This window comes from Arthrobacter globiformis (genome assembly GCF_030817195.1).
In the GTDB taxonomy this organism is placed as follows: Bacteria; Actinomycetota; Actinomycetes; order Actinomycetales; family Micrococcaceae; genus Arthrobacter; species Arthrobacter globiformis_D.
Map to the genome: position 1 here is coordinate 399,258 of NZ_JAUSYZ010000001.1, position 57,671 is coordinate 456,928.

Below are 57,671 nucleotides of genomic sequence, written 5' to 3' on the forward strand. Positions count from 1 at the left end.
GGGAGGTTGCCTTCGGTTGCCATGGAGTGCATTGCGCGGGACGAGCCCAGGTAGGCCGTTTGGATGATCAGTATCATGGCCGCAATCAGCATGATGATGGTGATCATGGAGCCGGCTTGGCCAAAGACTGCCTGGGCGACCGGAATCAAGGGCGATACAGGTTCGTCCAGTATGCCGTCAACACCGAGCACACCGATCACTGCGGCTTGCACCAGCACGAACGAGAAGAAGCAAATGATGCCGCAGGCAAACAGCGCCTTGGAGACATCTTTGGCCGGGTTTTTGTATTCCGGGCCGTAGATGGCCGCCGTTTCCCAGGCGCAGGCACTCCACTGCGCGATCGCAAAGATGCCCAAGAGAATGAGGATATGGTGCATGTCCCAAGACCAGTCGGTCGGCAGCCAGCTGCCGGTGATGTTGGCCAGTTCAATGTGCCCGGTAGCAAAAGGTGCCACTGTGAGGACAACCAGCGGTATCAGAGAAAATGCCGCCAGGATGTAACCCAGTTTGGCACCATCCTTGAGCCCGAACCAGTTGACGACGAACAATCCGCCGAAAATCACCACCCCGGAAATCAACGAGAGCTGGTACTCGGTAAACGTTTCGCCCAGCACCGGAAAAAGCCCATGCAGGTAACCGCCCACCAGGATGGAAAAAATCGCCAGTACGGGGGTCCAGGCGAACCAGTAGCTCCAGGCACTGAAGCCGCCGATCAACTTGCTCTTGTCGTACTTTCCCTTGTAGTTTTCGGTACGAAAAATATGCTGCGCGAAACCCGGCAGGCCAGAGGCCTTGGGAAAGGTCGTAGCCATCTCAGCGTACGCAGCGTTCTGAAAGAAGCCTTGAACGACCGACAGTCCCCAGATAAGAATCGCTGCGGCGGACAGGTACATCGGAAGGTAGCCCAAGGAGGGCAGAATCAGCAGGGGTACGCCCATCGCAATGGCCAGACCCTGCTTCCAGTCGATAGACCTCTCCAGGTCATCGCCCCCATCCAAACGATTTTCACTCATAACAATCTCCCTTGAACAACTAAGCGTTGTCAGATTTTTGTCTACGTCCTGTGTCAGATCGCAGGACGGATGAGGAAGCACTCCCCGAATTCGACACCATCGTCCCGGTTCCGCCGCTAGTTCAGGTCTGGCTCATCGATGAACCTGCCTGAAAGCGAACCCGCTATCGGTGATTGCCTCTCCAGCCCCGGTGGCTCGGCCATGAGCGCCGGATCTTCGAGCTGAAGGCCTCCGAGCCTGCGGTGTGCAAGACACGCCCCGGGCTCTCCTGTGAAACAGATCACTTTGAAGATTACTCCTTAAAGCTGCAATGCAATAGCTTTTAATCCGGACAATCTTCTGCTTCCCTGATGCCCTTGTCAGGACTTGATTCCGGTCAGCGCGCCAACCGTGCCAGTGGAAATGGAGGCGTTAAAGGTCGCGCAGCGCTGGATGGCCGACCCCATCAAAGGCTGCTTCCTTTACAAGACCAGAGCGCGCAAGCAGGGCCCCAAAGCTGCACCAGCAAAGGTTTTACGCCGCAAGCGTCGGGGTTGGCTGGACCGCCGTCCCCCAGGACCGGCCGCTAGTTCACGAGGTCTGACGCGTCGATGTGTAGATCAATGAGAGCCCCAAGTGCGGAACATCCAGAGCCATTCGGTGCTGCCCCGGAGATCCGGCTTTGATCCGCTCGCCAACCAGGTACATCCCTGAGTTGCCGAGAATGACGCGGTTACTGGCGTTGACGAGGGCGGCATCGCCGGGGATGACGCGCAAGTGGGGCATGATGAGGGGTTCCAGGTCCTTGAGCCGAATGTCGCATCCTGCAACCCCCGTGAAGGTTCCGTGGACGGAAAACGGTGCAGTGAACGTCAGGATGTACTCCTCGAAGCCGAGATAGTCTATGTACGGGCCCCAAACAGTCTGTTCACCTGTGGAAGCGGCGGTCGAGAAAAACGGCAGCTTCTCGTAGTCGTAGTACCGGTTACTGCCCGGAGTCCGGTCAAAATCCAGCCTTCCGACGGAACCGGATTCCTTGCGGGACCACCAGTCCAAGGCCCGGCCGCCCTCTTCAACGGATTCATGGGCGAAGAACGTCCCGGCGCCTACGGCAAAAGTGTTCTTCGCCAGGAACTCCCGTGAAAGTTTGTCCAGGCCGGCCAAGGCAGCTTTATCGACCTTGGGCTTGCCGACGAGATTTCGTTCAAGCAACGAGGCAACGTTTCTGGAAAGTTCCTCGATCTCCGCGGAGACACCGTTGGTCCACGAAGTGAGGGCATTGGCAGCATGTACGACTTCAGCGTCGGGCTTCATTGGGTTCCTGAATTGATTGGCTGTAACCGAGGGTCAGTTTCGTGTCTATGAGGTGAAAAATATTCCGCCTGATGTGCTCAAGTGCCAGTTTCTGCGCCCTCTCGGGTTGGTCCTGGGCCACTGCCCGGACCAACTCCAAGTGTTCAGCGGTTGCCGTTTCTGGGTCAAGTGGTACGCCGAGGGGGGCCCACAACTGTTGAACCGACTCTTCCTGAAGCCTGATTTCGGCGTTGGCCAGCCTCGGTGATTGCGCCGATACTGCTAACTCGATGTGGAAGCGGCTGTCAGCAGATGCACGGACCTCGGGGGTCCGGGCCAGAACCAATGCCCGCGCAAGTTCTTGGAGACGCTCGAAGTCATGTGCTTCCGCGCGTTCACATGCCAGGCGGACGGTGGTGGCGGCAATAGCCGAATGTTCGTCTCCGATGTCGCGTATTTCAGAAATAGACGTCGAAAGAAACCAATCGCGTATGGCGTCGGTCTGGCTCTGAGGCTGCTTGACGACAAAGGATCCCCCGCTCCGGCCTCTGCGAGTCTCAACGATGCCCCGCTCGCGCAGTTCCCCCAAAGCTTCGCGAAGGGTGGCGCCGCCGACGCCGAACATCTCCGAGAGTGCCGCTTCAGGGGGCAAGCGTTCACCAACCTTAAGCAGACCGAGCGAGATGGCCGTGGAAATTCTGTCGACAATCGCATCGGCCCGCTCGATTTCGGGCAATGACCGATATATCTGCGACTCGAAGGGGGTCGGCGAGGCCAAAAGTCTGCGCTCCGAAGATGGGCTACGGGTTGGGCTAATACTACAGTCCGGGAGTACTTAAAGGACTTGGATCTGCACTAGAGCCTTTGGTGTCGCTCCCATTAGTGAGCGCCCATCCCGACTCCTGACCAATCCTTAAGGATAGTAAAAACCGTCAGAAAACAGTGTTACCCCTGTCCGTTTGCTTCGGAATCATGGATATCAACCAGAAAGCATCCACTCGGCTGCTACAGGCCGATGGCCGAATCGAAGGGAAAAACCGTGAATCCGACAGCAACCGCGACGACTGCGGTGTACAGCACCACAGATGACATTGTCCGCAACCTGTCCCTCGTAAGGGACGAGATCGCGGCTACGGCGGCCAAAATCGACGAGCAGCAGGTGGCCAGCCTGGCACGCCACATCAGCCTGACGGGCCGCGTGTTCGTCGCCGGAGCGGGCCGAAGCGGCCTCGTCCTGCGCATGGCCGCCATGAGGCTGATGCACCTGGGCCTGAACGTCCACGTCGCCGGCGATACCACCACACCTGCCATCAGCTCCGGCGACCTGCTCCTCGTCGCCTCCGGATCGGGAACGACCTCGGGAGTGGTCAAGGCAGCGGAAACAGCAGCGAAGGCCGGCGCCCGGATTGCCGCTTTCACCACCAACCCGGATTCGCCGCTCGCCGGACTCGCCGACGCAGTGGTGGTCATTCCGGCCGCCCAGAAGACCGACCACGGCTCCAGCGTTTCCCGCCAGTACGCCGGGTCGCTCTTCGAACAGGTACTTTTCGTTGCCACCGAGGCCATCTTCCAGTCGCTCTGGGACAACGACGCCCAGCCGGCGGAGGAGCTGTGGCTGCGCCACGCCAACCTCGAGTAACCGCCAACCCCGGGTAACCGAGGCCTTCAGTTCCTCACCCAACGTTTTCCACACCCAATTGCAGTTCTCTACAGAAAGAAACAACATCATGAAGCTCCAAGTTGCCATCGACCTTCTGACCACTGAAGCCGCTCTCGAACTGGCCGGCAAGGTTGCCGAGTACGTCGACATCATCGAACTGGGCACGCCGCTGATCAAGGCCGAAGGCCTTTCCGTCATCACCGCCGTGAAGGATGCCCACCCGGACAAGATCGTTTTCGCTGACCTGAAGACGATGGACGCCGGTGAGCTCGAAGCCGACATCGCCTTCAAGGCCGGCGCTGACCTGGTCACCGTGCTCGGTGCCGCTGACGATTCCACCATCGCCGGTGCGGTCAAGGCAGCCCAGGCCCACAACAAGGGCGTCGTCGTGGACCTCATCGGCATCGAGGACAAGGTCACCCGGGCCAAGGAAGTCCGCGCGCTGGGTGCGAAATTCGTAGAGATGCACGCCGGCCTGGACGAGCAGGCCAAGCCCGGTTTCGACCTGAACGGTCTGCTCCGCGCCGGTGCCGAAGCCCGCGTTCCGTTCTCCGTGGCAGGCGGCGTGAAGCTCGCCACCATCGCAGACGTCCAGAAGGCCGGCGCCGATGTCGCCGTCGCCGGCGGTGCCATCTACGGTGCAGCCGACCCCGCAGTGGCCGCGAAGGAACTCCGCGCAGCCATCGTCTAGGTCGCTAATTGTCGGTGGCGTCCCGCACCCTTACGGTGCGGGACGCCACCGACGGAGTTAAGACACACCACACCCCGAGGATGAGGGGTTGGCATATTGGGGGACCCTAATCCCTGGGAAGGAAGCTGTTCATCATGTCTAGTCAGGCCGCCGAGTACGTGGAAGTCCTCGTTAATGACCCCGTTCGGCTTTACGAGTTGCTCGACGATGCAGAGGCTTTTCTCCGCCGGGCGCCCCAACAATTTGCCGGCATCCTGGTCACCCGCCATGATCCTGGCCGGTACACGCTCACGCTCAGCGACACCGTTCCCTTTGGGGAGACTCGCGAGCTAGTTCTCTCGTGACTGTCGGTCGACGGCGCAATGCCTGTCGAAAGTTAGAAGGCAACTATGTCTATTACTTACCCTGATTCGAATGTGAGGTCCGGGCAGAATCCGCTCCGGGATCCGCGCGACCGCCGGCTGTCCCGGGTGGCGGGACCATCGTCCTTGGTGCTCTTTGGCGTCACCGGCGACTTGGCACGCAAGAAACTTTTGCCCGCCGTGTATGACCTCGCAAGCCGGGGACTCCTGCCACCGAGCTTTGCATTGGTGGGCTTCGGCCGGCAGAACCGGACGAATGAGGATCTCACGGCCGCGATCAAGGAGTCGGCGAAAGCATACTCCCGGACGCCATTTTCGGAGGCGGTATGGGACCAGCTTTCCGAAGGCATTCGCTTCGTTCAGGGGGAGTTCGACGACGACGCCGCCTTTGGGCGGCTTTCCGCCACTCTGGCCGAACTGGACGAGCAGCGCGGTACACGGGGAAACCACGCGTTCTACCTCTCGATCCCGCCGAAGGCCTTTGAACTGGTCTGCCGGCAGCTCTCGAAGCACGGCCTGGCGCAGGCCGAGGGCGAGAAGTGGCGGCGCGTGGTCATCGAGAAGCCGTTCGGCCACGACCTCGAATCGGCCCGGCAGCTCAACGACATTGTCGAGTCGGTATTCCCGGCCGATTCCGTGTTCCGCATCGACCATTACCTGGGTAAGGAGACGGTCCAGAACATCCTGGCACTGCGCTTCGTCAACCAGCTCTTCGAGCCGTTGTGGAACGCCAATTACGTGGACCACGTGCAGATCACCATGGCCGAGGACATTGGCACCGGCGGCCGGGCAGGGTATTACGACGGCGTGGGCGCGGCCCGCGACGTGATCCAGAACCACCTGCTGCAGCTGCTCGCCCTGACCGCCATGGAAGAGCCGATCTCCTTCAACGCCAATGACCTGCGCGCCGAGAAGGAAAAGGTCCTCGCCGCCGTTCAGCTCCCGGAAGACCTCTCCACGCATTCGGCCCGCGGGCAATTCACCGGCGGCTGGCAGGGCGGCGAGCAGGTCCAGGGCTACCTGGAAGAGGACGGCATCCCGGCCGACTCGACCACCGAAACCTACGCCGCGATCCGGGTGGACATCAACACCCGGCGCTGGAACGGGGTGCCGTTCTACCTGCGCGCCGGTAAACGGCTCGGCCGCCGCGTCACTGAAATCGCGGTGGTGTTCAAGCGGGCACCGAACCTGCTGTTCGGTAACCAGAGGAACGGGAGCCACAGCGACGACGATTTCGGCCAGAACGCCGTGGTGATCCGGGTCCAGCCCGACGAGGGCGCCACGATCCGGTTCGGGTCCAAGGTCCCCGGCACCCAGATGGAAGTCCGGGACGTGACCATGGACTTCGGCTACGGGCACGCGTTCACTGAATCCAGCCCCGAAGCCTACGAGCGGCTGATCCTGGACGTGCTCCTCGGTGAGCCGCCGCTGTTCCCGCGCCACCGAGAGGTGGAACTGTCCTGGAAGATCCTGGACCCGTTCGAGGAGTACTGGGCATCCCTGCCCGACCAGCCCGAGCCATATGCGCCCGGTAGCTGGGGCCCGGCCTCGGCTGATGAGCTGCTAACCCGCGACGGACGCACCTGGAGAAGGCCATGATTGTAGATCTCCCCAACACCACCACCTCGAACGTTTCCAAAAGGATCCAGTCCCTGCGCGCGCAGGGTGGCGTGATCGCCCTTGGCCGGGTCCTGACCCTGGTGGTTATCACAAAGTCAGGGCTGGAGGAAGAAGCGATCGAGGCGGCCAATGAGGCCAGCCGTGAACACCCCTGCCGGATCATCGTGCTGGCTGCTGGCTCGCCGGAGGAACCCACCCGCCTGGACGCGCAGATCCGGGTCGGCGGGGACGCCGGCGCCTCGGAGGTCATCGTGCTGCGCGGCTTCGGTGAACTCGCCGAGGAAAGCGAGTCCCTCGTCGCCGCGTTGCTGCTGCCCGACGCCCCGATCGTGGCCTGGTGGCCGAACGGGGCGCCGGAGAACGCCAGCGAAACCTCGATAGGCCGGATCGCGCACCGCCGGATCACGGACTCGGCCAACGAGATTGACCCGCAACGGGCCCTGGAAAACATCCGGGACACCTACAGGGCGGGCGATACCGACTTCGCTTGGACCCGGCTGACCAACTGGCGGATTAAGCTCGCCGCGGTTCTGGACCAGGCCGGCTCCTCGCCCGTCACCGCCGTCGCGGTCGAAGGCGCCTCAGACTCGCCCAGCACCATCCTGCTCGGGGCGTGGCTCAGGCAGGCCCTGGAGGTGCCGGTCACCATCGTCCCGGGCCCCGTCGGCACTGGCATCCGGGGCGTCCAGCTGACCTTGACGTCCGGTGAGATCCGGCTGCTTCGGCCAGGACTCAGTGTCGCCGAGCTGACCCAACCCGGCCAGCCCGCACAACGGATCTCCCTGCCGCGGCGCAGCCTCCGCGACTGCCTCGCCGAAGAACTCCGCCGCCTCGACCCCGACGAAGTCTTCGGCGATACGGTTCGCAGTCTGGCTACTTCCAAGATGCATCAGGTAAGCCTCCATGAGCAGGGCATCCTGGACCTGGAGGCATTCGGGGTTCCGGCATGAGCCTCACATCCGCGCTGCCCCGGCACCACCCGGGATAGGCGTCCTCACGGGGGACAGCCAGCCTGTTCAATGGCGGACTCGGAGCCACCGGCCGTCCCTACAGCGACTACCCCACGGCTCCGTTCCGGCTTTAAGTCAGAACAGGAGAGGAGCCAGACGTGTGGTCACCTCCCGGGCAGCTTCGGCGTGTTCATAGATAGCGGTGAACCGTTCTGAGGGGCCGGAGAGGCAGAGGGCGCCGCCGGCGGGGCCGTTGGGCAGTCCTACGGGAAGTGCCAGACTCGCGGATCCTTCCGCCAGTTCGTTAATTTCCGAGGCCTCGCCATGGCGCCTTATCTCCGCAAGTTGCGCTTCCAGCTGACCAATGTCCGTGATGGTGTGCTGTGTCAGCTTCGCCAACGGGCCTCTTGGAACAGGGGAGCCCGAATCCCTGAGTTCGGCGAGCATCAGTTTCCCTGCGGCGGAAGCATGTGGATAACGGAGCATTTCGAAAGCTGAGTGGAGCGGATAGTCCCGGTCTTCGTCCGCGATTCTGAGGGAAGTGTTGCGGAACATGATGAGGTGCACCGCGAATCGGTTTCCACGGCGGAACTCTTCTATTAAGGTACGGGCTGCGGTGGTAACGGTGGGCGGGTTCGCAGCCGTAATCAGACCGGAAATCGCGTGTCCGAGCGCGAAGCCGCGGAGGTCGGAGGTACGTGCCAGATATTCGTCCGCCACGAGCGCATTGAGGACCCGGTAGGCGGTCGCCTGGGGCATCTGCAGGGCATCCGTGATCTCTTTCGCCGTCGTGCCGGTGCCGTACCGTGCCACGACTTCCAGGATCTTGAGCGGGTTTGACGCCGTGCTGGGCTTGGAGGTGGGCCGGTAGTAGTTCATGGGATGGGCCTGCCCTGAAACAGGTCCAGCTCCCTGGTCTCGTCGTAGATGCCGACAGCTGCCAGGCGCCTTGGGAACCGGAGGTGAAGGAACGTGGCGTAAATGACGCTGGCAAGGAGGACGCAGGCGTAGATGACGGTCTGCAGGCTGCCTGTGCGAATCGATGCCGCCGCAGCTGTCCAGAGCACCGCCCCGAGGGCCAAGGTGGTTCCTGCCCCCAATATCCAGCTGGCGTAGGTGCTCTCCCCGATGCGGCGCAGGAAGAAGGGCAGGGACGCGCTAGCCAGGATATAGGACCCAAGGTATCCGTAGGCGCCCAGCGTGAGGAGGTTCACGAGCCCCCGTTCCGGACTGGCAGTTGAAGTTATGACTGCAATGGGAACGATGGCAACGACCGGCAATATGAGCATGATTGCCATCGAAGGGGTTCGAAAGACGGGATGGGTCCTGCCGGCTATTCTCGGCGCAACGCCTTCCCGGCCCATACAGAAAAATATCCGGGCAAGGGCGTTAGCAGAGGCGATCGCGCACGCAAACCACGATGCAGCGATCCCTAGGTCAAGGATTGCAGCGGACACAGGGGACGACTGGGAAAACAGGTCAGACAACGGCGTAGGGCTCGCTGCGATGCTTAGCGGTGCCTCCTTGAGTGCTGCATCTTGGGCGGCCACGGCGAGAAGGCAAAGTACACCCATGAGGATGGGGGTCCACGTGATGGCCCGGGGGACGGAGACGAAGGGTCTGTGCGCCTCCCCTCCCAGCGTGGTCGGGCTTTCGAAACCGACAAAGGCACTAACGGCGACGACGATTCCGATCGGTAGCGCGTCAAAATTTCCGTTCCAGGAAAACACGCTCCCGAGGCTGAGCTTCGACGGGTTGAAGGCGAAGTAGATGATCATAAGGATGGCGAGGACTCCGATTGAGATGGATTCCATCAACACCGTGAACCACGCCGATACACGGATCCCTCTGACCATGAGGAAACAGGCGGTGGCCGCTGCGGCAAGAATGACCAGCACTGTGAACACCTTGGAGTCCGCGGCGGGGATCCCAAGGTTGGAGAACAGCTGGCCGACGTAGACGCCAACGAGCAGCAGAGCGGCCATGGCCACGAGGCCGTAACCGAAAATAGCTGACCATCCGGCGGTGATCGCCGTCCGCTGCCCAAGTCCCTTGGCGGTGTAGCTGTAGAGGCCGCTGACGGCTGCCATGCGCTGTGCCATTGGTCTTAGGCAGAAGGCAACCAGGACCATGACGGCCATGGCCACGCCGAATGTCACCAGAAGGTTCGGCCCGTTGGATCCAAAGACAAGACCCGGGAAGACAAGAGCCGGAATGACGGACATGGCACCCGCAGGCGCCACACCGGCAACCGCCTGCGCGAAGACCGGTAAGAAGGAAAGTTTCCGGCGGCGCAGACCCTCCACCGGCGAGCGGGGAGTGATAAAGCGATCACCGCGTGCAGACACTGGGTACCAACTCTCCCTTCGGGTGGGGGCGCGCTCGCCTTGCTCCGAGGGCGCAAGTCATCGAGCCAAGGTGCAGAACATTAGCATTTCGGAGGCCCCCAGCGATAGGCACGGCGGTGTTTCCGAATGTTTCCAACATGTTAACTGGAGTGGGAATTTATGCTCCGGAATTTCTCAAGTAAATGTTTATGAAACCCTCGCCTAAAGGAATTCCGTGGCATAGCTTTGCTTCTTGTAAGGAATGCAAGTGACCGGAATCACATTGCCAGGGTTCGGCGCAGAGCCCGGCTGACTCTTCGGAACAGAGGACGTTCACTTGCACCGGTGATGAACAGTTCTGACAACGCCGAACAGTTCTGAGAATCCAGGGACCTTTCGTATCCATTAGCCCCACGGCCACATCAGCTACCGGGGCCGGGCACGAGATCCAGGCCGGGCGTGTTTGGGTCAACAACCACCGTGACTACCCTCGGCTACTTCAAGCCCGCTTCCGGAGCGCTTCGGCTTCCGGGCCGTAGGCACCCTCATTCCGATTTGTTTAGGAGATAAAGCATGACTATCGATACTGAGACCTCGGCCGTTGTTGGGGTGGCGCATCCGTTGGATCCGTTGTCGCGGGAGGAGATTTCCCGTGCGGTGGCGGTCCTGAAGGAGGGGCCGGCGGCGGCGGAGTCGTTCCGTTTTATCAGCGTTGAGTTGCGTGAGCCGGCCAAGGAAGACCTGCGCAACGGTGTGCCGGTGGCGCGTGAGGCGGACGCGGTCCTGGTGGACCGGGCGGCGGCGCGTTCGTTCGAGGCGGTCGTGAATCTTGATTCGGGCACCGTTGATCGGTGGACGCAGCTGGCTGCCAATGTCCAGCCGCCGTTCATGCTTGATGAGTTCGCCGAGTGTGAGGAGGCGTGCCGGAAGGATCCGAAGGTCATCGAGGCGCTGGCCAAGCGGGGCCTGACGGACCTGGACCTGGTCTGCTTCGAGCCGTGGTCGGTGGGGTATTTCGGTGAGGACGCCGAGGGCCGGCGCCTGATGCGTGCCCTGGTCTTCGTCCGGGACGAACCCGACGACAGCCCGTACGCGCACCCGATCGAGAACTTCATCGTGTTCTATGACCTGTCCTCCGGTGAGGTCGTCAGGCTCGAGGATGACCAGGCGATCCCGGTCCCGGCCGCGCGGGGCAACTACCTGCCCAAGTACGTCGGCCCGGCCCGCACGGATTTGAAGCCGATTGAGATCACCCAGCCCGAAGGCGCGTCCTTCCAGGTCACCGGCAACCATGTGCGGTGGGCCGACTGGTCCTTCCGGGTCGGGTTCACCCCGCGGGAGGGCCTGGTCCTGCACCAGCTGAAGTTCCGTGACCAGGGCGTGGAGCGCCCGGTGATCAACCGTGCCTCGCTCTCTGAAATGGTCGTCCCGTACGGTGACACCGCCCCGGTGCAGGCGAAGAAGAACGCGTTCGATTCCGGTGAGTACAACATCGGCAACATGGCCAACTCCCTGACCCTGGGCTGTGACTGCCTGGGCGAGATCCAGTACTTCGACGGCCACAGCGTGGACAGCCACGGCAACCCGTGGACGATCGAGAACGCGATCTGCATGCACGAGGAAGACGACTCGATCCTGTGGAAGCACTTCGACTTCCGTGAGGGCACCGCCGAGACCCGCCGCAGCCGCAAGCTCGTGATCTCCTTCATCGCCACGGTCGCGAACTACGAGTACGCGTTCTACTGGCACCTCTACCTCGATGGCAGCATCGAGTTCCTGGTCAAGGCCACCGGCATCCTCTCCACCGCCGGGCAGCAGCCCGGGGAGAAGAGCCCGTACGGCCAGTCCCTGAACAACGACGGGCTCTACGCCCCCATCCACCAGCACATGTTCAACGTCCGGATGGACTTCGAACTCGACGGCCCGAACAACGCCGTCTACGAGGTCGACATGGAATACCCGGAACACAACCCCACCCACACCGCGTTCAAGGCAGTGGACCGGCTCCTGGAAACCGAACAGGCCGCGATCCGCAAGACCGACAGCGCCAAGCACCGGTTCTGGAAGATCGCCAACCACGAGAAGAAGAACATCGTGGACGAACCCGTCGCCTACCGGCTGATCCCCACCAACGGCATCCAGCTCGCCGCCGGCGACGAGTCCTACGTCTCCAAACGCGCCCAGTTCGCCCGGAACAACCTCTGGGTCACCGCCTACGACCGGACCGAACGCTTCGCCGCCGGCGAGTACCCCAACCAGTCCACCGGCGCCGAGGACGGCCTGCACATCTGGACCCAGAAAGACCGGAACATCGTCGATCAGGACCTCGTGGTCTGGTACACCTTCGGCATGCACCACGTCGTCCGCCTCGAAGACTGGCCCGTGATGCCCCGCCAGAACATCGGCTTCATGCTCGAACCCCACGGCTTCTTCAACCAAAACCCCACCCTGAACCTCCCCACCGAAACCCGCACCACCAACAGCGGCCACTGCAGCACCGGAAAGTAACTAATCCAAAGTCGAGATCGCGGGAGCCCACTCGCTTATTTCGCCCGCGGCGCTCCCGCGATCTCGCCACTGGGCCGATTAACCTCCCGCACTCACCTACGTGCTCGGATAATTGCCGTCCGCGGGTCCGTCTAGTACCCGCCGCAGGCCAACGGGATCGATGCAGCGTAGGACACAAAACGATCAGTTCATCAAAGGAGATGTTATGAGTGAAAATCGTTCGGATGGCGTCGATCATCTGAAAAGATCGATCAACTGGAAGCAGGGTATGGCCATCGCGCTGGGCGTGCCGCTGCTGATTCTGCCCTCACTGGGTTACCTGCCGATGTACGTGTCTGCTGCAGCAATCCTCGTCTGGGGATTATCGGTCCTTCAGGGTTTCCTGCAGAATGCCGCGTACGCGGAAATGGCCACCACCTTTCCCAAGGCCTCCGGTCTGCCGGGTTTTGCGCAGCTTGTGTTTCGCAGCGAGAACTACAAGGGCAAGTATGACAAGGGCAAACTGATCGGCGGCTTCACGGCCTGGAGTTACTGGTTTGGCTGGAACCCGATTCTGGCGATCTTCGCCATCCTGGTCGGCGGTTACCTGCATGGGCTGTTCCCAGTACTGGGGGAGACCTTTAGCGAATACCAGCTCGCACTGATTGCAGGGGTGGTGATCTTCGGCGGGCTGTTCGTGGTGAACTGGTTCGGCCTCAAGGATGGCGCCATGTTGGGTTACATCCTGGCGGCCATCTCCCTGATACCCCTGGTCATCCTTGCCGTAGCCCCTTTTGCTACCGGACACGTTGAGATGGCCAACATCACCGGCAGCTGGTGGCCGACCGACTGGGCCTGGGACCTGCACCACATCCTGATGCTGTTTGGCATCTTTGGAATCGCCCAGTGGAGTGCCTGTGCCTGGGAAACGGCGGCCATCTACGGTCCTGAATACAAGAATCCCGGGAAAGACGTCCCCAAGGCGCTGCTTGCCTGCGGCCTCATTTGCCTGGTCCTGTATGTACTGCTGCAAACGGCGGTGATCGGTGTGCTTGGGGTTGAGGGTGTGCAGGCCGAAGCGGTGTCGCCCCTGATTCCTGTCGCCCAGGCTACCTTCGGCGAGGCCGGGTCGATCATCACGATCATCATGCTGGTCGCGGCCATGGTCCTGATCATTCAAACGGCATACCTTGGTTCGTCACGAGCCATGCACTCCATGTCGGCGGAAGGCAACCTTCCCAAATTCATCGGCAAGACGAACCGGCAAGGAACTCCCTTCGTTGCCATGCTGATCATCGGCGCCTTCAACCTGGTGTTGATTTCCATGGGAAATGCAGCCGCGATTCTTGCAGCCTCGGCGATTGGTTACACCCTGGCGAACGGCATCAGCCTGTTTGCCTATGTCAAAGCAAAGAAACACCCGGCCTTCGCCAGCCTGGAACGGCCTTTCAAAGCACCCAAGGGCTGGAAGCACGTGGCTCTGACCTTCGGCCTGTTCAACGTGCCGCTGTGCGTGGTCGGCGTGGTCTACCTCAACAGCCTGGAGATCGGCTGGACCTCAACGTGGGTCGGCTTCCTCGTACTGGCGCTTTACCTGCCCATCTGGTTGTACTCCCAGCATGAATCTCGCCGCGCGAGCCGTAAAGCAGCCGCAGTTCACGTTCCGGATCGCGATACCGCAGATTCTGAGAAGGTTCTGGACCCTACGTCCGTGATGTAGCGGAGGGAAATGGAGCAGCCCTAAAAATGCGGTCCCCGGCGCGACTCGACAGTCGAGCCGGGGACCAACCCACTTAAACCACGTCGTTAGTGCTTCAGAGAGGAAGCCATCATGCCCATCGCTTACAGCATTCTTTCAGTTGCCGCTGGCAGCAAGGTCGCAGGCAGGCGGTGCGGAGTTTCGCCTGTCGCGATAATCCTGCAGCGGGGATAGTGGCCATGGACACGCTAGCCCTGAGCCTCATTGAACTGGGGGCCGTTGTGTTCTGCCTCGGCCTCTTGGCCAAACTTGCCGGGCAAATCGGAATGTCACCCATCCCGCTCTATCTTCTGGGGGGACTGGCCTTTGGTACAGGGGGGATTGTCGAGCTTGCAGGCATGAAGGAGTTCGCGCACCTTGCCGGGGAGATCGGCGTTATCCTGCTGTTGCTTATGCTTGGCTTGGAATATACGGCGTCCGAACTTTTCATCGGGTTGCGGAGATCCTGGCAGGGCGGAATACTCGACCTGGTCCTGAACTTCCTGCCGGGGGCAGGGCTTGCCCTTTGCCTTGGGTGGGGACCCGTTGGTGCCATGGTGATGGGCGGCGTCACCTATATTTCCTCGTCGGGCATCGCCGCGAAGGTGATCAGTGATTTGGGCTGGGTGGGTAACCGCGAAACCCGTGTTGTGATCTCCATCCTGGTGTTTGAGGATCTGACCATGGCCGTGTATCTTCCCGTCCTCACTACGGTAATTTCCGGCGTCAGTTTCGTCGCAGGGCTCACAACAGTGGGCATCGCGCTGGCTGTAGTGACCGTTGTCCTCGTGGTTGCGCTGCGTCACGGACACCATGTCTCGAAGGCCGTTCACAGCGAGAACTCAGAGGTGTTCCTCCTGAAAGTCCTGGGCGCGGCCCTGCTCGTAGCCGGCTTGGCATCAGCCATGCAGGTGTCGGCGGCAGTGGGCGCTTTTTTGCTCGGTATCGCAATCTCAGGTGCCACCTCGCACAATGCCAAGCTCATCCTGGCGCCGCTGCGGGACCTTTTTGCCGCGATCTTCTTCGTGGCGTTCGGACTGAACACCGATCCGGCATCCATCCCGCCCGTGCTTGGCTGGGCACTCGTGCTCGCCCTTATCACCGCGGCCAGCAAAATTGCCACCGGCATCTGGGCTGCGAAGCGTGCAGGTATAGATCGGTCTGGCCGCCTCCGTGCCGGAACGGCGCTCATAGCACGCGGCGAGTTCTCGATAGTTATCGCCGGATTAGCACTGGGATCCGGCGCCGTAAGCCAAGAACTGGCAGCCATGGCTACTGCCTACGTGCTTGTCATGGCCGTTGTCGGTCCGTTGGCCGCGCGCTACGCCGAACCATTAGTCGACATGGTGCTGCCGTACAAGGATGTCGTTACGAGGGCATAAGTAGGGCTGGAGGAAGACCTGGCGCGGTCCCCGATGTTGCCTCAAGCAGCATCGGGGACCGCGCCTTTTTAACGCCAGGAGATCCTAGGGCGGAGGCGCCGTACGTCAGGGCTTCCCGGTCGGCAGCGACGGGACTCCATGTGTTTCCAAATGTTTCCAACATGTTAACTGTGGTGGGAATTTCCGGGCCCGAATTTCTCAAGTAAATCTTTATAAGTAACTTTCATAAACGAATTCCCTGACGTAGTTTTGCTTGTGGAAGGAGCGCTGGTGACCGGTATCACACCCAGTCATCTGCACCGGTGATGAACAGAACTGACAAGGATGAACAGTTCTGAGAATCCAAGGAACCCTTTTCTGCCTATCGCCCGCAAACGGCAACACCACCAGGCTTCCGGGCCGTAGGCACCCTCATTCCGATTTGTTTAGGAGATAAAGCATGACTATCGATACTGAGACCTCGACTGTTGTTGGGGTGGCGCATCCGTTGGATCCGTTGTCGCGGGAGGAGATTTCCCGTGCGGTGGCGGTCCTGAAGGAGGGGCCGGCGGCGGCGGAGTCGTTCCGTTTTATCAGCGTTGAGTTGCGTGAGCCGGCCAAGGAAGACCTGCGCAACGGTGTGCCGGTGGCGCGTGAGGCGGACGCGGTCCTGGTGGACCGGGCGGCGGCGCGTTCGTTCGAGGCGGTCGTGAATCTTGATTCGGGCACCGTTGATCGGTGGACGCAGCTGGCTGCCAATGTCCAGCCGCCGTTCATGCTTGATGAGTTCGCCGAGTGTGAGGAGGCGTGCCGGAAGGATCCGAAGGTCATCGAGGCGCTGGCCAAGCGGGGCCTGACGGACCTGGACCTGGTTTGCTTCGAGCCGTGGTCGGTGGGGTATTTCGGTGAGGACGCCGAGGGCCGGCGCCTGATGCGTGCCCTGGTCTTCGTCCGGGACGAACCCGACGACAGCCCGTACGCGCACCCGATCGAGAACTTCATCGTGTTCTATGACCTGTCCTCCGGTGAGGTCGTCAGGCTCGAGGATGACCAGGCGATCCCGGTCCCGGCCGCGCGGGGCAACTACCTGCCCAAGTACGTCGGCCCGGCCCGCACGGATTTGAAGCCGATTGAGATCACCCAGCCCGAAGGCGCGTCCTTCCAGGTCACCGGCAACCATGTGCGGTGGGCCGACTGGTCCTTCCGGGTCGGGTTCACCCCGCGGGAGGGCCTGGTCCTGCACCAGCTGAAGTTCCGTGACCAGGGCGTGGAGCGCCCGGTGATCAACCGTGCCTCGCTCTCTGAAATGGTCGTCCCGTACGGTGACACCGCCCCGGTGCAGGCGAAGAAGAACGCGTTCGATTCCGGTGAGTACAACATCGGCAACATGGCCAACTCCCTGACCCTGGGCTGTGACTGCCTGGGCGAGATCCAGTACTTCGACGGCCACAGCGTGGACAGCCACGGCAACCCGTGGACGATCGAGAACGCGATCTGCATGCACGAGGAAGACGACTCGATCCTGTGGAAGCACTTCGACTTCCGTGAGGGCACCGCCGAGACCCGCCGCAGCCGCAAGCTCGTGATCTCCTTCATCGCCACGGTCGCGAACTACGAGTACGCGTTCTACTGGCACCTCTACCTCGATGGCAGCATCGAGTTCCTGGTCAAGGCCACCGGCATCCTCTCCACCGCCGGCCAGCAGCCCGGGGAGAAGAGCCCGTACGGCCAGTCCCTGAACAACGACGGGCTCTACGCCCCCATCCACCAGCACATGTTCAACGTCCGGATGGACTTCGAACTCGACGGCCCGAACAACGCCGTCTACGAGGTCGACATGGAATACCCGGAACACAACCCCACCCACACCGCGTTCAAGGCAGTGGACCGGCTCCTGGAAACCGAACAGGCCGCGATCCGCAAGACCGACGGCGCCAAGCACCGGTTCTGGAAGATCGCCAACCACGAGAAGAAGAACATCGTGGACGAACCCGTCGCCTACCGGCTGATCCCCACCAACGGCATCCAGCTCGCCGCCGGCGACGAGTCCTACGTCTCCAAACGCGCCCAGTTCGCCCGGAACAACCTCTGGGTCACCGCCTACGACCGGACCGAACGCTTCGCCGCCGGCGAGTACCCCAACCAGTCCACCGGCGCCGAGGACGGCCTGCACATCTGGACCCAGAAAGACCGGAACATCGTCGATCAGGACCTCGTGGTCTGGTACACCTTCGGCATGCACCACGTCGTCCGCCTCGAAGACTGGCCCGTGATGCCCCGCCAGAACATCGGCTTCATGCTCGAACCCCACGGCTTCTTCAACCAAAACCCCACCCTGAACCTCCCCACCGAAACCCGCACCACCAACAGCGGCCACTGCAGCACCGGAAACGGACACTAAACAGCCAGGCCACTAAAGAGGCTGGGTTCTAACAAGCAGAACCGGACAAGAACCAAAGAGCTGGACTCCAATCAGCCCTGAACAGGTGGTCCCCGGCGCCGCCCCCACGGCAGCACCGGGGATCACCTGTATCCAAACCCCAGACATCCCAGCCCCAAAACCTCGGTCCCCGATGCTGTCAGCACACCCGCGTCAGGGACCGAACCCATCTCCGGCCCAAACCGGCAATGCCCTTTTCCTGACCCGGCCCCAGTAGTGAAAGCGTGATCCGCGTGTTCAACATCCCCGCACTTACCTGGACCCTCACCGCCGTCCTGCTCGCCGGCGGAAGCTACCACCTCTGGCAGGCCGCACGGTCACACCACCTCACCGACCGGGTCAACAACACCCTCCACGCCCTCATGAACGCCCTGATGGCCGCCATGCTCTGGAACCTCGCACCCTCCACCACGCTCGCCCAGATCGGCCTCCTCGCCGCCGCGGCCCTGTGGTTCATCATCCAGGCCGTCGCCCGGCCCGAATTCAAACTCCTCTGCGCCGGCACCCAAGGCCGCCTCAAATGCGCCTACCACGCCCTCACCATGGCCGCCGCAGCCCTCATGATCGCCATGATGACCCACCCCACCACCAGCCCCGCACCGGCCAATGGAAGCCAAGCGGACGGAATGCCCGACGGAATGTCGATGACCATGCCGCACTCGCACCACGCGATGACAGCGGCACCCCACAACACGGCACCGGACACGGCAACAGCGGCCGCGGCAGCATACGGCCACGCCGCCCCGGCAATCCTGCTCACAGTCTTCTTTGCCGCCGCAGCAGCGACCTTCCTCACCCTCCTCCTGCGCCGCCGGGCCATGACAAACTCAGCCCACCACCAGGCCGCCACCAAACACTCCACGCGCACCGAACACGCCCTCGAAGCCCTCGGCGCCACCACCATGGCCCTCATGTTCGCCACCATGACCGCCTAACCAGCATGACCGCCTAACCCCCACACCTACCCAAAAGAGTCGTTTGACAGGAAGAGTTCCACCATGCTCATCGGACTGATCGCCCTCGGAAAAAATGGGGTTCAGCATGTGCGAACGGCTGCGCAACGGTCGGTGGAAGCACCGGCTACGACCGCAATCAGGACGTCACCGATGTGGCCTCGGTGGACGAGTTCCTCGCAAAAGTGCCGGCGCCGGCCAGTACACCAAATCGTGCATAACGGCATCGAATATGGCCTGATGCAGGCCTACGCGAAGGGCTACCAGCTGCTCACTGTTCGCCCGCTTCGCATCGCGTGAGCACAGCTCCCCGGCGATGAAGATGATGTCCGCCCTTCGCCACCAGTTCGGCGGCCACGCGACCCATCCCGCCGGGTAGCGTCCGCCGTGTACCGTCTGCCGTTATCCACAGCAGGACCGGATGAACGACGACGGCGCCACGCGCTGAGGTGCCCGGCGTCCTGGACGGAGCCGGGCACCTCAGCCGGTTGCTGCCAGGTTCCTGCACCGTCACCGCAGTCCGTGGTTGTGCGCCAGGGCGATGGCCTCGGTGCGGGAACCGACGTCGAGCTTCTTGAACAGGTTCCGCACATGGAACTTGACCGTATTCTCGCTGATGCCCATCGCTGAGGCGATGGTGCGGTTGCGGTTTCCGGCGGCGAGGTGCTGGAGCACTTCGAGTTCCCGGGCGGCAAGGTTCCATCCGGCGACATCCCCGGCGGGACGTGTCGGCAGGTCCAACGGGAGCGAGACGAAGACGTCCGCACCCCAGCCCGGCATGACGTCCATCCGCAACTGGCCGGTGAGCGCCTGGACCCGGCGGTCCAGGCGGCTGATACTCGGCGCGTCGGCGGCAAGTGCACCGCGGCCGTCGTCGCGCACATTGATCAGCAGGTTTTCGCCGTCGCAGTCCCACTGCGTCCGGATTCTGCTGACCTCAGGTTGTTCCATCATGGCCAGCACAAGTCCGCGGACGACTGCCCTTGCCGCGTGGGCAACTTCGCCGGGAAGGGCCCGTCCATTCAGCGGCGGTTCGATGAACTCGGCCTCAATGCCGCTGTAGCCCGTGAGCGGTCGCAGGTCCTCCCGCAGGCGTTCGAAGGCTTTGGCGACCGGCTCTTCCACCAGGTCCGTCGTGCGGTCGCTGAGGGTGCGGAGCTTTACCAGGGCCTTGGCGGTGAGGTCAGTGACGGTTGTGCGGGCTACTGCATTGTCCAACTGGGGCGAGCGCAGGGCTGCCAGGAGGGTCTCTAGGGTGGTGGAGTGCAGGTCGGTCAGTTCCGCCGTCACACGGATGCGTTCAGCCGAGGCCGCCCGGGATTCCAGCAGGTACGACGGCGGCGCATCGGCCACTTTCTCCTGGATCCGCTTGGCAGCAAGGTTCCAGAGATACCTCACCAGGTCCAGCTCGGCGTTATGGCGTGAATCGGCGGGCTGGGGATCGGTGATGACGAGGAGGGCCTGGCTGGAGGCGTGTTTCAGGGCCAGGGCGGCCCGGGGCCGGCCGGCAAGCTCGGCCTCCCCGAACCAGGGGGTCTCATCCGAAAGGGTGGCCCGAAGCGTGTCAAGCTCGGCGATGGAAACCCGGGAGATGATTTCTTCCGCGCCCGCCTTCTTCTGCGGCCGCCCCGTGCAGTCTTCGGTGAAGATCACCAGTGCGCTGCTGCCAAGGTAGGGAAGCAGCGCATCACGTAGCCGCTCCGCTATCTGGGTCAGGGGGGCATCGGCGACTGCTGCCACGGAATGCAGCAGCGGCCACGGCAGGTCTGAAACGGGCATGGTGGACGCCTTGGTGGGCTGGTCAGTGGCTGCGCTCATTCGAACAGTTTACGGCCGCCCAGTCCGAAAGTGTAGGAAAAACCGTCAGAAAACAGTGTTACCCCTACCCATTTGTTTCGGGAGTATGGGTGTCAACCGGAAATGCATCCGTTCGGCCGCTGCAGGCCGACGAACCGAATCAAAGGGGATTAATTGTGAATCCGACAGCAACCGCGACGCTTATCGCAGACAGCACCACAGCACTCGACTGGACGCCCGAGGACCAGCGGGCAGTGGACACACTCCGGGTTTTGGCCGCCGACGCCGTGGAGAAGGTCGGCAACGGCCACCCCGGCACCGCGATGAGCCTGGCTCCGGCCGCTTACCTGCTGTTCCAGAAGCTGATGCGGCACGACCCGCGCGACCCGGAATGGATCGGCCGTGACCGGTTCATCCTGTCACCGGGGCACTCCTCCCTGACGCTGTACAGCCAGCTGTTCTTCTCCGGCTACGGCCTGGAACTGAAGGACCTTCAGGCGCTGCGCACGTGGGGCGCGCTGACCCCCGGCCACCCGGAATACAAGCACACCCCGGGCGTGGAAATCACCACCGGCCCGCTGGGCCAGGGCCTGGCCTCCTCCGTGGGCTTTGCCTACTCCCAGCGCCGCCTGCGCGGCCTGTTCGACGCCGATGCTCCCGCCGGCGAGAGCCCGTTCGACCATACCATCTGGGTCATCGCTTCCGACGGCGACATCCAGGAAGGCGTGACCTCTGAGGCTTCGTCCCTGGCCGGCCACCAGGAGCTGGGCAACCTCGTGGTCATCTACGACGAGAACCACATCTCCATCGAAGATGACACCGACATCGCCTTCACCGAGGACGTCCTCAAGCGCTACGAAGCCTACGGCTGGCACACCCAGCGCGTGGACTGGACCGAGACCGGCGAATACGTCGAAGACGTCCAGGAGCTCTACTCCGCGCTCCTGGCTGCCAAGGCTGAGACCTCCAAGCCGTCCATCATTTCGCTGCGCACCATCATCGGCTACCCGGCCCCGAAGAAGCAGAACACCGGCAAGATCCACGGTTCAGCCCTCGGCGCCGACGAAGTCGCAGCCCTGAAGGAAGTGCTGGGCTTCGACCCCGCCAAGTCCTTCGAGGTTGACGAGGACGTGCTGGCCCACGCCCGCCAGGTCGTGGACCGCGGCGCGGCCGCCCGCAAGGAATGGGAAGAGTCCTTCGCCGCCTGGCAGTCCGCCAATCCGGAAGCCGCTGCCCTGCTGGAGCGCGTCGAGGCCCGCCGGCTCCCCGCCGAACTCGAGGCCGCCCTGCCGGTCTTCGAAGCAGGCAAGGACGTCTCCACCCGCGCCGCGTCCGGTAAGGTCCTGAACGCCATCGGCCCGGTCATGCCGGAACTCTGGGGCGGCTCGGCCGACCTCGCAGAATCCAACAACACCACGATCGAAGGCTCACCGTCGTTCATCCCGGCTTCCCGCTCCACGGAAGCGTGGAAGGGCAACCCCTACGGCCGCGTCCTGCACTTCGGCATCCGCGAGCACGCCGCTGCCTCGATCGTGAACGGCATCTCCCTGCACGGCAAGACCCGCGCGTTCTCCGGTACGTTCCTGATCTTCAGCGACTACCAGAAGCCGGCCATCCGCCTCGGCGCCCTGATGGGCGTCCCGTCCATCTATGTGTGGTCGCACGACTCGATCGGCCTCGGCGAGGACGGCCCCACCCACCAGCCGGTGGAACAGCTCGCCACCCTCCGTGCGATCGTCGGCCTGGACGTCGTCCGCCCGGCCGACGCCAACGAGGTTGGCATCGCGTGGAAGACCATCCTGGAGAACCACGAGAACCCGGCCGGCATCGTCCTGACCCGCCAGAACATCCCCACCTACGAGCGTGGCGAAGGCGCAGCTGAGGGCGACACCTTCGCTTCCGCGGCTGGTGTGGCCAAGGGCGGCTACGTGCTGGCCGAGGCATCCAAGGACGGCAAGACCGTGGACGCGCAGGTCATCCTGATCGCCACCGGCTCGGAAGTCCAGCTGGCCGTCCAGGCCCGCGAAGCCCTCCAGGCCGAAGGCATCGCCGCCCGCGTGGTGTCCATGCCATGTGTCGAGTGGTTCAACAAGCAGGACGCCGCCTACCGCGAGGCTGTCCTGCCCGCTGCGGTCAAGGCCCGCGTTTCCGTTGAAGCAGGTCTTGCCCTGGGCTGGAAGGAATTTGTCGGCGACGCCGGCCGCTCCGTCAGCCTCGAGCACTACGGCGCATCCGCCGACTACAAGCGCCTGTTCCAGGAATTCGGCATCACCGCGGAAGCAGTCGCTGCCGCCGCCAAGGACTCCCTCGCCGCCGCGGGCAACTAATTCCCACCCGCGCTGCGGCCGGTGCCGCGGGACGGCCCCCACGGGCGTCCCGCGGCACTGCCAACTGTCATCATTTTCGAAGGAAGAAGCAGAAGCCATGACCAACGCAACACCCACCGCACAGCTTTCCGACGCCGGTTTGTCCATCTGGCTGGACGACCTCTCCCGTGAGCGGCTCGACAGCGGCAGCCTGCAGAAGCTCATCGACCAAAAGAACGTCGTCGGCGTAACCACCAACCCGTCCATCTTCCAGGCCGCGATCACCTCCGGCACGGACTACGATGCAAAGATCGCCGAACTCGCCGCGCAGGGCGCCGGCGTCGAGGAGACGATTTTCGAGATCACGACGGCGGACGTCGCCGACGCCTGCGACCTCTTCGCCCCGATCGCCGCCGCCACCAACGGTGTCGACGGCCGTGTCTCCATTGAAGTCGACCCCCGCCTCGCCTGGGACACCGCCGGCACGATCGCCGAAGCCAAGAACCTCTACAAAAAGGTCGACAAGGACAACGTCCTGATCAAGATCCCGGCCACGATTGAAGGCCTGGAAGCCATTACTGCCGTGCTGGCCGAGGGCATCAGCGTCAACGTGACCCTGATCTTCTCACTCGAGCGGTACCGCGCAGTCATCAACGCCTTCCAGGCCGGCCTGAAGCAGGCCATGGACAACGGCCACGACCTCTCCAACATCCACTCCGTCGCGTCATTCTTCGTTTCGCGCGTGGACACCGAAATCGACAAGCGCCTGGACGCCATCGGCACCGACGCGGCCAAGGCCCTCAAGGGCAAGGCCGGCGTTGCCAACGCCCGCCTGGCCTACCAGGTGTACGAGGAGCTCTTCTCCACCGAACGCTGGGCGGTGCTCGCCGAGGCCGGCGCGCGCCCGCAGCGCCCGCTGTGGGCTTCCACCGGCGTGAAGGACCCGGCCTACCCGGACACCCTTTACGTCACCGAACTGGTTGCCGCCGGCATCGTGAACACCATGCCGGAGAAGACCCTGGACGCCACGTTCGACCACGGCGTGGTCACGGGCGACACCATCACCGGCACTTACCGGGAAGCGAACACCGTCCTCAACGCCCTCGAGAACCTCGGCATCTCCTACAACAACGTCGTCGCCCTCCTGGAATCCGAAGGCCTGGACAAGTTTGTTGCCAGCTGGAAGGAACTGCTGGCCGACGTCAACGGCGCCCTCTCTACCGCACGGAAGGCCTCCTAGACATCATGTCCATTTCACCCCTAAATTGCTGTATCAACCCCAGCATCCTCTCGGCCGACTTCGTCAACCTGGAAGCCGAGTTGGCCCGCATCGGCAACGCCGACGCCGTGCACGTGGATGTCATGGACAACCACTTCGTGCCGAACCTGACCATTGGCCTGCCCGTCGTCGAGCGGATCCAGAAGGTCAGCCCCGTGCCGCTGGACGCGCACCTGATGATTTCCAATGCCGACCGCTGGGCGCCCCAGTTCGCCGACGCCGGCCTGAGCTCGGTGACCTTCCACGTCGAGGCGTCAGACGCCCCCATCAAGCTCGCCCGCGAACTTCGCGCACGCGGGTCCAAGGCAGGCATGGCACTGCGCCCGGCCACGCCGGTGGAGCCCTACCTGGACATGCTCCCCGAACTGGACATGTTGCTGATCATGACGGTGGAACCGGGCTTTGGCGGCCAGGCATTCCTGGACGTCATGCTGCCCAAGATCCGCCGCGCCCGCGCCGCGGTTGACGGTTCCGGGGTCGACGTCGCCATCCAGGTCGACGGCGGCATCACGGAAGAAACCATCATCCGCGCCGCCGAGGCTGGCGCCAACGTCTTCGTCGCCGGATCGGCCGTGTACGGCAAGCCGTCACCTGAGGACGCTATTGAGTCGCTGCGAGCAAAGGGCCAACTCGCCTTCGGCCCAACAGCATCGCGCCCCAACAATGTCGTACTCCAACAAGCCTGAAGGGCCACTCATGCGCGTTCACATCGCAACCGACCACGCCGGCATGGAGCTGAGCTCCCACCTCATCACGGCACTGTCAGCCAGCGGCTACGAGATGGTTGACCACGGGCCGGCCACCTACGACGCCGAGGACGACTACCCGGCCTTCTGCATCAACGCCGCCACCGCCGTCGTGGCCGACCAGGCCGCGGGCGTGGACGCCCTCGGGATCGTGCTGGGCGGCTCAGGCAACGGTGAGCAGATCTCCGCGAACAAGGTCAAGGGCGTGCGTGCTGCGCTGGCTTGGAACTTGGACACGGCCAAACTCGCGCGTCAGCACAACAATGCCAACGTCGTCGCAGTTGGCGGGCGCCAGCACACCGTTGAAGAGGCCACCGAACTGATCAAGGCATTCCTGGCCGAACCATTCACCAATGCCGAACGCCACGAACGCCGCATCGGCAAGATTGCCACTTATGAGTCCACCGGCGAGGTTGCCGAGTAATTCGGCGCTTCACCCAGACATCCGGAGCAAGGAGTCCGCATGCCCATTGCAACCCCAGAGATCTATGCCGACATGATCGACCGTGCCAAGAAGGGCGGCTTCGCGTTCCCGGCCGTGAACGTGACGTCCTCGCAGACGCTGAACGCGGCGTTGCGCGGTTTCGCGGAGGCCGAGTCTGACGGCATCGTGCAGGTTTCCACCGGCGGTGCGGCGTACTGGTCCGGTGCCTCGACCAAGGACATGGTTGCCGGGTCGCTGGGCTTCGCCGCGTTTGCCCGTGAGGTGGCCAAGAACTACAACGTGAACATCGCCCTGCACACGGACCACTGCCCCAAGGACAAGCTGGACGGTTTCGTGCTGCCGCTGCTGGCCGCGTCCGAGGCCGAGGTCAAGGCCGGCCGCAACCCGATCTTCAACTCGCACATGTGGGACGGTTCGGCTGAGACGCTGCAGGAAAACCTGCGGATCGCCCGTGAGCTGCTGGACCGTACCGCTGCCGCGAAGATGATCCTTGAGGTCGAGATCGGCACGGTCGGCGGCGAGGAGGACGGCGTTGAGAACGAGATCAACGAGAAGCTGTACACCACGGTCGAAGATGCGCTGGCCACGGTGGAGGCGCTGGGGTCGGGTGAGAACGGCCGCTACATCACGGCGCTGACCTTCGGCAATGTGCATGGCGTGTACAAGCCGGGCGGGGTGAAGCTGCGCCCGGAGATCCTGAAGGACATCCAGGCCCAGGTCGGTGCGAAGATCGGCAAGGACAGCCCGTTCGACCTCGTGTTCCACGGCGGCTCGGGTTCCTCGGACCAGGAGATCGCGGACGCCGTGTCCTACGGCACGATCAAGATGAACATCGACACGGACACCCAGTACGCGTACACGCGTCCGGTGGCGGACCACATGTTCAAGAACTATGACGGCGTGCTGAAGGTCGACGGCGAAGTGGGCAACAAGAAGACCTACGACCCCCGCGTCTGGGGCGCCTCCGCCGAAGCCGGCCTCGCAGCCCGCGTGGTGGAAGCAACCCAGCAGCTCGGCTCCGCCGGCAAGACCCTCTAGCCAATTACCACCACTACACGTTGAAAGTGATCACATGAGCACTGAACCATCATCAGCCGCTGGGCGCGGAGCCAGGGCTGCGTACCGGGTCCACATAGGCACCGACCACGCGGGTCTTGAATTGAGCCGTTCGCTGCAACAGGAACTGACCAGCCTGGGGTATGACGTGGTGGACCACGGGCCGACGGCATACGACGCAGAGGACGACTATCCGGCCTTTTGCATCGGTGCCGCTGAGGGCGTCGCCCGCGACATCAACGACAACCGGCCAAGCCTCGGCATCGTCATCGGCGGCTCCGGCAACGGCGAACAGATCGCGGCGAACAAGGTCAGGGGCATCCGCGCCGCCTTGGTCTGGAACGAGTCAACTGCGCGGTTGGCCCGGCAGCACAACGACGCGAACGTCATCGCCATCGGCGCCCGCGAACACACGCCGGAAGAATGCCTCAAATTCGCGGTCCTTTTCCTCCAAGAGCCCTTCACTCATGACTCCCGGCACAAACGCCGTATCGCGCAGATCGCGGACTACGAAACCTGCCTCACCCCGCTGGCATGCGAGATCAGTCGAAGGGACGCCCTGGCGCGCATCAGCGTCAGCGTATGAAACGTCCCCTACGCGCCGGCTGAAATCCGGTAGTGAAACCCCAGCCGGTCCTCAACCTCACCGCACGTAATCCCCGCCGGTGATGTCGATCGTCGCCCCGGTGGTGTGCCGGGAACGGCCCGACGCCAGGAAGGTGATCACCTCGGCGACGTCCTCCGCCGGCGTGACTTCACCCAGCGGAAGCCCCTCGAGCATCGGATCGTCAGGCGGGATGTGCGCGGAGATATCCGTCGCCACCCAGCCAGGCGCCACCGCGTAGGCGAGGATGTTCTCCTTCGCGTAGCCGCGGACGATGCCCTTCGTGAGGGCGAGCAGCCCGCCCTTCGCCGCGCCGTAGGCGAGGTGCTCGGCGTCGTCCCCCCGGTGCGCCGAGCGGCTGGTGACGTTGACGATGATGCCACCGCCCCGCGAACGGAAGCCGAGGATGGCCTCGCGTCAGAGGTCGGCAGGGGCCAGCAGGTTCAGCTCGTAGTTGGCCGCCCAGCCCTGCCGCCATGCGCCGGCGTCATCGATGTCGGACGCCAGCCACGCCCCGGCATTGTTGATCAGGACGTCGACGCCGCCGCGCCAGTCGGCCGCCTCGGCCCATACCCTGCGACGCTCGGCCGGACCCCGCAGGTCGCCCTGCACCAGCTGCACCCGCCCGCCGAGGCGGTCCGCCGTGGCCCGGGCGGAGTCCTTGTCGTTGCCATAATGCAGGACCACATGCGCGCCCTCGCGGTGGAGGGCCACCGCCGTCGCGGGGCCAATGCCGCGCGAGGCGCCGGTGACCAGGGCCGTCCTGCCCGCCATCCCTGTGCCGCTCATGCGACGGCCTGCGCGCCGGTGATTTCGACGACGGAGCCGCAGATGTACGGCGCCTCGTCCGAGGCGAGGAACGCCACAAGTGCGGCCACTTCCTCGGGCTTGCCGATGCGCCCGAACGGCACGAGTGCCTCGAGGTCGGCCACGGTACGGCCGTTGCGGGCCAGCCCGGATTCGAGCATGGGCGAGTGGACCTCACCCGGTGCGACGGCGTTGACCCGGATGTTGTTCGGGGCGTAGTCGCGGGCCAGGTTCTTGGTGAATGCGACGACGGCGGCCTTGGACACGTTGTAGGCAATGTGCGCCGGCGCCGGATACAGGCCCCACTGGGAAGCCGTGTTCACGATGGCCCCGCTGCCAGCCTCTATCATGTGCGGAAGGACGGCCCGGCACAGGTGGAACAGCGAGTCGACGTTGACCGCGAAGGAGAGATCCCAGTCGTGCTCCGTGAGGGAGAGCAGGTCCCCGCGCCGGTTGACGCCGGCATTGTTGGCCAGGACGTCGAGCCGGCCGCGGCTTTCGACGATCTGCCCGGCCGCCGCGGAGGCCTCGGGGTCGAGGAGATCGAAGACCAGCGGCTCGGCGAGAGGCCCTCGCCAACGAGGCCGTCGGCGACTTCCTTGGCCGCTGCCTCGTTGACGTCGCAGATGAAAACGTGGGCGCCTTCGGCGGAGAGGCGCCGGCTGATCGCGGAGCCGATGCCGCCGCCGGCCCCGGTGACCAGGGCCGTCTTGCCGTCGAAGCGTCCGGTGAGTCCCGTCGTCGTCAATGCTTTAGTCCGCCAGGGAGAAGATGGTGCGGTGCCAGGCCTTGGCCTTTTCCCCGGTGAGGTCGTACATGATGTGTTTGACCACGGTGTATTCGTCGAAGGAGTAGGTGGACATGTCCTTGCCGAAACCGGACTGCTTCATGCCGCCGTGGGGCATTTCGCTGATGATCGGGATGTGGTCGTTGACCCAGACGCAGCCTGAACGGATTTCGCGGGTGGCGCGCAGGGCGCGGTAGACGTCCTTGGTCCAGGCGGAGGCGGCAAGGCCGTAGGGGGTGTCGTTGGCGAGTTCGATGGCTTCGTCGTCGGTGTCGAACGGGGTGACGGCCAGGACGGGGCCGAAGACTTCGTCGCGGAAGATTTCGCTGTCCGGGGTGGCGTCGGCGACGAGGGCGGGCCGGTAGTAGGAGCCGTTGGCGAGCTCACCTTCGGGGATTCCGCCTCCGATGACGCGGGCGTAGCCGCGGGCGCGGTCCACCATCTCGGCGACCTTGTCGCGGTGGCCCTGGGAGACAAGCGGGCCGAGATCGGTGGCGGGGTCGGAGGTGGGGCCGAGCTTGACCTTGGCGTAGAGGTCCGCGACGCCGGCGATGAAGTCCTCGTACAGGGAACGGTGCACGATGGCCCGGGTGGCTGCTGTGCAGTCCTGCCCGGTGTTGATCAAGCTTCCGGCGACGGCGCCATGGATCGCAGCCTCAAGGTCGGCGTCGTCGAACACCACGAAGGGTGCCTTGCCGCCGAGTTCCAGGTGGACCCGCTTGGCGGTGGTGGCGGCGGCGTCCAGGACGGTGCGGCCCACGCCGGTGGAGCCGGTGAAGGAGAGCATGTCCACGTCCGGGTGGCGCAGCAGTTCCGCGCCGACGGTGGAGCCACGGCCGGTGATGACGTTGATGACGCCGTCCGGGACGCCTGCCTCGGTGGCGACCTGGGCGAACAGCAGCGTAGTGAGCGGGGTGATCTCGGCGGGCTTGAGGACGATGGTGTTGCCGGCGGCGATGGCGGGCAGGATCTTCCAGGCGGCCATCTGCAGAGGGTAGTTCCATGGCGAGATGGAGCCGATGACGCCGATCGCTTCGCGGCGGATGGAGGACGTGTGGTCCGCGGAGTATTCGCCCGTGGCCTTGCCCTCGAGGTTGCGGGCAGCTCCGGCGAAGAAGGCGATGTTGTCGATGGTGCCCGGGACGTCGAACTCGCGGGTAAGACGGATCGGTTTGCCGGCCTGACGGGATTCCAGTTGGGCGAATTCCTCGGCGCGCTCTTCCATGAGCGCGGCGAACCGGGTGAGGACGGCCGAGCGTTCGGCCGGGGTTGCCCGGGACCAGGCCGGGAACGCGTCCCGCGCGGCTTGGACCGCGAGCTTGACCTCGTCGCTGCCGGCAACGCTGATGGTGGCGACGGTGGTTCCGTTGGACGGGTCGATGACGTCCGCGGTTTCCCCGGTGGTGCCCTCGAGGACCTTGCCGTTAATGAACTGGCTCACAACTCCTGCTTTCAGTCGTTCGAAAAGTGTTTGGTTAGGCGCCGGGCGCCCAGATGTCGCCCACGGTGTAGCCGGTGGGGAAGGGGTCTGTGGGGTCCAGGATCCACTGGCTGTGTCCTGTCACCCAGCCCCGCCCCGTGACGGTGGGGAGGACCGCCGCCCGGCCGCCGACCGTCGTCGTGCCAGTGAGGCGGCCGATGAATTCGCTGCCGATGATGCTGTGGTGGGAGAAGTCTTCCCCGACGGCAAGCTGGCCGCGGGCGTGCAGCGCGGCCATGCGGGCGCTGGTGCCGGTGCCGCAGGGGGAGCGGTCCAGCGCGCCGGTCCAGGTGGACGGATCGGACGGGACGAGCTTGCCGTTGGACAGCACAACGGTGTTGCGGTCCTGCCGGCCCGCCACCCGGTCCCCGGTGTGCAACATGATCAGGTTGACGCCGCTGATGAGCGGGTTGTCCGGGTGGCTGACGCTGATCTGCTCCAGCGCGGCCATCTTGATGAGCGCTCCGGCGCGCGCCAGGTCCTTGCCGTTGTCCGGGTGCAGTTCCAGCCCGACGTCGGATGCCTTGGCCTGGGCGAAGAACTGGCCGCCGAACACGACGTCGACAGGAACCGTGCCCAGTTCGGGCACCTCGAGCGGAAAGTCTAGTTCGACGACGAACGCCGGGACGTTCACGACCGTTACCGAGAGGACCTTGCCCTCGTGCACCTTCGCCACCGCCTGGACAGTGCCCACCGCGGTGTCGATGGTGACGACCGTTTCCGGGCTGCGGGCGGGGACGATGCCGGCCTCCAGCACCGCGGTGACGGCGCAGATGGTGTTGGAACCTGACATCGGGGTGAACCCGCCCTGCTCCAGGACGACGATGCCGAAGTCGGAGCCTTCGTTCACCGCGGGCAGGATGATCACCGAGCAGAGTCCCGGGTAGCCGCGCGGCTCATGGAGCATGAGCCGGCGCAGCCAGTCCAGGTTTTCCTTGCAGTACTGCAGGCGCTCCACCATCGTGTCGCCACGGACAAGCCCGGCGGCGGAGGTCAGGATCCGTCCGGGCTCGCCCTCTGCGTGCACCTCGATGGCGTCGAGGGCGAGTCTGCTGGTGGAGCGCTGGCTCATGCTGCCACTGCCGGGATGACGCCCGCGTTCTGCAGGATGGCGGCGAAACGCTCGCGCTCCTCGGCGGGGAGGGGCAGGATCGGCAGGCGGGCAGGTCCGACCGGGTGACCGATGAGTTCCAGGCCGGCCTTGATGCCTGCCACGTAGTTGACCGACTCGAGGAAGTCGCTGATGGCCCAGAGGTGCTTCCACAGTTCGCGGGCGCGGTCCAGATCCTTCTGCTCGGCGAGGGCTTCCCAGAATTCGACGGCGAGTTCGGGAACCACGCCGGCGGTTCCCCAGACGGAGGCTTCGGCGCCGCTGGCGATGCCGAAGAACGTCAGGGTGTCCCAGCCGTTGAAGGCCTTGATGCTGTCGGTGTGGTTGGCGAGCAGTTCTGCCAGACCCACGGCGTCGTCGGAGGTGTTCTTGATGTAGTCAACGCCGTCGATGTGGCCCAGTTCAGCGAGTTCGGCGGCGGTGAGCCGGATGCCGGTGGCGCCGGGGACGTTGTAGTAGACGATCGGCAGGGTGATGGAGCCGGCGACGGCGGACAGGAACGCCTTGAGGGTGGTGAAGTCGAGGGGGTCATAGAACGGCGGGACCAGCATGATGGCGTCCGCGCCGACGGTCTCGGCGTGCTGGGCGAGGTCGATGGCGCCCTGGGTGGAGAGTGCGCCGATGCCTGCGACGACGGGGATGCGGCCGTCGGCGCCCTTGACGTAGAGCTCGATCACGCGGCGGTATTCGTCAGCGGAAAGCGTCGTGAATTCGCCCGTGGTGCCGGTGGGCACGATGCCGTGGATCCCGGCCGAAACCAGGCGCTCCACCTGGTGCTGCAGCGCGGCTTCGTCGATCGCGCTGCCGTCCTCGGTGAACGGGGTGGTGACTGCTGCGAGGATGCCGCGGAGGTCCTTCTTGGTGCGTGACATGTTTCTGTGGGTCCTTTCGTAGATGAAGTCGGGGAGGCTTCAGCCCGCGTGGTTGCGGGGCAGGAAACGGGCTGAGGTGAAGGGAAGCAGGGCCGGGCTCTTCCTGCCCTGCAGGATGAGGTTGGTCAGGGCTGCGGCGCTGCCGGGTGCCAGGGTGACACCGAGCATGCCGTGCCCGGTGGAAACAAACGTGTTGCTCAGGCCGCCCAGGGCGCCGATGACCGGCATGCCGTCCGGGGTCATGGGGCGGATGCCGGCCCGCGGGGTCACTGGTTCGGTGGGCGGTTCCCAGCCCCTGAAGTACGTGCGCGGCGCCCGCAGGATCGCATCGATCCGGACCTGGTTGATCTTCTCGTCCAGGCCGCCGAATTCCATGGTTCCGGCCAGGCGCAGACGGGCGTTGAACGGGGTCACGGCCACCTTCGCGTCGGAGAGGTTCACCGCGCCCTTCAGGCCGTAGGCGGGGACTTCGAGGCTGTAGCCCTTGCCCGGCCGGACCGGAATGGGTGCCTTGAACAGTTTGGAGAGCGGGCCGGTCCAGGCGCCTGCAGCGAGAACGAACCGGTCGCCGTCGAACTTTTGCTCACCGCTGTGAACAGCGGTGACGGTGCTGCCGTTGAACGTGACCCGGTCGATGGGGGAGTTTTCGATGATCTGCACGCCCATCTCCACCAGCCGCTTGTGCAGGGCCGTGACCATGGCGCCCGGATCGACGTGCCGTTCCTGCGGGAAGTAGATGCCGCCGTAGACGGCGTCGGTGAGGAGCGGTTCGTGGTTCCGGACGTCGTCGCCCACCAGGACCTGCGGGTCCAGGTCGAAGGACTTGGGCAGGTCCAGGTTGTCCAGGTGGTGCTCGAGGTTTTCCTTCTGCGTGAAGGCCATCAGCAGGCCCTCACTGTGCATTTCGAAGTCCATGCCGTCGGCACGATATTCGTCGAAGGTCTCGATGGTGTGCTGCGCCAGGCGCAGGTGCCCTTCGAAGCCGGCCCGCTGGTCCTGGAAGTTGGACCGGCGCCACATGTTGAACATGAACTTCAGGAAGCCCGGCTGCACGGAGGGCCTGATGTACAGGGGGCTGTCCGGGCGCAGCATCCACTTCAGGGACTGAAGAACGACGCCGGGTCCCGGCACGGGTGCCGCCTCTGCCGGCACGATCCAGCCGGCATTGACCTCGGAGGCGCCCAGGCCGGTGGCCCGGGCATCGATGACGGTGACGTTCTCGCCCTCACGGGCCAGGTGGTAGGCCTGCGTGAGGCCGATAACGCCGCCGCCAATTACAACGGTGTGCACTGTGTTTCCTTTCTTGGTCCGCTTTTTAACCCGGCCGGGCTAGAAACGGACGGCGTCCACAAACTTCTTGAGGTCTTCGTTGTCGCAGTTGTCGAATGCGGCTTCCGGGGTGGCATTGACCGCGATTTCACCGTTGTGGAAGAACACCACGCGGTCGGCTGCCTTGGAGGCAAAGGCCATGTCATGGGTGACGAGTGCCACCGCGATGCCGTCCTCCTCCTTCAGCCGGCGCAGAACGTCCAGGACCTCGGCTGCGACGGGCGGGTCAAGGGCGGAGGTGATCTCGTCGCAGAGCAGGAGTTTGGGCTTCATCATCAGGGCCCGGGCGATGGCGACGCGCTGCCGTTCACCGCCGGAGAGCTGGGTGGGCTTGCTGAGGATGTGGTGCGCCATGCCCACTTCGGCCAGTGCTGCCTCGGCGCGGTCCCGGGCGTCCTTTGCTCCGGCGCCGCGAACCTTGCGGGGTGCCAGGACCAGGTTGTCCAGCACGTTCATGTGCGGCCATAGCGTGTAGGTCTGGAAGACCATGCCGACTTCGGAGCGGACGCTGTCCCATTCCTTGGTGCGCTGCTGTTCGGTGAATACGGTCTGGCCGTCGACGATGATCTGGCCCTCGTCGGGGTCGGTGAGTCCGGCCAGGGCTCGCAGCAGGGTGGACTTGCCGGAGCCGCTCTTGCCGATGATGACGGTGATGTCGCCCTTGTTCATCTGGAAGTCGACGTTCCTGAGGATCTGCCGGGGGCCGAAGCTCTTCTGGAGGCCGCGGGCCTCCACCAGGACCTGCCCGCTGCCGGCGCGGCCCGCGATGTGCTCCAGAGTTGTCACCTGGGTGCCCTTCTGTTCGCTTCCATCATTGTCCTTCTGCTGGCGGCTGGAAAGCTGCGTGCCGGCTGTCGAGTGGCTGGGTGCGGAGTGGCTCATGCCGGCACCGCCGTCCGCGAGTCTGCGGTCCGTGAACCCGGCGTCGGTGAGCCAGGCGTCCGGGAGCCCGGCATCATGCGGGAGACGAGTTTCCGGGGCGGCGGGCCGCCCATGCCGGAGCTGTTCTGCATCCGGCGTTCCAGTGCGCTTGTTGCCAGGGACACGGGGAAGGCGATGGCGAAGTAGACGATGGCGGCCAATGTGAAGACTTCCAGGGACCGGTACGTCTGGGAGGAGATGGTGTTGGAGATGAACATCAGGTCCGCGACGGCGATGGTGGAGACGAGGGCCGTGTCCTTGAACAGGGAGATGTTCAGGGACAGAATCACCGGCAGCTGCTGGCGAAGGGCCTGCGGAACGATGATGTAGCGAAGCTGCTGGAAGCGGCTCAGCTGCAGCATCCGCCCGGCTTCGACCTGTTCCACTGGCACCGACTGGAAACCGCTGCGGTAGGCCTCGGCCATGAAGGCCGTAAGGTTGGCCGTCAGCGCGATGACTGCCGAGACCTCACCGGGAAGGGTGACGCCGGTGAGTGCCGGCATGGCGTAGAAGATCCAGAACAGCTGGACCAGCAGCGGCGTGCAGCGGAATACCTCGATGTACGCCTGGGCGGCCCAACGGATGACCTCGATCTTGGACATGCGTCCTACGGCCACGGGGACGGCGAGGACCATGCTGATGGCAATGGTGATGAGGGTGATCTGGACGGTGATTCCGAGGCCCTGCATCATTGCAGGCAGTGCCCGGGCAACCACGTCCCAGTCGAAGTTGTAGTTCATGATGTCTTGGCTCCTTGCCGGGTGACTTCTTGCCAGATCAGTTCCTGGCAGGTCACTTCTTCTGGAGGTCGCCGAGGTTGTCCACCTCGAAGTAGTTGACCTTGGCGTAGGCCTGGGCGAGCTTGCCGCTCTTCTGCGCGCGCTCGATGGCGATGTTCACGATCTGCATCGAACGGGCGTCAACGCCGGCGGGTACACCGTAAGCGGCGGTGCCCGAGTAAATCGCCGGATCCGGCACGATGATCTTCAGTGTCTTGTCTGCCTGGGCCTGCGATTCAGCGGTGGGAAGGTCGGTGAATTCGGCGACGGCCCTGCCGGCCTGAATGGCGGAGATGGCGTTCGAGTAGGAATCCATGGGCATGATCTTGGACGTCAGGCCCTTCAGTGTGGCTTCCGGGGCTGCGCCCTGGGCGGTTGCAATCTGGCCGCCGCTCTGGATGATCTGGTCAGAGGTGGTGTGTGGCGAGTTGGCCTTCACCACGAACACGCCGGGGTATTCGTAGACGGGGTTCGTGAAGGAGATCGCCAGTGACCGCTCCACGGTGTAGTCCAGGTTGGCTGCGAAGTCGTAACGGTTGGCCTGCAGGCCGGCCACGATGTTCTTCCACTCCGCGGCCACCGGTACCAGTTTCACGCCCAGCTGCTTGGCGAGTTCCTCCAGCGGAATAAGGTTGGGCCCGCCCAGCGTTCCGTCGGCCTGCTGGACAGTCATGGGCGGAGCGATTGCGACGCCGACGCGGAGCTCGCCGCGCTTCTTGATTTCCTCGATGAACGTGCCCTGGGCCGAGCCGGTGGAAGCGGCGGCGCTGTTGCCGCGGAAGCCGCTGCCGAAGAAGCCTGCGGCTGCGGACAGTACGGCGATGGCGAGGACAGCAAGGACGATCTTGCTTGTTTTGGTCATTTTTAAACCCTCTTTACGGGAACGGGGTTACCGGGCTGGCAGCGGCGCTAAGCGCCGTCCACAGCTCGAAGGAAATTTGTGGCCGGCTGCCGGGGGTGCTGCCGGTTGGGGAGGTGGGGGACGGCGTAAGCAGTGTGCCGCCGTCATGGTTTGGTTGTTTTATTGTCAAACAATCTGCGCGCTGGTTCCAGAGTAGCGTTGTGACCCGAGCCACGTCCAGTACTTTTTTCGTTGGCCTTGAACCGGGGGAAATATTGCGGCAATGTGCTCACCACGGCACCCAACTGGGTAGCACTTCAGGGCGTTCTCAGGGCCGGAAGGCCCTGAGCTGCTACCTACTTTCGTTCTCCTGTGGAGCTGTGAAACCTATTGGTTCTCGCCTGCCAACCGGTGCCCGATCGGCCCTTAAATGTCGGACCGTCCCCCTAGTCTGGGAGTGTCCGGTCAGGGGAGAAGCCGGCAAGTGGGTTTCAGAAGGCCAGGTTTCCGGGAGGGAGAGGCGGCATGGACGTCCATGCGTTCGTCACCGACGACGAGGCGTGGGTTCCGGCTGTCGACTTCACGGACCAAGAGGATTCGCTGCTGACAGGCACCGTGAGCTTTCCGCTCCCCTCCTTCCTCACAGCCGACGAGGCGCTCTCCATGGTGGAGTCGACCGACCGGCTCATCGCCTGGGCAATAGCCATGAAAATGCGTGCCCTGGCGAGAGTCGAAGAAGCGATTGGCGAAGAATCCCCCCGGCGTCCAGAGAACCAACCGGTGCGCTTTGGCGGGGACGAGGTCCATGCGCTCGCCGTCAGTGAAGTGTCCACCGGCTGTGCGCTCACGGAAGGCGCAGCCGCGCGCTTCCTGAATAATGCCGCGGATCTGACGACGTCCCAGTGGGAAGTTCTTGAGGCGGTTGAGGCGGGCGAGATCTCCGAGGCGCACGCCCAGATCATTCTCGACCAGGCCCGCTCCCTGCCTGCCGAGCAGGCCGAAATGTTCGCTGCGGTGGCACTGCAGCGCACGCGGACACGGCAGGGCCGTCGCCGCACCCCGTCCGAGTTGCGTGCCTGCCTGCGGCGGTTGCGCGAGAGCCTTCATCCCGAGAGCCTCGCGGCGCGTAAGGAGTCTGCCCGGCGTGAGCGCGGTGTCTGGTTCACGCCCGAGCCGGACGGCATGTGCACGCTATCCGCGGTCCTCACGGCGGAAGTCGGGATGGCCATCTTTAATGGGCTCGACCGCGATGCACGGGAGGCCAGCGCACGGGCTGCAGAGCCCGTGTCCCTTCCTGGGCCCGGCGCTGCTCTTGGGCGCAGCGCACCTCCCGATCCCCGCACGCTCTCGGAGCTCCGCGCTGATGCGTTCGTGTACCGTTTTTTGGGCGCATCTGATGAGTCGGAATCTGGGGCATTCCGCGCCGAAGTTGTGGTGACCATTCCCGTCGGACTCGTCCTCGGTGACGGTGGTGTCCTCGGTGACGGCCTTGTCCTCGGCGACGGCTCAGGAACAGCCGAACTCGAAGGCTACGGTCCCGTTGACGCTGCCACGGTCCGGCGCCTGGCGGCCCTTGCGCCCACGTGGCAGCGGCTCTTCACTGACTGCACCACTGGCCAGGCCCTGGGTGTGGGCCGTGTGGCCTACCGTCCACCGAAGGCACTGCGCCGGTACCTATACTGCCGTGACGGGACCTGCCGATTCCCGGGATGCACGCGCCGGGCCGCCGCCTGCGAACCCGACCACACCATCGAGTGGCAGGACGGTGGCGCCACCGACGCCGGCAACCTGGCAATGCTCTGCCGAAAGCACCATGCGCTGAAGTCCATCGGCGCCTGGAGCTACAGGCAGTCGTCCCCAACCGGGGATCTTGAGTGGCGTTCGCCGCTTGGCAGGGAATACAGCACCGAAGCGGTGGATTTCGGCAAAGCCCTTTACCCGCCCAAGGAGCCAGAACCCCCGCCCTTCTAGGGTGGATCTATTGTGGTCTGGCTTAGTCCAGTGCGAAGACCTGGCCGGTCTGGATGCCCTCGACCGACTTCACGTATGCGCGTCCAACCTCATCGGCGGGCACCTGCGAGAACCCCGGGAAGAACTCGTGATAGCCGGACGCCTCGGCCAGAACTGTGGGGCTGACGGCATTGATCCGGATGCCGCGGGGCAGTTCGGCGGCGGCGGCCATCACGAACGACTCGAGGGCGCCGTTGGCCAGCGATGCCGCGGCGCCGGTCAGGATGGGCTCACGGGCGAGGACGCCGCTGGTCAGCGTGAAGGAGCCGCCGTCGGAAATGTACTCGGCGCCGAGCTGCACCAGGTTGACCTGGCCAAGGACCTTGTCCTCAAAGCCGGACGTGAAGTCCTTGTCCGTGAGCTCGGCGAGCGGCTTGAAGGGAACCGAGCCGGTGCAGGAGATGGCGGCATCTACCGTGCCCACCTGATCGAACATGCGCCGGATCGAGTCAGGTTCGGCCAGGTCCACGCTGATATCGCTCGAGCGGGAGGCTTCGAGTACCTCGTGCCGTCCCTTGAGTGCTGCGACTGCCGCGGAACCGAGCAGGCCGTTTGCGCCAACAATAAGAATCTTCATGGGCTGTTACTCCTTCTTCTTTTTATCCGTCTGGGGTGCGGCCGCACGTTGTGTGTCCAGCAGCGCGATGAGTTCCTTCGCGCTGTCGATCGTGTGTTCGGCGAAGGCTTTCCTGATGACCTCAAGGTCTTTGGTCCGAATGGCCTTGACGAGCTTCTCGTGCACGCGGTGGGCGCGGACGGGGTCTGCGCGGGTAGCCTGGTCCTGGGCGAGGATGATGGTGACGTGGGCTTCGGTGACGGGCCAGAGTCGCAGCAGCAGCGCGTTCTCCGACGCGGCCCACAGCTTGCGGTGGAAGGCCACGTGGCTTTCGTGCCGCACCACGGGATCCGGGTCCATCTCCACGCGGCTGTACTCGGCCCAGCTTTCCTCAACCATGCGCATGCGGCGCCCGGTCTCGTCTTCGATGATCGCTGTGACCGCGAGCATGTCCAGCGCCATGCGGGTGTTTGCCAGGTCCATAATGGCGGTCGTATCCAGGGTGGCCACCCGGAGCCCGCGGTAGGGCTCTTGAACAAGGAGGCCTTCCTGTGCCATCTGGTTCAGTGCTTCGCGGACCGTGGGCCTGCTGACATTGAGCCATTCGGACAGCTGGACTTCCGTCAGCTTTTCGCCCGGTTTGATGGTGCCCAGCACCACCGCGCGGCGGATTTCGTTGACCACGCCGTCCCGGCGGGAAACAGAGGCCACGGGTGACATTCTCACAGGCAGGGATATGGGCTCGGGTGACAGGTGCGTTTCCGCCATGCTCTTCCCCAATTGCTAGGTTCCGGTCTGCCTTAGACGCTGCAGATTGTCTGACAAAGTGTAACGGCTTCGCGGGCGCGCGTATAGGGGTGGGGGGATCGTGGCCAGCCGTTCCGGCTTGGCAGCCAGAGGGAGGGTGAACCGCCGATCGCCGGCATGACGCTTCCCTGACCCACGTACCTCTGGGTCAGGCCGGCCGCTGCCGACGCAGGCGCTGCAGGCTCGGCCTGCAGCGGGTACCACCATCCGGTCTGGGGGCAGTGTTCGCCGGTGCGGACGGCGGCGGCTTCCGATTGGGTGGCGGCAGGGGCGGGGCAGCGTCGTTTCATGGGGGCTCCTGGTTGGACGTGCTGGTGACATCACCGTAGGGCCGCGCGGTCCGCCGTCGGACGTGTACATATGTCGATCTGCATCTAACAGGTGTGACAAATGTAGGGCGCTGGCCGCCGTGTGGCCCAACTACGGTGGCTAGCAAGCCGCACCGGCGCCCCTGCCAACCATCCTGAAAGCGAGAAGAAGCGTGTCAGAAAACCAGGACCTTCCCGTACTGTCCCACTGGATTGGGGGAGAAGAAGCACTCTCCTCCGGTGACCGCACCGCGCCGGTCTTCGACCCAGCCCGCGGCACCGAGACCAAACGGGTGGCCCTTGCCAATGCCGGCGACATCGAGGCCGCCATCTCCTCCGCGCAGAAGGCCTTCCCGGCCTGGCGCGACCTGTCCATCACCAAGCGCCAGCAGATCATCTTCCGCTTCCGCGAACTGCTGAACGAGCGCAAGGGCGAACTGGCCCACATCATTACGGCCGAGCACGGCAAGGTAGTCTCCGACGCACTGGGCGAAATCACCCGCGGCCTGGAGGTCGTGGAACTGGCCACCGGCTTCCCGCACCTGATCAAGGGCGAGCACTCCGAGAACGTCTCCAGCGGCGTGGACGTCTACTCCACCAAGTCACCCCTCGGCGTCGTGGGCATCATCAGCCCGTTCAACTTCCCCGCGATGGTGCCGCTGTGGTTCCTGCCGATCGCCATCGCGGCCGGCAACGCCGTGGTCCTGAAGCCGAGCGAAAAGGACCCGTCGGCGGCCAACTGGCTCGCCGAGCTGTTCACCGAAGCGGGGCTGCCGAACGGCGTCTTCAACGTCCTGCACGGCGACAAGGAAGCGGTCGATGGCCTCCTGGAGCACCCCGACGTGAAGGCCATCTCCTTCGTCGGGTCCACCCCGATCGCCCAATACATCTACGAGACCGCCGCACGCAACGGCAAGCGCGTCCAGGCTCTCGGCGGTGCCAAGAACCACATGCTGGTCCTGCCCGACGCCGACCTCGACCTGACAGCCGACGCCGCCATCAACGCCGGCTTCGGTTCCGCCGGTGAACGCTGCATGGCCATCAGTGTCGTGGTCGCCGTCGAGCCCGTCGCCGACGAACTGATCGAAAAGATCACCTCCCGCATGGCCACACTTCGGATCGGCGACGGCCGCCGCAACTGCGACATGGGCCCGCTGGTCACCCGCCAGCACCGCGACAAGGTGGCCTCCTACATCGACGTCGCCATCGAGGACGGTGCCAAAGTGGTGGTGGATGGCCGCGGCATCAACGTTGACGGCGACGAGAACGGCTTCTGGCTCGGCCCCACCCTGATCGACGACGTCCCGGTCACCTCACGCGTCTACACGGAAGAGATCTTCGGCCCCGTCCTGGCCGTGGTCCGCGTACGCAGCTACGAGGAGGGCCTGGACCTGATCAACTGCGGCGCCTTCGGCAACGGCACCGCGATTTTCACCAACGACGGCGGCGCAGCCCGCCGCTTCCAGAACGAGGTCGAAGTGGGCATGGTGGGCATCAACGTGCCCATCCCCGTGCCCGTGGCCTACTACTCCTTCGGCGGCTTCAAGGACTCGATCTTCGGCAGCTCCAAGGCGTACGGCCTGCAGGGCTTCCAGTTCTTCACCCGCGAAAAGGCCATCACCTCCCGCTGGCTGGACCCGAGCCACGGCGGCATCAACCTCGGCTTCCCGCAGAACTAATCACGCGGAACACAGCGAATTGCAGTGAATAAGAGGGCAGGACCTCCGGCGCAACGTCGGGGGCCTGTCCTCTTTCATCCCTTCCGCAACTGGGTCTCTTCCAGGAACTGCACGGCGTCGAGGAACTGCAATGCGGCGAACAGCTCGAGCCGGTCCCGCATGCCGTCCAGGTTCAGCCCAAGGATCCTGCCGGCGGCGTCCACGCGGTTCCGCAGCGTGTGGCGGTGGACGCCGAGGCGCCGGGCTGTCTTGTCCCACACGCAGTCGTTCGCGAACCACTCCCGCACTGTGACCAGCAGTTCCGTCTGTTCCGCCGCGTCGTGTGCGATCAGCGGCTGCAGCAGTCCGCGCGCCACAGGACCGGCCTTCTCCTCGCGCAGCAGGCCGAGCATCCCGCTGTCGGACAGTTCGGAAAATTCGACGGCGGTCCGCCCCAGTTCTGCCGCGCGCCGCAGCGCGCGGGTGGCTTCTTCCAGGGCGCCGGAAAGCCCCGCGATCGCCGTCTCGGCGGAAACACCGCAGGCGCCGTGCCGCTGCAGCAGCTCCAGAACCTTGTCCTGGTGCAGCCGCCCGGCCAGGACCACCAAAAGGTCGCCGCGCAGGGCATAGAACACCGCGCCCCGGTAATCGTCGGCGAGCAGTTCCAGCGCCTCGAGCAGGTTCGGTGCCGGGTTCTCCTGCCGCGAGGCGGTCACCAGCAGCGGCTCCCGCGGCAGCTGTCCCCACACCTGCCGCGCCGTTCTAGCCGCGACGTCGGTGCTGCCCGCCAGCAGCTGCTCGAAGACACCGGCGCGGAGGTGCCTGCGGGCGGTATCGAGGGTGCGGGCCTGCTCAAGCGCCAGGCTGGCCAGACCGATCACGCTGTTGACGATGTCCGTCCGTGCCGGGTCCAGGGGCTCGATGGCCCCCAGGGCCAGCGCACCGCGGAGGCTGCCCTTCCGGCCAAGAGTCTGCAGTGTCACGGACTGGCCGCCGATGAGCAGATGCGAGGCCGAACGTGTCCCCAGGTCCAGGGCATTGCGGACCTTCGCCGTGACCTCGCCGGCAATGTCGGAGGGAACCGGACGGTTCCTCGGCATCCGGACGTAGTTGCCCGCGGCGTCGTAGAGCGCCACCCAGCTGTGCAGCTGGCGTTCCAGCTCCCCGAGGATCGAGGTCAGCCCGTCCGGGCGGAGGGCCGCGCGGGAGATGGCGCGCTGTGCCTGTAGCGACCATTCCGCCCGGGCATGTTCCTCCTTGGCCAGGTAGTCGGCCACCATGCGGATGATCGCGATGAACGGCGTCCGGTCCGGGACCTCCAATAACGGCAGCCCGTGTTTCCGGCAGGCTTCCTCCAGCGCCGGCGGCAGCGTCCCGTGGATCACCTGCGTCGCGAACCCCAGGCCCGCGATGCCATGCCCCACCAGACGCTCCACGTACTCGTCATAGGCTGAGCCGTTTGGCACGTCCGGTGCCTTGCCCCCGGAAGTGGCGCCCGCCGTCGTCGGCTCCCTGCCATCCGTCGGGAACTGCGTGCCGTCGGTGAGCAGCAGCTGCCCGGCGTCGAGGAACGGCGTGGGGTCCGCCAAATCGGAGCTGTGGACCCAGGTGATCGGCTCGTCGAGTTGGATGGAACCCACTTCCGGCACAACGAGGCGAAGCTTCAACGCCCGGCTGCGGAGAAGGACGTTCAGGCTTGGCGGCATGCCGGACCCCTAGGATGTGAAAACGTCGAATCGGATTGGACTGATTGTACAAAGGTATATGGGGTCGCGGTGGGCGTGGACCGGATGATGAAGGAACTCCCCATTCCTTCCACCGAGAGGAACCGTCATGGTCGCCAGCCAGGCACTCTTCGATGAAGCGGTCACGGCCGCAGTCACCAACGCAGCCGCTAGCAGCGCTGTCTCCAATGCCGACGTCGTCGCCCTGGACCGGGCCAACGTCTTCCATTCCTGGTCGGCGCAGAAAGCCCTCACCCCGATGGCCATCGCCGGCGGGTCCGGCAGCACGGTCTGGGACCACGACGGCAACACCTACCTGGACTTCTCCAGCCAGCTGGTGAACACCAACATCGGCCACCAGCACCCCAAGGTCATCGCCGCCATTGCGCAGCAGGCAACCAGCCTGGCCACCGTTGCGCCGGCCCACGCCAACCATGTCCGCGGCACGGCTGCAGCCAAGATCCTGTCCCATGCCCCGGCCAACATGGAGAAGGTCTTCTTCACCAACGGAGGCGCGGACGCGAACGAAAACGCCATCCGCATGGCCCGCCTGCACACCGGCCGCGACAAGGTCATCTCCCGCTACCGTTCGTACCACGGCAACACGGGCTCGGCGATCGTGGCCACCGGTGACTGGCGCCGCATCCCCAACGAATACGCCCGGGGCCACGTCCACGTTTTCGGACCGTACCTCTACCGGTCCGAATTCTGGGCAGAGACGCCGGAACAGGAGACCGAGCGCGCACTGCACCACCTGCGCCGCGTCGTCCAGGCCGAAGGTCCGCAGTCGGTCGCAGCCCTCCTGCTCGAAACCGTCCCCGGCACGGCCGGCATCCTCGTCCCGACCCCCGGCTACCTCGAAGGCGTGCGCGAGCTGTGCGACGAGTACGGCATCGTGATGATCCTCGATGAAGTCATGGCCGGCTTCGGACGCACCGGCGACTGGTTCGCCCTGGACGCGTTCAACGTCACCCCGGACCTCATCACCTTCGCCAAGGGCGTGAACTCCGGCTACGTCCCGGTGGGCGGCGTGATTATCTCCGGCGACATCGCGGCCACCTTCGACGAGCGCGTCTTCCCCGGCGGGCTGACCTACTCCGGGCACCCCCTCGCCGCAGCCTCAGTCGTAGCGTCCATCGAGGCCTTCGAGGAAGAGGACATCGTCGGCAACGCCGCGCGGCTCGGCCGCGACCACCTGGAACCCGGCCTTCGTGCGCTTGCCGAGCGCCACGGCGTCATCGGCGAGGTCCGCGGCCGCGGCGTCTTCTGGGCGCTGGAACTCGTCCAGGACCCGTCCACTCGGACGCCGGTTCCCGCCGAGTACATGGGCCGTCTCAAAGCAGAACTGCTGCGCCTCGGCCTGCTGCCCTTCATCGCGGACAACCGCATCCACGTGGTCCCGCCCGCCGTCGTGACGCCCAAGGAAGTGGCCACGGCCCTGGACATCTACGACCAGGCGCTTACCGCCGTCGTGCTCTAATTCCACGGAGTTTTTGTACAGCTACCGCGAGTTGAGGGGGCTTTAGAGCCCATTATCTGTACAAAAACTCCGTCGGAACTAGGCCGGGCGGTGCGTGGCGATAAGTCCGCTGGCCATCCGCCGGGCGCGGCGGGCCGAGAGCCTGTCACCCTCGGCGGCGGCGATGATCGAGCCTTTCATGAGGATGTGCCAGGAGAGGGCGAACGCCTCGGGGTCCTCCAGGCCTGCTTCGTCCGCCAAGAGCCGTACCTGCTGGCGGATTCGCGCCAGATACTCAATGCTGGCCCGCCCCAGCGGATGCGTGGCCCCCATTTCCAGCAGCACCTTCACGAACGAACAGGCTTCAAAGTCATCCTCTTGGAACCACTGGTCGTACACGTCGAAGATGGCCAGCAGCTGGTCTTCGGGGTTGTCTGCCCTGCTCTTGGCTTCCGGGACCACCGACCCCATCATCCACAGCTCGTCCCGGCGCTTCAAAAAGGCCAGTGCTACGTCGTCCTTCGAGGGGAAATGCCGGTAGAACGTCGACTTGGCGACTCCCGAGGCGCGGATCAGCTCGTCGACGCCGACGTCACGGATTCCGCGGTGGGAGAACAATTGGTAGGCGGTGACCACAATACGGGTGCGGACGTCATCAGGATCTTCACGGTTGTCGGCGACTGGCCTCATGCCAGTAAATCCTACCTCTGGCAGGCAATATTCCGCTTGGTTGGGCCAACTGCCGTCGGCCTTCTCTGTCTCCGGGTTAGGCCGTGGCTTCGTCTTCCACGTTGGGGTCCGCCTGCAGGGTGTGATCGATCTGGGCTGATTCGATGAGCTGCGTCATGGCAACGTGGATGTCCTCCGCCTGGGCGCGGGTGAGGCCGAGCTTGGCCAGCATGGTGCCGGGCACGCCCATCGCCTTGTCGCGGAGCGCGGTCCCTTCTGGGGTCAGGCCGACCGCAAGGGAGCGTTCATCCCCGGGAACGCGCCGGCGGGTGACGTATCCCAGGGCCTCGAGCCTCTTGAGCAACGGGGAAAGGGTGGCCGGGACCAGGAGGAGGGCGTCGCTGATTTCCTTGACTGAACGCGGGCTCTTCTCCCACAGCGCCAGCATCACCAGGTACTGCGGGTGGGTGAGGTTGAGCTCCTGCAGCACGGGTCGGTAGGCGCCGATGACGGTGCGCGAGGCGACAGCGAGGGCGAAGCAGAGCTGCCGCTCGAGCAGGAGGTCATCGTCGCTCCCTGGAGGGGAAGTCATGAAGCCATGATATCGAAGCGGCAGTTGGAGCCGGCTGACCGCCGCTCGGAGCCCTGACGGAGGCTACGGGAACATGGCGAGGAAGAGGAATGCGGCGAACAGCACCAGGTGAATGGCGCCCTGCAGGCGCGTGGCGCGGCCGGGCACGACGGTGAGTGTCCCCACGATGACCGTCAGCAGGAACAGGACTATCTGCGTGCCGCCGAGCCCCAGCGTCAGCGGTCCCTGCAGCCAGATGCTGGCCACGGCAATGGCGGGAATCGTCAGGCCGATGCTGGCGATCGCGGAGCCGTAGGCCAGGTTGAGGCTGATCTGGATCCTGTTCCGCGACGCGGCCCGGGTGGCCGCGAGACCCTCCGGCAGCAGGACCAGGAGCGCGATGACCACGCCCACGAAGGACTCCGGGATCCCGGCGCGGCTCACGCCCGCCTCGATGACCGGGGATACGGTTTTGGCCAGTCCGACGACGGCGACCAGCGCCGCGCACAGCAGCGCCAGGCTTGTGTAGGTGGCCCGGTTGGTGGGGGTGGGGCCATGCAGGCCGTCTTCGCCGTCGTCGGCGGACACGACCGGAAGGAAAAAGTGGCGGTGGCGGACGGTCTGGGTCAGCACAAACACGCCGTAGAGCGCCAGTGAAGCCACGGCGCGAAGCCCAGCTGCAGGGGCGAAAATTCAGGCCCTGGCCGCGCCGAGGTGAAGGTGGGCAGGACAAGCGTAAGCGTGGCGAGGGTTGTGACCACAGCCAGCGCCGCACCGGCTCCCTCCGGGTTGAACCGCGGAATGCCATATTTTCGGGCGCCGACGAGCAGGGCAACCCCCACAATGCCGTTGGCCGTGATCATGACGGCCGCGAAGACTGTGTCCCGTGCCAGGGAGTGGCTTCCCTCGCCGCCGGACGCGATCAGGGTGACAATCAGGGCCACCTCGATGACGGTGACGGCGACTGCCAGCACAAGCGATCCGAAGGGCTCGCCGACGCGCTCGGCCACGACTTCGGCGTGATGCACAGCCGCCAGGACAACGCCAACCAGGACTACCGCGATGACGGTGGCCAGCACCGGGCCGGGGGAAACTCCCCAGGTCACGGCCAGCATGATCAGGCCGACGACGGGAACGACGGCGGTCCAGGACGATCGGAGCCGGGCCAGCACAGCGCTATCTTCTCAGTGCTGGCCCTTCAGAGCTAGCCCTCTGGTGCTAGCCCTCACACTCCGAGCAGTACTTCTTGCCGTCCTTTTCGCGCGCGAGCTGGCTGCGGTGGTGGACCAGGAAGCAGGACATGCAGGTGAACTCATCTTCCTGCACCGGAACAACCTGGATCAGCAGTTCTTCGTGCGACAGGTCGGCACCGGGAAGGTCGATGCCTTCGGCGGTGTCGGCTTCTTCCACATCAAGCAGGGCAGTCTGGGATCCGCCCTGGCGGGACTGGATGGCCTCAAGGGACTCGTTGGCCGGCTGGTCCTCTTGGGCCACGCGAGGGGCGTCGTAGTCAGTTGCCATGGTTTTTACTCCTTCGGCTGTGCGCCGGACGGCGCGCATTCGCAGGACTCAACGAGCGGGCGCCGCCAGGTATTCCCGGATACCGGGGACGGGTTAAGGTCCCCAAAGTTTAGAGGATAATTTCGCGGGTCATGCCGAATGGGACCTGGTCGGAGAGCGTGGCGGTGTAGTCCCCGGGCCTGTTGCGCGTCACCATGATCCCGTGTGTTCCGGTGAGCATGGCCGCCTCCTGAAGGCACCTGACGGCGGCATCCAGCCTCTCGTCGAGGATCTTGCGGTCGTCTACCTGGATGTCAATGGTCTTCGTGGTGCTGGGCATGGGTGTCCTTTGGGGAGTTGAAGCGTTTGAGCTGTTCAGGGTTTTCGGGCCGCTCGCGATTCGGCGGCAGGGCGCTCCGGGATGTCTGCGTACGCAGCGTCTACCGGATGCCAATATGTGTGGCCTGTAGGCCGCTGGTGCACCGCCCCCACGGGCTCTGATGTGAGCCTGTCCACGCGTACGGTTCGCGTGCGTCATGTTCGGTGCCTGCATAAAAGTAGAACCGCGGGACCAACACTTTGTCAACGTTTTTGGCCCGGAGTGGCGGGGAGTGGCTGCGAGAGGGCCCCAGCAGGACCCTAACGCCCTTCGCGCACCGCTTCCTCGATCCGCCGTGCCGCCTGCAGCACGACGGCGCCGTGGTCCTGGCCGGGGGAACCGGTGACCCGGGCCAGGGGCATGGCGAGGCAGACAGCGGCGATGATTCCCTCCTCCGTCTGTACCGGCGCGCTGATGGATCCGAGGCCGGGGGTGCGGGACCCCACCGATTCAATCCAGCCCGCCGAAGCCAGCTCGGCCAGCACCTCGTCGTCGGCTGCGAGAAGCCTGCCGCTGGAGCCGGCGGGCAGGGGGAGGCGCGAGCCGGGCGGCAGGGTGGCGCGCAGTTCGTGGCGGCTGTCTGCGCTGATGAGGCAGACGCGTTCGTCCCCCCGCCGGACCCAGAGCTGCGCGGTCTCGCCGGTGCGGTCGCGGAGCTCATGGAGCACGGGCAGGGCAACGTTTTCCAGGGCCGAACGGACGAACCGCTGCCCGAGCCGGAAGGTGCCGCCCTCGGTGCGTCGGAGGAAGCCGTAGTCCACCATCTGCAGGGCCAGGCGGTGCGCTGTGGACAGCGAGAGGCCGGTCCGCCGGGACAGCTCACTGGCTGACACGGCCGACCGGCCCACCGCGTCGAGGATCGCGGCGGCACGCTCCAGCGTGCGGTTGCTTCCGTTCTGTTCAGTAGGTGGCATGGGGCCAGCTTATGACGCCGGCTCAGCCCTTGGCGGCCAGTGACTCCGCCATGAACTCGGTAATCACCTTCTGGGAAATCGCCACGTCCAGGACGAACACGCCGTCATCGTGCGTCGCGAGCCAGTCCTCAAGCAGCCCCAGGTCGGAAAGCGTGCGCGCCTTGATCCCGTCGGCGCCCAGGCCGCGTCCGACGGCGGCGAAGTCCACTTCGTCGATCAGCATCGCCCGGTCGTGCAGCCCCTTTGCGGCGTACTGGTGCAGCTCCGCGCCGTACGCCGAGTCGTTCAGGACCACCACCACACCCCTGCGGGTGGCCCGCAGGAACGTCTCGAAGTCGGACAGCCCCATGAGCCCGCCGCCGTCGCCGCTGACCAGGACGGTGGTGCGTTCCGGGCGCGCGGCCGAAACCCCGGCGGCGGAGCCGAAGCCCAGCCCGATGGACTGGAAGGCGGTCCCCACCAGGACCATGGCGTGCGGGTCCGGGACGGAGAGGTACATCGGCGCCCAGCCGATGAAGTGCCCGCCGTCCATCACCACCGAGCGTTCGGCGGGCAGGATCCGGTCCAGGGCAGCGACGACGGCGCGCGGGTTGAGCCGGCCGTCCGGGCCGAACTCGACGGGGTCCTCAACAGGGTTGGATGAGCGGAAATCCGTTCCCGACACCTCGGGAACAAGGTCCCGCCAGGTTGGCGATGCAGCGGCCGGTACGCGTTCCAGCAGGCCCTCGATGAACGGCAGGATGTCGGCCCGGACGTACTCGCCGCCGGCGTTTTGCCCGGCGTCCGGTTCGTTGTCGACCCGGATGATCCTGGCGTCTGCCGGAAACAGGGTTCCGTAACGGGTTTGGAAGGTGTTGAGGCTCGCCCCGACCACCAGGACGAGGTCCGCCTGGCGTGCGACGGTGAGGCGGTGGCTGCGCGTGAACCCGCCGGCGATGCCGAGGTCCCATTCGCTGCTGAACGCGTTGGCAGCCATCACCGAGGTCATGAAGAGGGCACCGAGCCGGTCGCCCACTTCCCGCAGCGGTGCTGCCGCGCCGGCCAGGAGCACGCCGCGCCCGGCCAGGATGAGTGGCCGCTGCGCCGAGTCGAGCAACGTTGCCACCCGGTCCAGCTCGTCAGGTGCCGCAGGCCATGCGGGCTTGGCGGGCAGCGGCTCCAGTGGCACCTGGGCCGACAGGGGAGCGGTGGCGAGGTCGTAGGGAATGGCAAGCACCACTGGCTGGACGGTCTGCAGGGCGAGGTCGAAGGCACGGTGGGTGACTGCGGCGGCGTTGTCCGGGCCGGCCACCAGCGTGGTGACGCCCGCTGCTTCGGCCGCCTTGGCCTGGTCGATGTCGAACGGCCGGCGGCCGCCGGCAGGGGCGTCTCCGACGACGAACACGAGCGGGATACGGGCCAGCCGGGCTTCGGCAAGAGTGGTGTAGGCGTTGGTGAAGCCGGCTCCGTAGGTGGTGGTGGCGGCCGCGACGCCTCCGGTGGCCCGGTGGTACGCGTCGGCCATGGCGACGGTCGCGGCCTCGTGGCGGGCCGAGGTGAAGGGAAAACCGCGGCGGGTGAGCCGGCTGATGAGATGGGCGTTACCGTTGCCCATCAGCCCGAACAGGTGTCCTGCGCGTTCCGCCAGGACATCAGCGACGGCCGCGGAGACGTGGCCCTCGTCGGGGAGGCTAACGGCCTGCCCCGCGGTCCCTGGACTGGCGGGACCTGGACTGGCGGGACGGGAGGTGGTGGGAGTGGTGGTCATTGGCGGTCCTTGCGTCCGTGGGGTGGGAACTGGTCAGGCCGGCAGCGCCACGGTAGTGGCGTCCCGGTGCCTCAGAGTAAGTGCGGCGTACGTTGCGGCGTTCTGCCGGCAATGCTCAATTTCCTCTGGCGTCAGCGGGCGGCGCACCTTGGCCGGCACCCCCGCCACGAGCGAGCCGGGCGGCACCTCGGTGCCCTCCAGAACCAGCGCGTTGGCGGCCACCAGGGAGCCGGCGCCGATGATCGCGCCGTTGAGGACCGTGGCGTTCATTCCGATGAGTGCACCGTCGCCCACCGTGCAGCCATGCAGCACCGCGCCGTGCCCCACGCTGACGTGGTTGCCCACCCGTGCCGGGTGCCCGGGATCGGCGTGCACGACGGCGGTGTCCTGGACGTTGCTGCCCTCGCCGACGCTGATGTCCTCCATGTCCGCGCGAATGACGGCGCCATAGAAAACTCCGGTCCCCGCCCCGATGGTGGCGGACCCGACGATGATGGCGTTGGGCGCCACCCACGCGTCGCCGCTGATCTGGGGAGAGCGGCCGTCGACGGCCAGGATGGTCAAGCTCATGTTTGGTCCTAGTGGTTGGAAGGGCGTGCTGAGTTGGAAGGGCGGTGTGTTGACTTGGACGGGCGGTGCCCGGCAGCAGTTGCCGGGCACCGCCGTCGTAATTAAGGGCTGGCCATAAAACGGCGTTAGGAAAGAAACGGCACGATCAGCGAGGTTACGAAGAGCACCAGCGCCCCGCCGAGCCGGTTGGTGAGGGCCGCGAAAGGCATGAGGTGCATGCGGTTCGCCGCGCTCAGCACCGACACGTCGCCGCTGCCGCCGGTGTCCGCCATCACCAGGCCGGGCGTGATGGATGCCTCGACGAAGTTGAACTTGACCAGCCAGCCGAGGACACCGGAGGTCAGGGTCGCGATGACGACGGTGGAAACGGTCAGGAGGATGAACAGCGGGTTGCTCAATGAGGCGAGCACATCGGTGATGTCGATGTAGGTCAGACTGACACCCACGAGCAGGGCCGGTACCAGGATGGCGCCGATCAGGTCGCCCCAGTCCGCTGTGGAGTCCTCCACATCCCTCGGGAGCAGGCCGAAGATCTTAACCGCTGCGGCCGCGATGATGGTCCAGGCGTAGGGGTGCAGTCCGGGGATGAGGGCGGCGGCCAGGTTGCCGAAGACGAAGAGGCTGCCGGCGATGAGCAGGCCCTTGCCCAGGGCGATGAAGGAGGACGTGTCGCGCTTGGGCGGCAGGGTGAGCTCGTCGGAGCGGCCCTTGATCCGCAGCAGCTGGCCGTGGCCGTTGAAGCCGACGAACAGCTGCTTCTTGCGTTTGCCCAGGCCGTTGTAGATGCCGGCGATGAGGATGCAGACCACGTTGGCCATGACGACGGCGGACATCAGGTCACCCATGAAGGTGGCGGAGTCGCCGCCGGTGGCGGAGGCGTACATCTCCGACATGGGCAGGGCCCCGACGCCCAGGCCTCCGGCCATGATGGGCGCGGCGACGAAGAGGATGCCTTCGATGAATCCGAACCCGGTGAGGGCCGCGATGAGCCCCACCAGGACGAATGTGGCCAGGAGGCAGCCCACGACAGGTACCGCGAATCGCGGGCCGGCCTTCAGCAGGAGGGCACGGGGCATGCCAAGGATGGAGCCGGCGATGATGCCGACGACGAAGAAGTCCAGGAAGCCATGGCCGTCGATGAAGTTCTGCACCACCGTGACCATGTTCTCCGGCATCACGCCGAGGAAGGCCAAGGTGGCGGGCGCGAAGGTGCACAGGATGGTGGGCAGCCCGAAGTCGCGGACCACCGGGAGCAGGTTGCCGATCCAGATGAAGAGCCCGCCGAGCAGGATGGTGGTTGCGAAGCCGGCGACCATGGTGTCCGGGAGGTTGCCGGTGATTGCCGCCGCGAGGACCAGCCCCGCAAGGACCAGGTAGAGCGGGGCCGGGAGACTGGCGATTTTAGGTCCCAGCCGGCCGGGATAGTGCGTGCCCGGGCGCGGACCCGCGGTGCGGGCCACCGGATGCTCGATGCCGCCGGCAGGGCCGGGGCCGGTCTCGCTCATGGGCTGGTCCGTAGGTTCGTTGGTGAGGTCCGTGGTACGTGAATTTGTAGACATCATTGTCCCCAAAACGTTTGGAGGGAAGACCGCTGTCGGCGGCCTGTGGACGGGAAGTTGAAACGGGAAAAGCGGTTAGCGCGCCGGGTCGAGTACCCCGGCTCCCGGTGAATGCGCCACGACGTCACGGGCGAGCCGGACGGCCTCGGCAAGGCGGTCCTCGTCGATGCCGGTCTGGTGCCCGGCGTCGTGCAGGTGCCGGACAAGTTCCTCGGTTGCGATGTTGCCGTGCGCCCCGGGGGCGAACGGGCAGCCGCCGTAACCGCCGAGGGCTGCATCGAAACGGACGACGCCGGACTCCACCGCTGCGCTCACGGTAGCCAGCGCCTGGCTGTGCGCGTTGTGAAGGTGGAGGTAATACGTGAGGTCCGGTTCAGCCTCGCGGACGTGGTGCAGGCTGGCCATCACCTGAGCGGTGGGGGTGGTGCCGAGCGTGTCCGCGAGACCGATGTCGGTGAGGCCCATGCCCTTGAAGGCACGCACCACGCGCAGCAGGTGGGAGGGGTTGATGGCGCCCTCGAAGGGGCAGGTGAACGCGGTGGAGATCCCGGCGAAGAACCGGACGTCCGGCAACTCGGCCACGGCCGCGCCGAGGCTGGCCAGGGCGTCCTCGATGGCGTGGCCGGCGTTGGCGTTGCTGTGCGCCTGGCTTGCCGAGGTGACCACCTGGATGTCGGTGGCGCCGGCGTCGGCAGCGCGCTGGATGCCGCGGCCGTTGAGCGCCAGGCTGGTGTAGACGACCCCGGGAACTGCCGGCAGCGACGTGAGGACGTCGGCGGCGTCGGCCATCTGCGGCACCCGCTTCGGATTCACGAAGGAGGCCACCTCGATGCGCTTCAGCCCGGCGTCGACGAGTGCCTCGGCGATCTCCAACTTGTGCGCCGTGGAGACGATGACGGGCTCGTCCTGGAGTCCGTCCCGCAGGAAGACGTCCGTTACTTCCACCCTCATGTCAGCGCACCTCCTGCAGTCCGAGGCTGGCGATGCCGTCGGCGTCCATTCCGGCAAGGTCCTGCAGGACCTCGGCCGTGTGCTGGCCCAGTTCCGGGCCCACCCAGCAGACGCGCCCCTCGTGGCCCGGAATCTTCGGCACCACGCCGGGGAAGCGGATCAGCTCGGGCTCGTCCTCGATGACCACTTCATGGGTCTGGATCATATCCCGGGCCAGGTAGTGGCGGTCGACGGCGATGCTCGGGGCGTCGTACACAGGACCGGCGGGGACACCGGCGTCGTCCAGTTTGTCGAGGACCTCGGTGAGGGGCATGCTGCCGGTCCACGCGGAGATGGCGCCGTTGAGTTCCTCCTCCCGTGCGCCGCGGGCCTCCGTGGTGAGGAGGGTGGTGTCCTCGGCGAGGTCCTCGCGGCCGATGGCGCGCATGAGCCGGACGAAGACCGAGTTTGAGTTGCCGCCGATGACCACCTCGAGGCCGTCGCCGCAGAGGTAGGAGCCGGTGGGAACGACGCCGGGCAGCGCACCGCCGGTGCGCTGCCGGATCATGCCATAGGCGTCATAGTCCGGGACCAGCGATTCGAGCAGGCTGAAGACCCCTTCATAAAGCGCGACGTCGACAACCTGGGAGGCTCCAGTCTGCAGTCCGCGGGCCTTCTGCAGCATGAGCATCAGTGCGCCGATGACGCCGTAGAGCCCGGCGACGGTGTCGCCGACGCTGGCTGCCGCGCGCCCGGCGGGCCGGTCGGGTTCGCCGGTGATGTAGCGCAGGCCGGCGAAGGATTCAGCCGAGCTGCCGAAGCCGGCGCGGTTCTTGTACGGGCCGGTCTGGCCGTAGCCGGAGATCCGCACCATCACGACTTCGGGGTTGAGCTCCTGCAGCACGTCCGGGCCGAGGCCCCACTTCTCCAGCGTGCCGGGACGGAAGTTTTCGATGACCACGTCGCACTGGGCAGCGATCTTCTTTACCGCCTCGCGTCCCGCCTCGGAGCGGAGGTCCAGGGCCACGGACTTCTTGTTGCGGCCGATGGTGCGGAACAGCATGGAGGTGGTGCCGCGGGTTTTGCGCCAGTCACGCAGTTCGTCCCCGCCCTCCGGCTTTTCGATCTTGATGACCTCTGCGCCGAAGTCGCCGAAGAGGCGGGCGGCGAACGGGGCGGCGATGAAGCTGCCCAGCTCGAGCACGCGAATGCCGCGGAGAGGGAGGGCGTTGCCCTCGATGTGTAGTTCGTCAGTCATGTCATTCCTGCCTGCGCTTTTGGCGCCGAGTTTCCCATTCTCTGGGAAGTGCTTGTCATTAGGCGGAGAAACGATAGCAGGGCCGTGTGACCTGCGCAACAGGGTAGTGACGCCTTTGTATGCCGGGGGCAATTGCGCGCCGCCGCCGGGTTAGGCTGTTCCGTGCTCCGTCTGAAACGCCTTGCGGTTCTCAGCCTTTTCGCGTTCTGCGCCATCACCGCGGGCGCGTTCTGGCTCCTCGGCGCGACCAATGCGGGCGTGCCCGGCGCGGGGAAGGCCGGCGTGGGGATGCGCGCGGCCCAGCCGGCCCCGCCGCAGGCCGCGGGAAAGTTCGCGCCGCCGGCAAGTGGCAGTGCGCATGCCGTGAACATCACCAGGACCGTCGACCCGGGCTGGCTGGCCCGCACCGCCGCGCGGACGGGAATCCCCGCCCGGGCCCTGCGGGCGTACGTCGCCGCGGCCGGCATGGCGAATGCCGCAGCGCCGGCGTGCAGGATCGGCTGGAACACGGTGGCCGCCGTCGGGTTCGTGGAATCCGCGCACGGTGCCCTCGGGGGAGGCCGCCTCATGGCTTCGGGGGAGGTGAGTGGCCCGATCGTCGGGCCTGGCCTCAACGGCGACGGATTCGCTGCCATTGCCGATACCGACGGCGGCGCGCTGGACGGCGACGCCCTCTGGGACCGCGCCGTCGGGCCCATGCAGTTCATCCCCTCCACATGGAAGCTGGCAGGGCGGGACGCGAACGGCGATGGGGTGGCCGATCCGCACAACATCGACGACGCCGCCCTCAGTGCGGCCGGCTACCTGTGCGCCGGCGGCCGCGATCTCACCACGGCGCAGGGATGGAGCGACGCCATCTGGTCCTACAACCAGTCGGAGGCTTACCTGGACCAAGTGGGCGAGGCGGCTGTTGAATACGCAGGACAGGCCGGCTAGTCCAGGCCGCCGTCGGTGGGGGTCTGTGTGTGAGGGGCTGAGCTCATGGGATTCCTAAGCGTTGAGGCCGCAGCAGCAGGCGGCGGGAAGGGCATGAGCGCAAGCTAAAGCCAGCTCATGGACGCCGCGGATGCAGGGAGGCGGTGGCAGCGCCGTCAGTGCCAATTTCCCGCCCGGGACTTAGCCCCGCCGGCCCACCATCTCATTGATCCAGATCGGCGCGAAGGGCGACGTGCAGTTCGGCGGGGTCGGGTAGTCCTTCAGCACTTCCAGCCGTTCGCCGATCTCGATGGCCCGGGACCGGTGGTCCGGGTGCTCGATGCCGATCTGCGCCAGGGTATGGTTCATGGCCCACTGCAGGCGTTCCGGAGCGCCTTTCATTTCGGCTTCGATCGTGTCCAGGAGCCCGGGCAGGTCGAGGCCCTCCGGCTTTTTCGCGACCCGGGCCGTGGTCAGGGCCCAGCCGGCGCTCGCGACCACCGGGTCCGGGTCGTCAGTCCAGGCGACGCGCAGTTGTTCAGCGTGCGGGCTCTTCTTCACCACATAGTTCACCAGCCAGTCATGCACCTTGGGGGCGCGGGCCCTGCGTAGCATGACGTCCAGTTCCTGCAGCTCGAATGCCTTCGGCCGGCAGATCAGCAGTGACAGTAAGCGGGCAGCGGTGTCATCTGTGGCCCACAATTCACGGGCAAGGCCGTGCTGTGTCTTGAGCCGCTTCGCGACCGCGCGCAATGCGGACAGGTTCACGCCGTGGTCATCGCCGCGTTTCTGGTTCGCCGCGCGCATCTTCGGATCGTCAAGCGCGGACAGTTCGGCCATTAAACCGTCAACTGTTGTCTCCGCCATTGCTGCTCCTGCTCCCTGGCTGCCGTTCCTCGCATTGTACGGTGGCGGGCCGACGGCCGACCCGGCAGCCCGCTGATCATGGACTAAAGTCAAAGCAACACATCCCAGAAAGGCGGTTCCTGCCGGCCCATGAGTGCGCCCGGATACCTTGCCGCTTCGATACCCCCGAGGATGGCCATGGCCGGCTCCGCCGTGGCGATCCCGATCCTCGCTGTGCAGCAACTGAACGATGTGGGGATCGGCGGCGCGCTGGTGGCCGTGTCCCTTGGCCCGAGCGTCCTCGCCGCACCGCTGGCAGGTGCAGCCCTCGACCGTGCCCGGCGCCCCGCCCTGCTTGTGGCAGCTTCCGGGGTATTTACCGCCCTGGCTTTCGCCGTAACCGCATTCCTCGGCCAGCTCCCTCTGCCGCTTGTGTTCACCTGCCTGGGTGTGGCGGGGGCAGCTTCACCCTTCTACATGGGCGGGCTTTCCAGCTTCGTCGCCGATGTAATCCCCGGCGGCCGCCGGGCGTTTGCTTTCGATGCCCTTTCCTACAATGTCTCAGCCGTCGCGGGACCGGCCTTCGTGGCCATCATGGCTGTGTTCCTCCCCGGCGGGGCCGCGCTCGCGGTGCTGTCGGCCACCGCCGCCGCAGGCGCAGTGAGCGTTGCCGTCATCGGGCTGAAGCCGCACGCAGCTCCAAGGGTTTCGCCGTGGGAGGCAGTCGCCGCCGGACTGCACCGGATCTTCAGCCACCGCCCTCTGGCGGTAGTCACCGCTGCTTCCACGCTGACCCAGCTTGGCCAGGGCGGACTGGCGATCGCCGCCGTCGCCCTCTCCATCGAGCGGATCGGCTCACCCAGCGACGGCGCGCTGGTGGTGACCTCCTTCGCCGTCGGCAGTCTGCTGGGCGCGCTGTTCGAGACGGTCCGTCCCAGCCGGGCACGGCCGCAGGCCGTCATGATGGCCGGCTTCCTCGCCACCGGCCTCCTGACAGTCGGCGCTGCGGTGGACATCGGGACGGCCTGGACCGTCGTCGCCATCGGCCTGTCCGGCGTCTTCACGGCATCCACCGCCGCCGCGATGCTCTTCCTGCGCAACCATCTGAGCCCGCCCCACCTCAGGTCCCAGATCTTCACCGTCGGCGCGGGCTTTCGCGCCAGCGCCTCGGCCGGCGGCGCAGCCCTGGCTGCCTCCGCGACGGGATTCGGCGGCGCACTCAGCCTTGTTGTGGTCGGTACCGTCTGGGTTGTGTCA

General features: G+C 65.2%; 49 protein-coding genes and 4 pseudogenes (2 of these 53 cut by a window edge). 22 read left to right on the forward strand and 31 right to left on the reverse strand.

All coding sequences use genetic code 11. The features are described 5' to 3' along the window. The 3 genes from QF036_RS01890 to QF036_RS01900 all read right to left on the reverse strand — a co-directional run. Positions 1-1,013: the 5' portion of an APC family permease gene (locus QF036_RS01890; RefSeq protein ID WP_307098708.1), read on the reverse strand. The gene continues 472 nt to the left of window position 1, outside the view; only the first 1,013 of its 1,485 coding nucleotides appear in the window; its start codon is at positions 1,011-1,013; its stop codon lies beyond the left edge, outside the window. Positions 1,014-1,583: 570 nt separating this feature from the next. Next, positions 1,584-2,306, reverse strand: a complete 723-nt coding sequence (locus QF036_RS01895) for a cache domain-containing protein (RefSeq protein ID WP_307098710.1) — start codon at positions 2,304-2,306, stop codon at positions 1,584-1,586. Next, entirely contained in the window at positions 2,290-3,021 is a 732-nt protein-coding gene (locus QF036_RS01900) for a FadR/GntR family transcriptional regulator (protein ID WP_307098711.1), read from the reverse strand. Before QF036_RS01900 ends, QF036_RS01895 begins: the two co-directional genes overlap by 17 nt. A 303-nt stretch (positions 3,022-3,324) precedes the next feature. On the opposite strand from QF036_RS01900, the gene hxlB reads away from it, so the two are divergent. From hxlB to QF036_RS01925, 5 genes are all read left to right on the forward strand, one after another. Continuing rightward, a complete protein-coding gene (gene hxlB / locus QF036_RS01905) occupies positions 3,325-3,924 on the forward strand; it encodes a 6-phospho-3-hexuloisomerase (RefSeq protein WP_307098713.1) in 600 nt (199 codons plus the stop codon). 88 nt (positions 3,925-4,012) lie between these two features. Continuing rightward, entirely contained in the window at positions 4,013-4,636 is a 624-nt protein-coding gene (gene hxlA, locus QF036_RS01910) for a 3-hexulose-6-phosphate synthase (RefSeq protein WP_307098715.1), read from the forward strand. 134 nt (positions 4,637-4,770) lie between these two features. Then, complete coding sequence (locus tag QF036_RS01915) at positions 4,771-4,980, forward strand: hypothetical protein (protein ID WP_307098717.1); 210 nt, start codon at positions 4,771-4,773, stop codon at positions 4,978-4,980. Between the two features lie 45 nt (positions 4,981-5,025). Continuing rightward, positions 5,026-6,597 (forward strand): glucose-6-phosphate dehydrogenase, encoded by a 1,572-nt coding sequence (zwf, locus tag QF036_RS01920; protein ID WP_307098719.1) that lies wholly within the window; start codon positions 5,026-5,028, stop codon positions 6,595-6,597. Further along, a complete protein-coding gene (locus QF036_RS01925) occupies positions 6,594-7,568 on the forward strand; it encodes a glucose-6-phosphate dehydrogenase assembly protein OpcA (RefSeq protein ID WP_307098721.1) in 975 nt (324 codons plus the stop codon). Before zwf ends, QF036_RS01925 begins: the two co-directional genes overlap by 4 nt. A gap of 135 nt (positions 7,569-7,703) precedes the next feature. Here QF036_RS01925 and QF036_RS01930 read toward each other — a convergent pair whose 3' ends face one another. Together QF036_RS01930 and QF036_RS01935 are read right to left on the reverse strand one after the other, a co-directional pair. Further along, positions 7,704-8,447, reverse strand: coding sequence for an IclR family transcriptional regulator (locus tag QF036_RS01930; protein ID WP_307098723.1), 744 nt, complete (start codon positions 8,445-8,447; stop codon positions 7,704-7,706). After that, positions 8,444-9,916 (reverse strand): APC family permease, encoded by a 1,473-nt coding sequence (locus QF036_RS01935; RefSeq protein ID WP_307098726.1) that lies wholly within the window; start codon positions 9,914-9,916, stop codon positions 8,444-8,446. The genes QF036_RS01930 and QF036_RS01935 overlap by 4 nt, the downstream gene beginning before the upstream one ends. Before the next feature lie 552 nt (positions 9,917-10,468). Here QF036_RS01935 and QF036_RS01940 point away from each other — a divergent pair. From QF036_RS01940 to QF036_RS25195, 6 genes and pseudogenes are all read left to right on the forward strand, one after another. Further along, positions 10,469-12,403 carry a primary-amine oxidase gene (locus QF036_RS01940; RefSeq protein ID WP_307098728.1) on the forward strand — a complete coding sequence of 645 codons (1,935 nt, stop codon included), beginning with the start codon at positions 10,469-10,471 and terminating at the stop codon, positions 12,401-12,403. 205 nt (positions 12,404-12,608) lie between these two features. Continuing rightward, positions 12,609-14,102, forward strand: coding sequence for an APC family permease (locus tag QF036_RS01945; protein WP_307098730.1), 1,494 nt, complete (start codon positions 12,609-12,611; stop codon positions 14,100-14,102). A 218-nt stretch (positions 14,103-14,320) separates the two neighbouring features. Continuing rightward, the gene (locus QF036_RS01950; RefSeq protein ID WP_307098732.1) at positions 14,321-15,502 is read left to right on the forward strand and encodes a cation:proton antiporter; all 1,182 of its coding nucleotides are present in this window, start codon (positions 14,321-14,323) and stop codon (positions 15,500-15,502) included. Positions 15,503-15,941: 439 nt separating this feature from the next. Next, complete coding sequence (locus QF036_RS01955; RefSeq protein WP_307098734.1) at positions 15,942-17,882, forward strand: primary-amine oxidase; 1,941 nt, start codon at positions 15,942-15,944, stop codon at positions 17,880-17,882. 272 nt (positions 17,883-18,154) lie between these two features. Beyond that, positions 18,155-18,856: a DUF5134 domain-containing protein gene (locus tag QF036_RS01960; RefSeq protein ID WP_307098735.1), complete on the forward strand. Its 702-nt coding sequence runs from the start codon at positions 18,155-18,157 to the stop codon at positions 18,854-18,856. 277 nt (positions 18,857-19,133) lie between these two features. Continuing rightward, positions 19,134-19,253, forward strand: a pseudogene (locus QF036_RS25195) (6-phosphogluconate dehydrogenase); the annotation flags it as partial. A gap of 131 nt (positions 19,254-19,384) precedes the next feature. Here the strand turns inward: QF036_RS25195 and QF036_RS01965 are convergent. Beyond that, complete coding sequence (locus QF036_RS01965; RefSeq protein WP_307098737.1) at positions 19,385-20,692, reverse strand: helix-turn-helix transcriptional regulator; 1,308 nt, start codon at positions 20,690-20,692, stop codon at positions 19,385-19,387. Between the two features lie 155 nt (positions 20,693-20,847). Between QF036_RS01965 and tkt the strand changes: the two genes are divergently transcribed. The 6 genes from tkt (at position 20,848) to QF036_RS01995 (ending at position 27,089) form a co-directional block, all read left to right on the forward strand. Then, the gene (tkt, locus tag QF036_RS01970) at positions 20,848-22,998 is read left to right on the forward strand and encodes a transketolase (protein ID WP_373460052.1); all 2,151 of its coding nucleotides are present in this window, start codon (positions 20,848-20,850) and stop codon (positions 22,996-22,998) included. A gap of 97 nt (positions 22,999-23,095) precedes the next feature. Beyond that, positions 23,096-24,217, forward strand: coding sequence for a transaldolase (gene tal, locus QF036_RS01975; RefSeq protein WP_307098740.1), 1,122 nt, complete (start codon positions 23,096-23,098; stop codon positions 24,215-24,217). A 5-nt stretch (positions 24,218-24,222) separates the two neighbouring features. Next, on the forward strand, positions 24,223-24,942 hold the full coding sequence (gene rpe / locus QF036_RS01980; protein WP_307098744.1) for a ribulose-phosphate 3-epimerase: 720 nt from the start codon (positions 24,223-24,225) through the stop codon (positions 24,940-24,942). A 10-nt stretch (positions 24,943-24,952) separates the two neighbouring features. Beyond that, a complete protein-coding gene (locus QF036_RS01985) occupies positions 24,953-25,426 on the forward strand; it encodes a ribose-5-phosphate isomerase (RefSeq protein WP_003802792.1) in 474 nt (157 codons plus the stop codon). Between the two features lie 39 nt (positions 25,427-25,465). Then, complete coding sequence (gene fbaA, locus QF036_RS01990) at positions 25,466-26,485, forward strand: class II fructose-bisphosphate aldolase (protein WP_307098746.1); 1,020 nt, start codon at positions 25,466-25,468, stop codon at positions 26,483-26,485. 34 nt (positions 26,486-26,519) lie between these two features. Beyond that, complete coding sequence (locus tag QF036_RS01995) at positions 26,520-27,089, forward strand: ribose-5-phosphate isomerase (protein ID WP_307098748.1); 570 nt, start codon at positions 26,520-26,522, stop codon at positions 27,087-27,089. Between the two features lie 57 nt (positions 27,090-27,146). Here the strand turns inward: QF036_RS01995 and QF036_RS02000 are convergent. The 10 genes and pseudogenes from QF036_RS02000 to QF036_RS02045 form a co-directional block, all read right to left on the reverse strand. After that, positions 27,147-27,896: pseudogene (locus QF036_RS02000) on the reverse strand (SDR family NAD(P)-dependent oxidoreductase). Next, positions 27,893-28,540 (reverse strand): SDR family NAD(P)-dependent oxidoreductase, encoded by a 648-nt coding sequence (locus QF036_RS02005; RefSeq protein WP_307105731.1) that lies wholly within the window; start codon positions 28,538-28,540, stop codon positions 27,893-27,895. The pseudogene QF036_RS02000 and the gene QF036_RS02005 overlap by 4 nt, the downstream one beginning before the upstream one ends. Further along, positions 28,507-28,662, reverse strand: a pseudogene (locus QF036_RS02010) (SDR family NAD(P)-dependent oxidoreductase); the annotation flags it as partial. The gene QF036_RS02005 and the pseudogene QF036_RS02010, both read right to left, overlap by 34 nt. Before the next feature lie 4 nt (positions 28,663-28,666). Next, positions 28,667-30,142: a gamma-aminobutyraldehyde dehydrogenase gene (locus tag QF036_RS02015; protein WP_307098750.1), complete on the reverse strand. Its 1,476-nt coding sequence runs from the start codon at positions 30,140-30,142 to the stop codon at positions 28,667-28,669. Between the two features lie 34 nt (positions 30,143-30,176). Next, complete coding sequence (locus QF036_RS02020; protein ID WP_307098751.1) at positions 30,177-31,253, reverse strand: proline racemase family protein; 1,077 nt, start codon at positions 31,251-31,253, stop codon at positions 30,177-30,179. Beyond that, positions 31,250-32,164, reverse strand: a complete 915-nt coding sequence (locus tag QF036_RS02025) for a dihydrodipicolinate synthase family protein (protein ID WP_307098753.1) — start codon at positions 32,162-32,164, stop codon at positions 31,250-31,252. The genes QF036_RS02020 and QF036_RS02025 overlap by 4 nt, the downstream gene beginning before the upstream one ends. A 39-nt stretch (positions 32,165-32,203) precedes the next feature. Beyond that, entirely contained in the window at positions 32,204-33,454 is a 1,251-nt protein-coding gene (locus tag QF036_RS02030; protein WP_307098755.1) for an NAD(P)/FAD-dependent oxidoreductase, read from the reverse strand. Positions 33,455-33,493: 39 nt separating this feature from the next. Further along, positions 33,494-34,375, reverse strand: coding sequence for an amino acid ABC transporter ATP-binding protein (locus QF036_RS02035; protein WP_307098757.1), 882 nt, complete (start codon positions 34,373-34,375; stop codon positions 33,494-33,496). Then, the gene (locus tag QF036_RS02040) at positions 34,372-35,154 is read right to left on the reverse strand and encodes an amino acid ABC transporter permease (protein WP_307098759.1); all 783 of its coding nucleotides are present in this window, start codon (positions 35,152-35,154) and stop codon (positions 34,372-34,374) included. Before QF036_RS02040 ends, QF036_RS02035 begins: the two co-directional genes overlap by 4 nt. 52 nt (positions 35,155-35,206) lie before the next feature. Continuing rightward, positions 35,207-36,055, reverse strand: coding sequence for a substrate-binding periplasmic protein (locus QF036_RS02045; RefSeq protein ID WP_307098760.1), 849 nt, complete (start codon positions 36,053-36,055; stop codon positions 35,207-35,209). Between the two features lie 504 nt (positions 36,056-36,559). Here QF036_RS02045 and QF036_RS02050 point away from each other — a divergent pair. Beyond that, positions 36,560-38,005, forward strand: a complete 1,446-nt coding sequence (locus tag QF036_RS02050; protein WP_307098762.1) for an HNH endonuclease — start codon at positions 36,560-36,562, stop codon at positions 38,003-38,005. A 22-nt stretch (positions 38,006-38,027) separates the two neighbouring features. Here the strand turns inward: QF036_RS02050 and QF036_RS02055 are convergent, their stop codons facing one another. Beyond that, positions 38,028-38,621: a short chain dehydrogenase gene (locus QF036_RS02055; RefSeq protein ID WP_307098764.1), complete on the reverse strand. Its 594-nt coding sequence runs from the start codon at positions 38,619-38,621 to the stop codon at positions 38,028-38,030. 6 nt (positions 38,622-38,627) lie between these two features. Beyond that, entirely contained in the window at positions 38,628-39,320 is a 693-nt protein-coding gene (locus tag QF036_RS02060) for a GntR family transcriptional regulator (RefSeq protein ID WP_307105732.1), read from the reverse strand. Between the two features lie 568 nt (positions 39,321-39,888). Here QF036_RS02060 and QF036_RS02065 point away from each other — a divergent pair. Continuing rightward, positions 39,889-41,394: a CoA-acylating methylmalonate-semialdehyde dehydrogenase gene (locus tag QF036_RS02065; protein ID WP_307098766.1), complete on the forward strand. Its 1,506-nt coding sequence runs from the start codon at positions 39,889-39,891 to the stop codon at positions 41,392-41,394. A gap of 74 nt (positions 41,395-41,468) precedes the next feature. Here QF036_RS02065 and QF036_RS02070 read toward each other — a convergent pair whose 3' ends face one another. Further along, entirely contained in the window at positions 41,469-43,079 is a 1,611-nt protein-coding gene (locus QF036_RS02070; protein WP_307098769.1) for a PucR family transcriptional regulator, read from the reverse strand. A gap of 127 nt (positions 43,080-43,206) precedes the next feature. Between QF036_RS02070 and QF036_RS02075 the strand changes: the two genes are divergently transcribed. Further along, positions 43,207-44,577 carry an aspartate aminotransferase family protein gene (locus tag QF036_RS02075; RefSeq protein WP_307098771.1) on the forward strand — a complete coding sequence of 457 codons (1,371 nt, stop codon included), beginning with the start codon at positions 43,207-43,209 and terminating at the stop codon, positions 44,575-44,577. 78 nt (positions 44,578-44,655) lie between these two features. Here the strand turns inward: QF036_RS02075 and QF036_RS02080 are convergent, their stop codons facing one another. The 11 genes and pseudogenes from QF036_RS02080 to QF036_RS02130 all read right to left on the reverse strand — a co-directional run bounded on the left by QF036_RS02080 (position 44,656) and on the right by QF036_RS02130 (position 54,653). Beyond that, positions 44,656-45,246 carry a TetR/AcrR family transcriptional regulator gene (locus QF036_RS02080; RefSeq protein WP_307098773.1) on the reverse strand — a complete coding sequence of 197 codons (591 nt, stop codon included), beginning with the start codon at positions 45,244-45,246 and terminating at the stop codon, positions 44,656-44,658. 76 nt (positions 45,247-45,322) lie between these two features. After that, a complete protein-coding gene (locus QF036_RS02085; protein ID WP_307098775.1) occupies positions 45,323-45,817 on the reverse strand; it encodes a MarR family winged helix-turn-helix transcriptional regulator in 495 nt (164 codons plus the stop codon). 63 nt (positions 45,818-45,880) lie between these two features. Further along, a pseudogene (locus tag QF036_RS02090) lies at positions 45,881-46,911 on the reverse strand (calcium:proton antiporter). A 103-nt stretch (positions 46,912-47,014) separates the two neighbouring features. After that, the gene (locus QF036_RS02095) at positions 47,015-47,317 is read right to left on the reverse strand and encodes a DUF4193 domain-containing protein (protein WP_003802821.1); all 303 of its coding nucleotides are present in this window, start codon (positions 47,315-47,317) and stop codon (positions 47,015-47,017) included. Positions 47,318-47,426: 109 nt separating this feature from the next. Beyond that, the gene (locus QF036_RS02100; protein WP_307098777.1) at positions 47,427-47,636 is read right to left on the reverse strand and encodes a hypothetical protein; all 210 of its coding nucleotides are present in this window, start codon (positions 47,634-47,636) and stop codon (positions 47,427-47,429) included. Between the two features lie 299 nt (positions 47,637-47,935). After that, a complete protein-coding gene (locus QF036_RS02105) occupies positions 47,936-48,589 on the reverse strand; it encodes an IclR family transcriptional regulator (RefSeq protein WP_307098778.1) in 654 nt (217 codons plus the stop codon). A gap of 22 nt (positions 48,590-48,611) precedes the next feature. Continuing rightward, a complete protein-coding gene (locus QF036_RS02110; RefSeq protein WP_307098780.1) occupies positions 48,612-50,336 on the reverse strand; it encodes a thiamine pyrophosphate-binding protein in 1,725 nt (574 codons plus the stop codon). Positions 50,337-50,369: 33 nt separating this feature from the next. Further along, positions 50,370-50,906: a gamma carbonic anhydrase family protein gene (locus QF036_RS02115; protein ID WP_307098782.1), complete on the reverse strand. Its 537-nt coding sequence runs from the start codon at positions 50,904-50,906 to the stop codon at positions 50,370-50,372. A 125-nt stretch (positions 50,907-51,031) separates the two neighbouring features. Beyond that, entirely contained in the window at positions 51,032-52,411 is a 1,380-nt protein-coding gene (locus QF036_RS02120; protein WP_307098784.1) for a 2-hydroxycarboxylate transporter family protein, read from the reverse strand. A 129-nt stretch (positions 52,412-52,540) separates the two neighbouring features. Further along, positions 52,541-53,416 (reverse strand): hydroxymethylglutaryl-CoA lyase, encoded by an 876-nt coding sequence (locus QF036_RS02125; protein WP_307098787.1) that lies wholly within the window; start codon positions 53,414-53,416, stop codon positions 52,541-52,543. A gap of 1 nt (position 53,417) precedes the next feature. Then, positions 53,418-54,653 carry a CaiB/BaiF CoA transferase family protein gene (locus QF036_RS02130; protein ID WP_307098789.1) on the reverse strand — a complete coding sequence of 412 codons (1,236 nt, stop codon included), beginning with the start codon at positions 54,651-54,653 and terminating at the stop codon, positions 53,418-53,420. A 162-nt stretch (positions 54,654-54,815) separates the two neighbouring features. Between QF036_RS02130 and QF036_RS02135 the strand changes: the two genes are divergently transcribed. Beyond that, positions 54,816-55,589 carry a lytic transglycosylase domain-containing protein gene (locus tag QF036_RS02135; RefSeq protein WP_307098791.1) on the forward strand — a complete coding sequence of 258 codons (774 nt, stop codon included), beginning with the start codon at positions 54,816-54,818 and terminating at the stop codon, positions 55,587-55,589. 180 nt (positions 55,590-55,769) lie between these two features. Here the strand turns inward: QF036_RS02135 and QF036_RS02140 are convergent, their stop codons facing one another. Continuing rightward, positions 55,770-56,435 carry a DNA alkylation repair protein gene (locus QF036_RS02140; protein WP_307098794.1) on the reverse strand — a complete coding sequence of 222 codons (666 nt, stop codon included), beginning with the start codon at positions 56,433-56,435 and terminating at the stop codon, positions 55,770-55,772. Between the two features lie 177 nt (positions 56,436-56,612). Here QF036_RS02140 and QF036_RS02145 point away from each other — a divergent pair, with 177 nt between their 5' ends. Continuing rightward, a protein-coding gene (locus QF036_RS02145) for an MFS transporter (RefSeq protein ID WP_307098796.1) crosses the window boundary here: on the forward strand, positions 56,613-57,671 show its 5' portion. It continues 48 nt past the right edge of the window; 1,059 of the gene's 1,107 nt are visible here — the first part of the coding sequence; it begins with the start codon at positions 56,613-56,615; its stop codon lies off the right edge, out of view.

Bases quoted from the DNA above. Each gene is read 5' to 3' on its own strand.
- QF036_RS01895 (WP_307098710.1), bottom strand. From the start codon at position 2,306: ATGAAGCCCGACGCTGAAGTCGTACATGCTGCCAATGCCCTCACTTCG.
- hxlA (WP_307098715.1), top strand. From the start codon at position 4,013: ATGAAGCTCCAAGTTGCCATCGACCTTCTGACCACTGAAGCCGCTCTC.
- QF036_RS01915 (WP_307098717.1), top strand. From the start codon at position 4,771: ATGTCTAGTCAGGCCGCCGAGTACGTGGAAGTCCTCGTTAATGACCCC.
- zwf (WP_307098719.1), top strand. From the start codon at position 5,026: ATGTCTATTACTTACCCTGATTCGAATGTGAGGTCCGGGCAGAATCCG.
- QF036_RS01925 (WP_307098721.1), top strand. From the start codon at position 6,594: ATGATTGTAGATCTCCCCAACACCACCACCTCGAACGTTTCCAAAAGG.
- QF036_RS01930 (WP_307098723.1), bottom strand. From the start codon at position 8,447: ATGAACTACTACCGGCCCACCTCCAAGCCCAGCACGGCGTCAAACCCG.
- QF036_RS01940 (WP_307098728.1), top strand. From the start codon at position 10,469: ATGACTATCGATACTGAGACCTCGGCCGTTGTTGGGGTGGCGCATCCG.
- QF036_RS01945 (WP_307098730.1), top strand. From the start codon at position 12,609: ATGAGTGAAAATCGTTCGGATGGCGTCGATCATCTGAAAAGATCGATC.
- QF036_RS01950 (WP_307098732.1), top strand. From the start codon at position 14,321: ATGGACACGCTAGCCCTGAGCCTCATTGAACTGGGGGCCGTTGTGTTC.
- QF036_RS01955 (WP_307098734.1), top strand. From the start codon at position 15,942: ATGACTATCGATACTGAGACCTCGACTGTTGTTGGGGTGGCGCATCCG.
- QF036_RS01965 (WP_307098737.1), bottom strand. From the start codon at position 20,692: ATGAGCGCAGCCACTGACCAGCCCACCAAGGCGTCCACCATGCCCGTT.
- tal (WP_307098740.1), top strand. From the start codon at position 23,096: ATGACCAACGCAACACCCACCGCACAGCTTTCCGACGCCGGTTTGTCC.
- rpe (WP_307098744.1), top strand. From the start codon at position 24,223: ATGTCCATTTCACCCCTAAATTGCTGTATCAACCCCAGCATCCTCTCG.
- QF036_RS01985 (WP_003802792.1), top strand. From the start codon at position 24,953: ATGCGCGTTCACATCGCAACCGACCACGCCGGCATGGAGCTGAGCTCC.
- fbaA (WP_307098746.1), top strand. From the start codon at position 25,466: ATGCCCATTGCAACCCCAGAGATCTATGCCGACATGATCGACCGTGCC.
- QF036_RS01995 (WP_307098748.1), top strand. From the start codon at position 26,520: ATGAGCACTGAACCATCATCAGCCGCTGGGCGCGGAGCCAGGGCTGCG.
- QF036_RS02020 (WP_307098751.1), bottom strand. From the start codon at position 31,253: ATGAGCCAGCGCTCCACCAGCAGACTCGCCCTCGACGCCATCGAGGTG.
- QF036_RS02025 (WP_307098753.1), bottom strand. From the start codon at position 32,164: ATGTCACGCACCAAGAAGGACCTCCGCGGCATCCTCGCAGCAGTCACC.
- QF036_RS02035 (WP_307098757.1), bottom strand. From the start codon at position 34,375: ATGAGCCACTCCGCACCCAGCCACTCGACAGCCGGCACGCAGCTTTCC.
- QF036_RS02040 (WP_307098759.1), bottom strand. From the start codon at position 35,154: ATGAACTACAACTTCGACTGGGACGTGGTTGCCCGGGCACTGCCTGCA.
- QF036_RS02045 (WP_307098760.1), bottom strand. From the start codon at position 36,055: ATGACCAAAACAAGCAAGATCGTCCTTGCTGTCCTCGCCATCGCCGTA.
- QF036_RS02050 (WP_307098762.1), top strand. From the start codon at position 36,560: ATGGACGTCCATGCGTTCGTCACCGACGACGAGGCGTGGGTTCCGGCT.
- QF036_RS02055 (WP_307098764.1), bottom strand. From the start codon at position 38,621: ATGAAGATTCTTATTGTTGGCGCAAACGGCCTGCTCGGTTCCGCGGCA.
- QF036_RS02060 (WP_307105732.1), bottom strand. From the start codon at position 39,320: ATGTCACCCGTGGCCTCTGTTTCCCGCCGGGACGGCGTGGTCAACGAA.
- QF036_RS02070 (WP_307098769.1), bottom strand. From the start codon at position 43,079: ATGCCGCCAAGCCTGAACGTCCTTCTCCGCAGCCGGGCGTTGAAGCTT.
- QF036_RS02075 (WP_307098771.1), top strand. From the start codon at position 43,207: ATGGTCGCCAGCCAGGCACTCTTCGATGAAGCGGTCACGGCCGCAGTC.
- QF036_RS02080 (WP_307098773.1), bottom strand. From the start codon at position 45,246: ATGAGGCCAGTCGCCGACAACCGTGAAGATCCTGATGACGTCCGCACC.
- QF036_RS02085 (WP_307098775.1), bottom strand. From the start codon at position 45,817: ATGACTTCCCCTCCAGGGAGCGACGATGACCTCCTGCTCGAGCGGCAG.
- QF036_RS02095 (WP_003802821.1), bottom strand. From the start codon at position 47,317: ATGGCAACTGACTACGACGCCCCTCGCGTGGCCCAAGAGGACCAGCCG.
- QF036_RS02100 (WP_307098777.1), bottom strand. From the start codon at position 47,636: ATGCCCAGCACCACGAAGACCATTGACATCCAGGTAGACGACCGCAAG.
- QF036_RS02105 (WP_307098778.1), bottom strand. From the start codon at position 48,589: ATGCCACCTACTGAACAGAACGGAAGCAACCGCACGCTGGAGCGTGCC.
- QF036_RS02110 (WP_307098780.1), bottom strand. From the start codon at position 50,336: ATGACCACCACTCCCACCACCTCCCGTCCCGCCAGTCCAGGTCCCGCC.
- QF036_RS02115 (WP_307098782.1), bottom strand. From the start codon at position 50,906: ATGAGCTTGACCATCCTGGCCGTCGACGGCCGCTCTCCCCAGATCAGC.
- QF036_RS02120 (WP_307098784.1), bottom strand. From the start codon at position 52,411: ATGAGCGAGACCGGCCCCGGCCCTGCCGGCGGCATCGAGCATCCGGTG.
- QF036_RS02125 (WP_307098787.1), bottom strand. From the start codon at position 53,416: ATGAGGGTGGAAGTAACGGACGTCTTCCTGCGGGACGGACTCCAGGAC.
- QF036_RS02130 (WP_307098789.1), bottom strand. From the start codon at position 54,653: ATGACTGACGAACTACACATCGAGGGCAACGCCCTCCCTCTCCGCGGC.
- QF036_RS02140 (WP_307098794.1), bottom strand. From the start codon at position 56,435: ATGGCGGAGACAACAGTTGACGGTTTAATGGCCGAACTGTCCGCGCTT.